The 55,692-nt window shown below is 64.9% G+C and carries 56 protein-coding genes (1 of these 56 running past the window's edge); 25 read left to right on the top strand and 31 right to left on the bottom strand.

The features are described 5' to 3' along the window. A partial coding sequence (locus QCE64_RS30165) for a hypothetical protein (protein WP_310007841.1) occupies positions 1-202 on the bottom strand: 202 nt, incomplete at its 3' end. After that, positions 199-399 carry a hypothetical protein gene (locus QCE64_RS30170; protein WP_310007843.1) on the bottom strand — a complete coding sequence of 67 codons (201 nt, stop codon included), beginning with the start codon at positions 397-399 and terminating at the stop codon, positions 199-201. The genes QCE64_RS30165 and QCE64_RS30170, both read right to left, overlap by 4 nt. Before the next feature lie 170 nt (positions 400-569). Here QCE64_RS30170 and QCE64_RS30175 point away from each other — a divergent pair, with 170 nt between their 5' ends. From QCE64_RS30175 to QCE64_RS30185, 3 genes are all read left to right on the top strand, one after another. Continuing rightward, a complete protein-coding gene (locus QCE64_RS30175) occupies positions 570-1,241 on the top strand; it encodes a glutathione S-transferase (protein ID WP_309926056.1) in 672 nt (223 codons plus the stop codon). Positions 1,242-1,347: 106 nt separating this feature from the next. Next, positions 1,348-2,982 (top strand): ATP-binding domain-containing protein, encoded by a 1,635-nt coding sequence (locus QCE64_RS30180; RefSeq protein WP_310007845.1) that lies wholly within the window; start codon positions 1,348-1,350, stop codon positions 2,980-2,982. Positions 2,983-2,995: 13 nt separating this feature from the next. Next, complete coding sequence (locus QCE64_RS30185) at positions 2,996-4,831, top strand: ATP-binding protein (protein ID WP_309934626.1); 1,836 nt, start codon at positions 2,996-2,998, stop codon at positions 4,829-4,831. A 15-nt stretch (positions 4,832-4,846) separates the two neighbouring features. Here the strand turns inward: QCE64_RS30185 and QCE64_RS30190 are convergent, their stop codons facing one another. From QCE64_RS30190 to QCE64_RS30200, 3 genes are all read right to left on the bottom strand, one after another. After that, positions 4,847-5,701, bottom strand: coding sequence for a helix-turn-helix domain-containing protein (locus QCE64_RS30190; protein WP_309926060.1), 855 nt, complete (start codon positions 5,699-5,701; stop codon positions 4,847-4,849). Positions 5,702-5,928: 227 nt separating this feature from the next. Further along, a complete protein-coding gene (locus tag QCE64_RS30195) occupies positions 5,929-6,132 on the bottom strand; it encodes a cold-shock protein (protein ID WP_309837892.1) in 204 nt (67 codons plus the stop codon). 78 nt (positions 6,133-6,210) lie between these two features. Then, entirely contained in the window at positions 6,211-6,480 is a 270-nt protein-coding gene (locus tag QCE64_RS30200) for a hypothetical protein (protein ID WP_310007847.1), read from the bottom strand. Positions 6,481-7,032: 552 nt separating this feature from the next. On the opposite strand from QCE64_RS30200, the gene QCE64_RS30205 reads away from it, so the two are divergent. Genes QCE64_RS30205 through QCE64_RS30220 form a run of 4 tightly spaced genes read left to right on the top strand, consistent with a single transcriptional unit; the run spans position 7,033 to position 11,180 of the window. After that, positions 7,033-7,794 carry an SDR family NAD(P)-dependent oxidoreductase gene (locus tag QCE64_RS30205; protein WP_309819871.1) on the top strand — a complete coding sequence of 254 codons (762 nt, stop codon included), beginning with the start codon at positions 7,033-7,035 and terminating at the stop codon, positions 7,792-7,794. Between the two features lie 47 nt (positions 7,795-7,841). Then, the gene (locus QCE64_RS30210; RefSeq protein ID WP_309926063.1) at positions 7,842-9,167 is read left to right on the top strand and encodes an MFS transporter; all 1,326 of its coding nucleotides are present in this window, start codon (positions 7,842-7,844) and stop codon (positions 9,165-9,167) included. Positions 9,168-9,202: 35 nt separating this feature from the next. Continuing rightward, positions 9,203-10,381: an L-rhamnonate dehydratase gene (gene rhmD, locus QCE64_RS30215; protein WP_309819875.1), complete on the top strand. Its 1,179-nt coding sequence runs from the start codon at positions 9,203-9,205 to the stop codon at positions 10,379-10,381. Positions 10,382-10,397: 16 nt separating this feature from the next. Beyond that, a complete protein-coding gene (locus QCE64_RS30220; RefSeq protein ID WP_309926065.1) occupies positions 10,398-11,180 on the top strand; it encodes an SDR family NAD(P)-dependent oxidoreductase in 783 nt (260 codons plus the stop codon). Between the two features lie 38 nt (positions 11,181-11,218). Here QCE64_RS30220 and QCE64_RS30225 read toward each other — a convergent pair whose 3' ends face one another. Further along, positions 11,219-12,199, bottom strand: coding sequence for a LysR family transcriptional regulator (locus QCE64_RS30225; protein WP_309926068.1), 981 nt, complete (start codon positions 12,197-12,199; stop codon positions 11,219-11,221). A 164-nt stretch (positions 12,200-12,363) separates the two neighbouring features. Here QCE64_RS30225 and QCE64_RS30230 point away from each other — a divergent pair, with 164 nt between their 5' ends. The 6 genes from QCE64_RS30230 (at position 12,364) to rhaS (ending at position 18,264) form a co-directional block, all read left to right on the top strand. Beyond that, complete coding sequence (locus tag QCE64_RS30230) at positions 12,364-12,678, top strand: L-rhamnose mutarotase (RefSeq protein WP_309926070.1); 315 nt, start codon at positions 12,364-12,366, stop codon at positions 12,676-12,678. Between the two features lie 31 nt (positions 12,679-12,709). Further along, a complete protein-coding gene (locus QCE64_RS30235) occupies positions 12,710-13,600 on the top strand; it encodes an amidohydrolase family protein (RefSeq protein ID WP_309934632.1) in 891 nt (296 codons plus the stop codon). Positions 13,601-13,612: 12 nt separating this feature from the next. Next, complete coding sequence (locus QCE64_RS30240) at positions 13,613-15,130, top strand: sugar ABC transporter ATP-binding protein (RefSeq protein WP_310007849.1); 1,518 nt, start codon at positions 13,613-13,615, stop codon at positions 15,128-15,130. Continuing rightward, positions 15,130-16,170: an ABC transporter permease gene (locus QCE64_RS30245; protein WP_404987794.1), complete on the top strand. Its 1,041-nt coding sequence runs from the start codon at positions 15,130-15,132 to the stop codon at positions 16,168-16,170. Before QCE64_RS30240 ends, QCE64_RS30245 begins: the two co-directional genes overlap by 1 nt. Next, a complete protein-coding gene (locus tag QCE64_RS30250; RefSeq protein WP_310007851.1) occupies positions 16,163-17,173 on the top strand; it encodes an ABC transporter permease in 1,011 nt (336 codons plus the stop codon). The genes QCE64_RS30245 and QCE64_RS30250 overlap by 8 nt, the downstream gene beginning before the upstream one ends. A 77-nt stretch (positions 17,174-17,250) precedes the next feature. Beyond that, positions 17,251-18,264 carry a rhamnose ABC transporter substrate-binding protein gene (gene rhaS, locus QCE64_RS30255; RefSeq protein WP_309819890.1) on the top strand — a complete coding sequence of 338 codons (1,014 nt, stop codon included), beginning with the start codon at positions 17,251-17,253 and terminating at the stop codon, positions 18,262-18,264. A gap of 870 nt (positions 18,265-19,134) precedes the next feature. Here rhaS and QCE64_RS38005 read toward each other — a convergent pair. The 3 genes from QCE64_RS38005 to QCE64_RS38010 all read right to left on the bottom strand — a co-directional run bounded on the left by QCE64_RS38005 (position 19,135) and on the right by QCE64_RS38010 (position 20,740). After that, complete coding sequence (locus tag QCE64_RS38005; RefSeq protein ID WP_404987796.1) at positions 19,135-19,392, bottom strand: energy transducer TonB; 258 nt, start codon at positions 19,390-19,392, stop codon at positions 19,135-19,137. Between the two features lie 432 nt (positions 19,393-19,824). Further along, positions 19,825-20,235 (bottom strand): helix-turn-helix domain-containing protein, encoded by a 411-nt coding sequence (locus QCE64_RS30260; RefSeq protein ID WP_309926075.1) that lies wholly within the window; start codon positions 20,233-20,235, stop codon positions 19,825-19,827. A gap of 391 nt (positions 20,236-20,626) precedes the next feature. Next, a complete protein-coding gene (locus QCE64_RS38010) occupies positions 20,627-20,740 on the bottom strand; it encodes an H-NS family nucleoid-associated regulatory protein (protein ID WP_404985904.1) in 114 nt (37 codons plus the stop codon). On the opposite strand from QCE64_RS38010, the gene QCE64_RS38015 reads away from it, so the two are divergent. Then, positions 20,739-21,056 carry a hypothetical protein gene (locus tag QCE64_RS38015; protein ID WP_404987600.1) on the top strand — a complete coding sequence of 106 codons (318 nt, stop codon included), beginning with the start codon at positions 20,739-20,741 and terminating at the stop codon, positions 21,054-21,056. The genes QCE64_RS38010 and QCE64_RS38015 overlap by 2 nt on opposite strands. Before the next feature lie 283 nt (positions 21,057-21,339). Here QCE64_RS38015 and QCE64_RS30270 read toward each other — a convergent pair whose 3' ends face one another. The 4 genes from QCE64_RS30270 to QCE64_RS30285 form a co-directional block, all read right to left on the bottom strand. Continuing rightward, entirely contained in the window at positions 21,340-21,585 is a 246-nt protein-coding gene (locus tag QCE64_RS30270; protein WP_309819900.1) for a hypothetical protein, read from the bottom strand. A gap of 219 nt (positions 21,586-21,804) precedes the next feature. After that, a complete protein-coding gene (locus QCE64_RS30275; RefSeq protein ID WP_309926077.1) occupies positions 21,805-22,800 on the bottom strand; it encodes an LLM class flavin-dependent oxidoreductase in 996 nt (331 codons plus the stop codon). Between the two features lie 163 nt (positions 22,801-22,963). Next, the gene (locus tag QCE64_RS30280; RefSeq protein WP_309926078.1) at positions 22,964-23,779 is read right to left on the bottom strand and encodes a PhnD/SsuA/transferrin family substrate-binding protein; all 816 of its coding nucleotides are present in this window, start codon (positions 23,777-23,779) and stop codon (positions 22,964-22,966) included. Between the two features lie 48 nt (positions 23,780-23,827). Continuing rightward, the gene (locus QCE64_RS30285; RefSeq protein WP_310007853.1) at positions 23,828-24,832 is read right to left on the bottom strand and encodes a fatty acid desaturase; all 1,005 of its coding nucleotides are present in this window, start codon (positions 24,830-24,832) and stop codon (positions 23,828-23,830) included. Between the two features lie 181 nt (positions 24,833-25,013). On the opposite strand from QCE64_RS30285, the gene QCE64_RS30290 reads away from it, so the two are divergent. Together QCE64_RS30290 and QCE64_RS30295 are read left to right on the top strand one after the other, a co-directional pair. Further along, positions 25,014-26,075 carry a HoxN/HupN/NixA family nickel/cobalt transporter gene (locus tag QCE64_RS30290; RefSeq protein ID WP_309926080.1) on the top strand — a complete coding sequence of 354 codons (1,062 nt, stop codon included), beginning with the start codon at positions 25,014-25,016 and terminating at the stop codon, positions 26,073-26,075. An 82-nt stretch (positions 26,076-26,157) separates the two neighbouring features. Continuing rightward, the gene (locus QCE64_RS30295) at positions 26,158-27,021 is read left to right on the top strand and encodes a formate/nitrite transporter family protein (RefSeq protein ID WP_310007855.1); all 864 of its coding nucleotides are present in this window, start codon (positions 26,158-26,160) and stop codon (positions 27,019-27,021) included. Between the two features lie 6 nt (positions 27,022-27,027). Here the strand turns inward: QCE64_RS30295 and QCE64_RS30300 are convergent, their stop codons facing one another. From QCE64_RS30300 to QCE64_RS30325, 6 genes are all read right to left on the bottom strand, one after another. Next, on the bottom strand, positions 27,028-27,336 hold the full coding sequence (locus QCE64_RS30300) for a beta-xylosidase (RefSeq protein ID WP_309934640.1): 309 nt from the start codon (positions 27,334-27,336) through the stop codon (positions 27,028-27,030). Between the two features lie 174 nt (positions 27,337-27,510). After that, entirely contained in the window at positions 27,511-27,819 is a 309-nt protein-coding gene (locus tag QCE64_RS30305; RefSeq protein WP_309926084.1) for a hypothetical protein, read from the bottom strand. Positions 27,820-28,087: 268 nt separating this feature from the next. Next, positions 28,088-28,375 (bottom strand): hypothetical protein, encoded by a 288-nt coding sequence (locus QCE64_RS30310; RefSeq protein ID WP_309926086.1) that lies wholly within the window; start codon positions 28,373-28,375, stop codon positions 28,088-28,090. Between the two features lie 10 nt (positions 28,376-28,385). Beyond that, positions 28,386-28,751, bottom strand: coding sequence for a hypothetical protein (locus QCE64_RS30315; RefSeq protein ID WP_309837933.1), 366 nt, complete (start codon positions 28,749-28,751; stop codon positions 28,386-28,388). 151 nt (positions 28,752-28,902) lie between these two features. Next, a complete protein-coding gene (locus tag QCE64_RS30320) occupies positions 28,903-30,606 on the bottom strand; it encodes a penicillin-binding protein 2 (RefSeq protein WP_309926088.1) in 1,704 nt (567 codons plus the stop codon). Positions 30,607-30,669: 63 nt separating this feature from the next. Then, the gene (locus tag QCE64_RS30325) at positions 30,670-31,545 is read right to left on the bottom strand and encodes an arylamine N-acetyltransferase (protein WP_310007857.1); all 876 of its coding nucleotides are present in this window, start codon (positions 31,543-31,545) and stop codon (positions 30,670-30,672) included. A gap of 220 nt (positions 31,546-31,765) precedes the next feature. Between QCE64_RS30325 and zwf the strand changes: the two genes are divergently transcribed. From zwf to QCE64_RS30340, 3 genes are read left to right on the top strand one after another with little or no spacing between them, the layout of a single operon-like run. Continuing rightward, positions 31,766-33,340 (top strand): glucose-6-phosphate dehydrogenase, encoded by a 1,575-nt coding sequence (gene zwf, locus QCE64_RS30330; protein WP_309934646.1) that lies wholly within the window; start codon positions 31,766-31,768, stop codon positions 33,338-33,340. Positions 33,341-33,374: 34 nt separating this feature from the next. Then, entirely contained in the window at positions 33,375-34,196 is an 822-nt protein-coding gene (locus tag QCE64_RS30335; RefSeq protein WP_404987604.1) for an ROK family protein, read from the top strand. Beyond that, positions 34,196-35,074, top strand: a complete 879-nt coding sequence (locus QCE64_RS30340; protein WP_309926093.1) for an HAD family hydrolase — start codon at positions 34,196-34,198, stop codon at positions 35,072-35,074. The genes QCE64_RS30335 and QCE64_RS30340 overlap by 1 nt, the downstream gene beginning before the upstream one ends. A 180-nt stretch (positions 35,075-35,254) precedes the next feature. Here QCE64_RS30340 and infA read toward each other — a convergent pair whose 3' ends face one another. The 3 genes from infA to QCE64_RS30355 all read right to left on the bottom strand — a co-directional run bounded on the left by infA (position 35,255) and on the right by QCE64_RS30355 (position 38,149). Further along, the gene (infA, locus tag QCE64_RS30345; protein ID WP_006999277.1) at positions 35,255-35,521 is read right to left on the bottom strand and encodes a translation initiation factor IF-1; all 267 of its coding nucleotides are present in this window, start codon (positions 35,519-35,521) and stop codon (positions 35,255-35,257) included. A gap of 510 nt (positions 35,522-36,031) precedes the next feature. Further along, positions 36,032-37,009, bottom strand: coding sequence for a magnesium/cobalt transporter CorA (corA, locus tag QCE64_RS30350; RefSeq protein WP_309926095.1), 978 nt, complete (start codon positions 37,007-37,009; stop codon positions 36,032-36,034). 180 nt (positions 37,010-37,189) lie between these two features. Then, the gene (locus tag QCE64_RS30355; protein WP_310007859.1) at positions 37,190-38,149 is read right to left on the bottom strand and encodes a LysR family transcriptional regulator; all 960 of its coding nucleotides are present in this window, start codon (positions 38,147-38,149) and stop codon (positions 37,190-37,192) included. 223 nt (positions 38,150-38,372) lie between these two features. Here QCE64_RS30355 and QCE64_RS30360 point away from each other — a divergent pair, with 223 nt between their 5' ends. The 3 genes from QCE64_RS30360 to QCE64_RS30370 all read left to right on the top strand — a co-directional run bounded on the left by QCE64_RS30360 (position 38,373) and on the right by QCE64_RS30370 (position 41,438). Beyond that, the gene (locus QCE64_RS30360) at positions 38,373-39,905 is read left to right on the top strand and encodes a CoA-acylating methylmalonate-semialdehyde dehydrogenase (RefSeq protein WP_310007861.1); all 1,533 of its coding nucleotides are present in this window, start codon (positions 38,373-38,375) and stop codon (positions 39,903-39,905) included. A gap of 16 nt (positions 39,906-39,921) precedes the next feature. Next, complete coding sequence (mmsB, locus tag QCE64_RS30365) at positions 39,922-40,806, top strand: 3-hydroxyisobutyrate dehydrogenase (RefSeq protein WP_310007862.1); 885 nt, start codon at positions 39,922-39,924, stop codon at positions 40,804-40,806. Between the two features lie 275 nt (positions 40,807-41,081). Further along, a complete protein-coding gene (locus tag QCE64_RS30370; protein ID WP_309819941.1) occupies positions 41,082-41,438 on the top strand; it encodes a hypothetical protein in 357 nt (118 codons plus the stop codon). Positions 41,439-41,523: 85 nt separating this feature from the next. Here the strand turns inward: QCE64_RS30370 and QCE64_RS30375 are convergent, their stop codons facing one another. From QCE64_RS30375 to glgC, 4 genes are read right to left on the bottom strand one after another with little or no spacing between them, the layout of a single operon-like run. Beyond that, the gene (locus QCE64_RS30375; protein WP_310007864.1) at positions 41,524-42,960 is read right to left on the bottom strand and encodes a dihydrolipoyl dehydrogenase; all 1,437 of its coding nucleotides are present in this window, start codon (positions 42,958-42,960) and stop codon (positions 41,524-41,526) included. 26 nt (positions 42,961-42,986) lie between these two features. Further along, positions 42,987-43,787, bottom strand: coding sequence for an SDR family oxidoreductase (locus QCE64_RS30380; RefSeq protein WP_309926107.1), 801 nt, complete (start codon positions 43,785-43,787; stop codon positions 42,987-42,989). Between the two features lie 55 nt (positions 43,788-43,842). After that, positions 43,843-45,306 (bottom strand): glycogen synthase GlgA, encoded by a 1,464-nt coding sequence (gene glgA / locus QCE64_RS30385; RefSeq protein ID WP_309926110.1) that lies wholly within the window; start codon positions 45,304-45,306, stop codon positions 43,843-43,845. A 39-nt stretch (positions 45,307-45,345) separates the two neighbouring features. Then, positions 45,346-46,620, bottom strand: coding sequence for a glucose-1-phosphate adenylyltransferase (gene glgC / locus QCE64_RS30390; RefSeq protein ID WP_309926112.1), 1,275 nt, complete (start codon positions 46,618-46,620; stop codon positions 45,346-45,348). A gap of 523 nt (positions 46,621-47,143) precedes the next feature. Here glgC and pdxY point away from each other — a divergent pair. Next, a complete protein-coding gene (gene pdxY, locus QCE64_RS30395; RefSeq protein ID WP_309819951.1) occupies positions 47,144-48,025 on the top strand; it encodes a pyridoxal kinase PdxY in 882 nt (293 codons plus the stop codon). Here the strand turns inward: pdxY and QCE64_RS30400 are convergent, their stop codons facing one another. Both QCE64_RS30400 and QCE64_RS30405 read right to left on the bottom strand, forming a co-directional pair. After that, complete coding sequence (locus QCE64_RS30400; protein ID WP_309934650.1) at positions 48,026-48,838, bottom strand: IclR family transcriptional regulator C-terminal domain-containing protein; 813 nt, start codon at positions 48,836-48,838, stop codon at positions 48,026-48,028. It abuts the gene before it with no gap. Then, on the bottom strand, positions 48,835-49,614 hold the full coding sequence (locus tag QCE64_RS30405) for an IclR family transcriptional regulator C-terminal domain-containing protein (RefSeq protein WP_310007866.1): 780 nt from the start codon (positions 49,612-49,614) through the stop codon (positions 48,835-48,837). Before QCE64_RS30405 ends, QCE64_RS30400 begins: the two co-directional genes overlap by 4 nt. Positions 49,615-49,776: 162 nt before the next feature. Between QCE64_RS30405 and QCE64_RS30410 the strand changes: the two genes are divergently transcribed. Then, positions 49,777-50,736: an MBL fold metallo-hydrolase gene (locus tag QCE64_RS30410; RefSeq protein WP_309926116.1), complete on the top strand. Its 960-nt coding sequence runs from the start codon at positions 49,777-49,779 to the stop codon at positions 50,734-50,736. Positions 50,737-50,744: 8 nt separating this feature from the next. Here the strand turns inward: QCE64_RS30410 and QCE64_RS30415 are convergent, their stop codons facing one another. The 3 genes from QCE64_RS30415 to QCE64_RS30425 form a co-directional block, all read right to left on the bottom strand. Beyond that, positions 50,745-51,230: a hypothetical protein gene (locus QCE64_RS30415; protein ID WP_309926119.1), complete on the bottom strand. Its 486-nt coding sequence runs from the start codon at positions 51,228-51,230 to the stop codon at positions 50,745-50,747. A gap of 114 nt (positions 51,231-51,344) precedes the next feature. Beyond that, a complete protein-coding gene (locus QCE64_RS30420) occupies positions 51,345-52,169 on the bottom strand; it encodes a shikimate dehydrogenase (RefSeq protein WP_310007868.1) in 825 nt (274 codons plus the stop codon). A 179-nt stretch (positions 52,170-52,348) separates the two neighbouring features. Beyond that, positions 52,349-54,016 (bottom strand): SulP family inorganic anion transporter, encoded by a 1,668-nt coding sequence (locus QCE64_RS30425; RefSeq protein ID WP_310007870.1) that lies wholly within the window; start codon positions 54,014-54,016, stop codon positions 52,349-52,351. Between the two features lie 218 nt (positions 54,017-54,234). Here QCE64_RS30425 and QCE64_RS30430 point away from each other — a divergent pair, with 218 nt between their 5' ends. Then, positions 54,235-55,692, top strand: partial view of an FAD-dependent oxidoreductase gene (locus QCE64_RS30430; RefSeq protein WP_310007872.1) — the 5' portion only. 351 nt of this gene lie beyond the right edge of the window; 1,458 of the gene's 1,809 nt are visible here — the first part of the coding sequence; it begins with the start codon at positions 54,235-54,237; its stop codon lies beyond the right edge, outside the window.

Genomic DNA, 55,692 nt, shown 5'->3' on the forward strand with positions numbered 1-55,692 from the left:
ATCGCTCATGCTGCGCGGCGGCGGTGCGCCTTGGACAGACGGCCCGCTCGGCCCCGAGATCTGTCATAGCGAAGTCCTCGCGGTACTCGGCGATCAATCTGCTGAGCCGGTATCGCCCCTTGCGATCGCAACGAGAACAAGCGATGTTGATGTGACTCGCGCGGGCTGCTACCTCGCCGAGCGAAACACTGCCCTTTCTCATAACAGGTCGTGCGCTTGCACATCGACCGGTAGCGGGTCGATCCAGTCGGGCTGCTCATACTCGTCGTCATACTCGTTGACCACGCAGTCGCAGTCGCCGCACATCCACCGGTTCGGCACGTCGCCGACCGCCGGCTGGAACTCGTCGCGCTCGAGTCGCCGCGCGCAGAGCGGGCACCACATCGACGTCGCTGCCATTCTTAGCCACCTCCCGAAACACTGTATGGATGTACAGTATATGCTGATGTGCGCATCGAAGCCGCCAAAATATTAGGAACGGGCGCTTTTCCATATTAGGAGTGGGCCCGGCACGTTGTGCGACACTTCAATTATTAGAAGGCTCTCAGGCCGATAAATCTCAAATACTCATGCTGACGGTCCACCACCTCAACAACTCCCGTTCGCAGCGCGTCCTATGGATGCTGGAAGAACTGGGCGTCGAATACGAACTGAAGCGCTACCAGCGCGATCCGCACACGATGCTCGCGCCGCCCGAGCTGCGCGCCGTGCATCCGCTCGGCAAGTCGCCGGTCGTGACGGACGGCGACCTGACGCTCGCGGAGTCGGGCGCGATCATCGACTACCTGGTCGAGCGTTACGGCGAAGGGCGCTTCTCGCCGCCGCCGGGCGTTTCGCCCGAGCGCGTGCGCTACACCTACTGGATGCACTACGCCGAAGGCTCGGCCATGCCGCCGCTGCTGCTCAAGCTGGTCGCGCGGCGTCTTGAAAGCGCGAAGATGCCGTTCTTCGTGCGGCCGATTGCACGGCGCATCGCGCAGACGATGCAGAGCAGCTTCATCGATCCGCAATTGCGGCTGCACTTCGGCTACATCGACGCCGAACTCGCCAAATCGCCCTGGTTTGCCGGCGATAGCTTCAGCGCCGCCGACGTGCAGATGAGCTTCCCGCTCGAAGCGGGCAGCCAGCGCGCGGGGGCCAAGCAGTTGCCGCATATCCGCGCGTTCCTCGAACGGATCCATGCGCGGCCCGCGTACCAGCGCGCGCTGGAACGCGGCGGGCGTTACGACTACGCGAGCTAGCCGACGCTAACCAAAACTAGCCATCCGGCCAGGTTCGGAACGCCCGGCCTCTTGCGTACAATGAGCCGCACAAAGTCAATCGCTGGACGCAAACCCAAAGGCAAGCATGGCTCGAATCGTTCCTGACGACTGGAAGAATCTCGAAGCAACGGGCGCGGCCGCGCGCGAGCTCGAAACCCTGACGCGGCTCGAAAAGCTGCCGGACGAGTACACGGTGTATCACGGCGTGCACTGGACGCGCGTCAACGAAGGCTTCTCGGTATTCGGCGAGGCGGATTTCGTCGTCGTGGCGCCGTCCGGACGCGTGCTGATGATCGAACAGAAGGCCGGCTTCCTGCGCGAAACCAATGCCGGCCTCGTGAAGGTCTATCTGCAGAAGGAACGCAACGTCGCCATCCAGCTGGCGCGCACGCTGGAAAACCTGCATCGGCGCTTCACGGCGGCGTTCGGCGCGGGCACCTACCGGATCGAGGAACTGCTGTACTGCCCGGATTACACGATCAAGGACGCGGCCATTGCGGGCGTGCCGCCTGCGCGGATCGTCGACGCCAGCCGCAAGGACAAACTCGCGCGCGTCGTGCTGGAGATCCTCCCGCCGGATGAACCGCGCTTCGAGGCGGCGGCCCGTATCCATCACTTTCTCGCCGACGAACTCTCCCTCACGCCCGACACCAACGCGCTGGTCGGCGCGGCCAATACGCTCGTCACGCGGCTCTCGGGCGGGCTGGCCACCTGGGCACGGCGGCTCGAGTTCGAACCGTTCCGCTTGCGTGTGATCGCGACCGCCGGCGCGGGCAAGACACAGCTCGCGGTGCGCGTGATGCGCGAGGCGCTCGCGCAGGGCAAGAGCGTGCTCTATGTCTGCTTCAACCGGCCGCTTGCCGATCACATCCGCGCCATCGCGCCGAAAGAGGCGAAGGTCGCGAATTACCATCAACTGAGCGCGGCGGTGGCGCGCGATGCAGGCAGCCCGCCCGACTTCAGCCAGCCCGATATCTTCGCCACGCTCGAGGAGCGCTTCGCCGCCGTGCCGGTGCCGGAGCACTGGAAGACCGACGTGCTGATCGTCGATGAAGGCCAGGACTTCCAGGCGGCCTGGGTCGAGGCGCTGGAACGCCTGCTGAACCCGGCCGGCGCATGGTGGTGGCTCGAAGACCCGATGCAGAACCTGTATCTGCGCGAGCCGGTGCCCTTGCCGGGCTGGACCATCCTGCGCGAATCGACCAACTATCGCAGCCCGCGCGATCTCCTGGGTTTCATTCGCAAGATCGTCGGCCCCGAGGTGCGGCTCGACGCAGGCAGTCCGTTCGACGGTTCGGACGTCAGCATCGCCACCTACGAGAACGGTCACACCGAGGAGATCGTCGAGGCCACCAAGCGTGCGATCACGCAGGCGCTCTCGCTCGGTTTCCGCAAGCAGGACATCGCGGTGCTGTCGTTCCGCGGCCGTGAAGGCTCGGCGCTCACGGCGGTCGAGCAGCTCGGTCCGCACAGGCTGCGTGCGTTCACCGGCACCTACGACCTGTTCGGCAACCCGGAATATCGCGAAGGCGACGTCCTGCTCGAATCCATCTATCGCTTCAAGGGCCAGTCCGCGCCGTGCGTGATCCTCACCGAAGTGGACTTCGACCCGCTCGACGAACAGGCCGCGCGCAAGATCTTCGTCGGCGCCACGCGCGCGACCATGAAGCTGATCGTCGTGGCCTCCGAACGCGCCGCACGCGCCATCGAGGCGCTGTAGCAGCCGGCTGCCCGTGACGAGTTCCGTCTCTTCCGTGCGCGGCCCGGCCGTGCGTCCATGGTTCCGACGCCTGTGGTACGCGGCGCTGGTCGCGCTCGCCATCGCGCCGCCCATCGGCGCGGTCGGTTACATGCTCTATTCGGGGCTGCTCGCGCGCGAAACCCATACGCTCGTCGCTCCGTACGACGTGTATTGGGATGCCGCGCAATTCCAGATCGCCTACGAACGCTTCGAGAATCACGTGCTGCTGTACCGCAACGGCATCGACGAAGATGCCGACGCCGTGCGCACGAGCTATCGGCTGCTGCGTGCGCGGCTGCTGCAGGTTTCGTCGTCGCCGGGGCTCGCCGCCGGGCATGAAGCGCTGTTCAACCGGCAGCGCGAAATCCTGCGGCAATTGCAGACCGCGTTCGATTCCATCCAGGCCGACGTCGATGCCATCGATGCCGAGCGAAGACACAGTCTGCGCATCGTCGGCGTGCTGCGCCAGAATGCGCCGGTCGTGGCGGAGCTGGCGAGCGGGCGGCGCCTGATGGATGTGGCCGAGCGCGAAAACATCGTGCGCGATTTTGACGCCAAGCGCCGCTATCTGATTCTTGGCGGCATTCTGCTCGGCATCCTGTCGGCGGCGGCCACCATGCTGCTGCTGTTCAACGGCTACCGCCGCACGCGCCTGATCGAACAGCAACGCACGGCGCTCGCGGCCGAGCACCAGGCGACGCGCGCGGCCCGCGAAGCCGGCGTCGCCAAGGACACCTTCCTCGGCATGCTGAGCCATGAACTGCGCACGCCGCTGCATGCCATCGTGTCGTCGGTGGAACTGCTCGGGCTGAACGCGCGCGGCGATGCGGATCGCAAGATCATGCACCGGCTGGAATCCGGCGCGCGTCATCTGGAAGCACAAATGCGCGACCTGACCGACTACGCGCGGCTCGGCGCGGGCAAGCTGGAACTGCGCACCATGGCGTTCGATCCGGTCGAACTGCTCGAATCGATCGTCGATGCGAATGCGTCCTCCGCGACCGCCAAGGGGCTGGCGCTGCGCGGCGACTTCGCGGGCGAGCGCGGCCCGCTCGAATCCGACGCGCATCGCGTGCGGCAGATCGTCACGAATCTCGTCACCAACGCCATCAAGTACACCGATACGGGTTCGGTCGAGGTGCACTTCATGCGCACCGAGAAGCGCCTCGACATTTCCGTCATCGACACGGGGCCGGGCATTCCGCGCGAGCAGTTGCCGCTGATCTTCCAGGAATTCACCCAGCTCGATTCATCGAGCACGCGGCGTTTCGACGGCGCCGGCATGGGCCTCGCCATCGTGCGCGGACTGGTGGAACTGCTCGGCGGCAAGATCACGGTGTCGAGCGAAGTGGGCCAGGGCGCGGCGTTTCGCGTGAGCCTGCCGGTCGTGTCGGTGGATCATCTGCCCGCACGCGCCGAGCTCGACGCCGCGGCGCCGGCGCAGCGCAAGTCGCGCGTGCTGGTCATCGACGACCACGAGTCGATCCGGGAATCGCTGAGCGAAATGCTCACGCATCTGGGCTATTCCGCGGTCGCCATGCCGGAGGTGGACAGCGCACTCGCCTGGCTGCGGGCCAACGACGCCGACGTGATCCTGGCCGACCTGCATATGCCCGGAAAGGACGGTTACTCGTTCGCCAACGAATACCGCGCGCGCATCGCGCCCGGCGCCAGCGTGCCGATCATCGCGGTGAGCGCATACGCGCCCGAGCTGGTGGACCCGAGCGCGGCCATCCTGTTCTTCGACTATTTGCTGAAGCCGGTGCGCTACGAAGTGTTGAAGGGCGCCGTCCACCGCGCTGTGATGGCACGGCGGCGCGTGAACTGAGGGCCGGCAACGCGCCTAGCTGCGCATCAGGCGCTTGGAGAGATCGGCGACCAGAATGCCGAGCCGGGCGGGCTTTTCGAAGCACGTGGCGTTGTAGTCGCGGATCAGCTGGCTGATCTCCGATTCGCTTGCCTTGCCCGTGGTCAGTTCGCCGGTGAGCACGAAGATCGGCGCATCCGGATTGTCCGATTCACGCACCGCGCGGATCGCGCCCGCCGACGTATGCACGCCGAACAGCCAGTCGATCACCACGGCATCGAAAACCTGCGACTGCAAGGCTTCGAGGAAAGCGTCGAGACCATAGAAGGCCATCGCCGTGAAGCCGGTGGCTTCGAGATAGTCGTGCAGGTTGTCGGCGGAGGCGTGGTCGTCATCGACCACGGCGATCACCGGCTTGTCCGTGTCCGGGCGGCGCGGCTGGATCTCGATCTTGTGGACGTCGCTCGCTTCGTGCAGCAACACGCCTTCGTGCTTGCTGACGATCCAGCGGCCATTGAGTTTCTGCGCGATGAAATCCGGACGGCTGCCCGGATCGAGCGCATTGCCGACCCACGCCATGCAGGGAATCTCCACCGAGCCGAGCTTGAAGACGGCGTCGTGCGCGGTGCCTTCGGTTTCGTCGGGGCGGGTGTTGATCGAATCGAACAGCTTGAGGGCCGGTTCGTCGAAAGCGTCGGCGACCCGGCGGATTTGTGCGAGCGTCCACGGACTGTTGCCGCGCAGCTTGCGGTGACCTTGCGAAAAACTCAGATCGAGAATGCGGCACAACTCAGCGGTCTGTTGCCGCTTGCCGATGCCATGACGGCCCATGAGCTCGCGCACGCGTTCAGCGACGGCGAGTGATTCCGAAGAAGACGTTTCAGTGACCATACCGCCAGCGGAGTGAAAAGTGGGACTGCGGGAGGGGAACAGTCTGGCGCGACGATCGGCCAGGCGCAGTCGAACGGACATTGTAAAGGGCGCGGCCCGACGCACTCAAAAGGTGCCGGCAGATGCCTCGTACTGCGTTGATTGAATTGAAGAAAAGAATTCTTCCGACAAAGCGCGCAGTCGCGCCGGCAGCAATCTCCCGGCGCCGCGCTCGCGCTGATCGTGCCTTACTGCGGCTGAATCTCGGCGGCCTGCAAGCCCTTCGGTCCCTGGCGCACTTCGAACATCACGCGCTGGTTCTCTTGCAGCGACTTGAAGCCGTCGGCGCGGATTTCCGAGAAATGCGCGAACACGTCGGGCGTGCCGTCGTCCGGCTGGATGAAGCCAAAGCCCTTTGCGTCGTTGAACCACTTCACAGTACCAGTTGCCATTGTTTCCTCTTCTTGCAGCGTTGAGCGAGACGGCGTCCCGCCTGGGTTAATCAATACGGTTTTGCAGCAGTGCCGGGATCAGGCCATCGCCGCCACGCGCGACCGGGCGGGCGCGGTGGCCACGGGAATCTCGTCGAGCAGGGACGACAGTTCGTGGTCGCCATTGCCGCCGCTGAATTCGCGCAGCGTCGCGAGCAGCGTGCGCCACGGCGCGGGCCAGCGCGTTTCGCGCACACAGCGGCCGTTGGCGTCGGTGATGCGCAGCAGGGTGGTGTCTGGGTAGTAGGTGAGCGTGACGGGCATGCCGTCGAGAACGCAGATGGCGGTACAGGCTTTCGGTGTGAACATGCTTTCTTGTAGATGAGTGATCGTCGTGCGCGCGGCATGCGCGTTTCAATCGACGGCCGCTGACTTGAGCAACGTGCGTGCCTGAGCGTTCGAAAGAAGAATTCCCCGGCTGACAGTCTGGAGCGATTAGCCGCAGTATTCGCGCAGGTTGAACGGAGTATTGTCCAATTTCACGACAATTGACGTCACACGACGATTTACACTTCAACGAGGTCAGACTGGAGTCGAAATCGTGTTGCTTGCCGTCATGTTGATCAGCCCCGTGGGCGTCGCCGCGCTTTTTGCATTCGCGCGTTTCGCAGACAGAACTTTCCGGGACAGCGCTTCCCTGGCGGAAAATCGCTTCTTGCAGGTCGGCGGGGGTTCGCGGCCACGCGAAAAGCAGCGCCACACGGGCTGATTGCCCCGAAATTCAACGTCGCACGCCGTTCGATTCACTTTTGCTATCGAACGATCGCCCTTTCGAATTGTTCCGCTATTGGCGCCGGACTATAGTGCTTTCCACGGCATGAACCGGCCATAAGTCCAACGAGACAACGAAAGGAGACACGCATGAACCGTATCGATCTGGCTGAACGCACGGTGATCATCACGGGCGGTGCGCGGGGCATCGGCCTCGCGGTTGCGGAACGGGCGCTGGACTCGGGCGCCGACGTCGCCCTTTGGGACGCGGACGGCGAACGCCTGCAACGCACCAGCGCCGACCTCACGGCGCAACACCCCGGACGCCGCGTGAGCGACGCGGTCGTCGAACTCACCGACGAGGCCTCCGTCGATGCCGCCGTCAAGAAAACACTTGCCGCGCACGGCCGGATCGACGTGCTGGTCAACAATGCGGGCATCACCGGCGGCAACGGCAGCACCTGGGAACTCGCGCCGGACGTATGGCGCCGCGTGATCGACGTCAATCTGATCGGCCCGTATCTGACCTGCCGTGCGGTCGTGCCGCACATGCTGAAAAGCGGCTATGGACGCATCGTCAACATTGCGTCGATTGCCGGCAAGGAAGGCAATCCGAACGCGTCGCACTACAGTGCGTCGAAGGCGGGGCTGATCGGGCTGACCAAGTCGCTCGGCAAGGAACTCGCCGGCAAGAACATCCTCGTCAACGCGGTCACGCCCGCGGCTGCCAAGACCGAAATCTTCGATTCGATGTCGCAGCAGCACATCGACTACATGCTCTCCAAAATCCCGATGAACCGCTTCCTGCTGCCGCACGAGGCCGCGTCGCTGATCCTGTGGCTCGCCTCCGAAGACTGCGCGTTCAGCACGGGCGCGGTGTTCGACCTGTCGGGCGGACGCGCCACCTATTGAAGCGGACGGCCGCCGCGCGTCCCTGCGCGGCGCTTCTGGAGAGAGACATGGATGACTCCGCACGCGCGGAAGGCGCCGTCACGTCGCGCGTGATGCGCCGGCTGCTGCCGTTCCTGCTACTGATGTACGTGCTGGCGTTTCTCGACCGCGCCAACATCGGCTTTGCGCAGAAGGCGTTGCAGCAGGACACCGGTCTGTCGAATGCGGCGTTTGCCTTCGGCGCGGGGGTGTTCTTCATCGGCTACGCGATCTTCGAGGTGCCGAGCAACCTGCTGCTGCATCGCGTCGGCGCCAGGCTGTGGATGTGCCGCATCATGGTCACGTGGGGTCTCGTCTCGGCGTCGATGGCCTTCGTGCACAACGCGACGACCTTCTATACGTTGCGCTTCCTGCTCGGGGTGGCGGAGGCGGGCTTCTTTCCGGGCATCGTCTATTACCTGACGCGCTGGTTTCCGCAATCGGCGCGGGCGCGCGCGCTCGGCGTGTTCTATTTCGGCGCGCCGCTCGCGTTTATCTTCGGCGCGCCGTTGTCCGGCCTGCTGCTCGACCTGCACGGCGCGGCCGGCCTGAACGGCTGGCAATGGCTGTTTCTCGTCGAAGGGCTGCTTGCGTCGATCGTCGGCGTGTGGGCTTTCTGGTATCTAGACGACGATCCCGCCCGCGCCCGCTGGCTCACGCCGGAGCAACGCGCCACGCTGGTCGCGCGACTCGCCGACGATGCCCGTTTCGCGTCCTCGCATGGCCCGCGCAGCGTGCTGGCTTCGCTCGTCGATGCCCGCGTGCTGGTGCTGTGCTGCGTCTACTTCCTGATCCAGGCGGCCGTGTACGGCGTCGTGTTCTATCTGCCGCAGCAAGTGGCGGCGCTGCTCGGCACGAAGGTGGGATTGCGCGTGGGACTGGTGACGGCGCTGCCTTGGCTCGCCGCTGTGGTCGTCACGTGGATCGTGCCGCGCTACGCCGACCGCACCGGGCGGCATCGCCTGTGCGCCGTCGCGTTGCTGCTGATGTCGGGCGTCGCGATTGCCGTGTCGGGACTGGCGGGGCATCCGGCCATTTCGCTCATCGCGCTGTGCTGCGCCGCGAGCGGCTTCATCGCCGCGCAGCCGCTGTTCTGGACTTTTCCGACGCGTTATCTGACCGGCGCGGCCGCCGCCGCCGGCATCGCGCTGATCAATTCGCTCGGCGGACTTGGCGGCTTCTTCGCGCCGATGGCCCGCACCGCCGCCGACGCCGCCCTGCACTCGACCGGCACCGGCCTCATGGTGCTCGGCGGCGCGAGCGTGCTGGCGGCGCTGATCATCGTCGTGATGGTGCGCCCGCACCGCGACCTCCCGCTAGCCGATGCGCGCGCCGGCAACGCCCGTGCATCCTGAACCTCCTGAACACCCAGCCCAACACGGAGCAGACCATGTCCATGCCTACGATTCGCCAGGTGCGCGCCTTCACGGTTCGCGGCGGCGGCGCCGACTATCACGATCAGGGCGCCGATCACTGGATCGACGATCACATTGCCACGCCGATGGCGCGCTATCCCGAATACCGCAAGAGCCGCCAGTCGTTTGGCCTGAACGTGCTCGGCTCGCTGGTGGTGGAGATCGAGGCGAGCGACGGCACGGTCGGCTTCGCGGTGACGACGGGCGGCGAGATCGGCGCGTTCATCGTCGAGAAGCATCTGGCGCGTTTTCTGGAAGGACAGCGCGTGACCGACATCGAGAAGATGTGGGATCAGATGTTCAACGCGACGCTCTATTACGGACGCAAGGGCATTGTGCTGAACGCGATTTCGGGCGTCGATCTCGCGCTGTGGGACCTGCTCGCGAAAGTGCGCAAGGAGCCGGTGTTCCAGCTGCTCGGCGGCCCGGTGCGCGACGAACTCCAGTTCTACGCCACCGGCGCGCGGCCTGATCTGGCGAAGCAGATGGGCTTCATCGGCGGCAAGATGCCCTTGCAGCATGGTCCGGCGGAGGGCGAGGAAGGGCTCGCGAAGAATATCGCCAAGCTGGCCGACATGCGCTCGAAAGTGGGCGACGACTTCTGGCTGATGTTCGACTGCTGGATGAGCCTCGATGTGAACTACGCGAAGCGGCTGGCGCACGCGGCGCGGGAATATGGTCTCAAGTGGATCGAGGAAGCGCTGCCGCCGGACGACTACTGGGGCTATGCCGAACTGCGCCGCAGCGTGCCCGGCGGCATGATGGTGTCGACCGGCGAGCACGAGGCGACTCGCTGGGGCTTCCGCATGCTGTTCGAGATGGGCTGCGCGGACCTGGTGCAGCCGGATGTGGGCTGGTGCGGCGGCATCACCGAGCTCATCAAGATTTCGGCGCTCGCGGATGCGCACAACGTGCTGGTCGTGCCGCATGGTTCGTCGGTGTATAGCTATCACTTCGTCGTCACGCGCCACAACTCGCCGTTCGCCGAGTTCCTGATGATGGCGCCCAAGGCCGACCAGGTGGTGCCGATGTTCACGCCGCTCCTGCTCGACGAACCCGTACCGGTGAACGGCCGCATGAAGGTGCCCGAGACGCCGGGCTTCGGCGTGCGGCTCAATCCCGAGTGCAAGCTCGAAAGGCCTTATACCCACTGACGAGGACGAGGACGTCATGCTGCTTGAGAACAAGGTCGTCGTGGTGACGGGCGGATCGCGCGGCATCGGCCGGGCGATTGCGCTGGCCAGCGCCCGCGAAGGCGCGGACGTCGCCATCAACTACTGGGGCGACAACGATCGTTCCTATGGCCGCGGGTCGGCGGTGGAATCGATCGTCGGCGAGATCGAGGCGCTGGGACGCCGCGCAATTGCAGTGGAAGGCAACGTCGCCGAGCACGATACCGGCGCCGAACTGGTCCGGCGCACGGTGGAGGCGTTCGGGCGCATCGATGTGCTGTCCAGCAACGCCGGGATCTGCCCGTTTCATGCGTTCCTCGACATGCCGCCCGCCGTCTATGAAACCACGGTCGCCGTGAACCTGAACGGCGCGTTCTATGTGACGCAGGCGGTGGCGAACCAGATGAAAACGCAGGGCACGGGCGGCGCGATCGTCGCGACGAGTTCGATCAGCGCGCTCGTCGGCGGCGGCATGCAGACGCATTACACGCCGACCAAGGCGGGCGTGCATTCGCTGATGCAGTCGTGCGCGATTGCGCTCGGGCCGTATGGCATCCGCTGCAATTCGGTGATGCCGGGCACCATAGCGACGGATCTCAACGCCGAGGATCTCGCCGACCCGGACAAGCGCGCCTATATGGAGAAGCGCATTCCGCTCGGCCGCCTGGGCGAACCCGACGATGTCGCGCAATGCGTGGTGTTCCTCGGCTCGGAGCGCGCGCGCTATGTGACGGGCGCGTCCTTGCTGGTCGATGGCGGGCTGTTCGTGAACCTGCAATAACGTGCTTCAGTGCTTCAGTGCTTCAGTGCTTCAGTGCGTCAGTGCTGCGCCGACGCCGAGTACTTGCGCAGCAGCGCGATGAAATACTCGGCGGGTTCGCTCAAGGTTTCGAAACGGCGGCGGAGCAGCCCGAAGCCCGACAGGCTCTTGCCGACCTCGATCGGCAGTTCCACCAGCAACTGCGCGCGCAGATAGTCGCGCACGACGGACTCGGGCAGCATCGCGACGGCCTCGCCGTTTTGCAGCAATTGAAGCGTCGCGAAGATCGACGCGCATTCCACGATGTCCGCCGGCGAGCTGAGCCGCGCACGCGCGAGTTCGTCTTCGAAGAGCGCGCGCGCGGGACTCGTGATCGGTTGCAGGATCCATGGCCAGCCCACCAGTTGTTCGAGCGTGAGCGCGGTCTTGCCGACCAGCGGATGGCTCGCGCGCACCACGAGTCGCATGGCCTCGCGGGCGAGCGGCTCGAAGTCGAAGTCATTGTGTTGCAGCGGCGTGGTCAGCCGTCCAAGCGCGAGATCCACTTCGCGGCGATGCAGCAACTGCACGACCTGATCGCTGGTTTCGCCGAGGATGCGCACGTTCAGCAAGGGCCGCTCAGTTTTCAGTTCGGTGACGGCCATGGCCAGCACGTCGGGCGCGGCACCCATGATCGCGCCCACCGTCAACTGGCCGTGACCGCCGCGGCGCTTGGCGTCGAGGTCTTCGGCGAAGCGCGTGAGGTCCGCAAGCGAGCGGCGCGCGTAAGCCAGCGCCGCCATGCCGAGCGGCGTCGGCTGCATGCCGCGCGCATTGCGCTCGAACAGCAGGAAGCCGAACGCCTCTTCGATATCGCCCAGCATGCGGCTTGCGCTCGGCTGCGCCACGTTGATGGCTTCGGCGGCCTGATGCAGGTTGCGGGCATCGTCGAGTGCGACGAGCAGCGCGAGATGCTTGAACTTCAGGCGGTTGACCAGAGCGCTCGGCGAGATGCTGGGCGATGGGCTCGGCGACACAGTGTGGGACGCAATCTCGTTCATTCGACAGTCCGCGTGAAAGCGCGCGATGATAGGGCGCAGCGATACGGTTTTGCGATCGGCCAATCCTGCATTCGGATTGTCGTGTTATCGGTCGGCGAATTATAGTCGCAGCACAACGAGTCCCGGACACAGGGAAACACTCAATCAGAACAAGGCGGTCCGCCATGGAGACAGTGGCATTTCGCATGACCCTGAAACCAGGCATGCGCGAGGAATACACAAGGCGTCACCGCGAGATCTGGCCGGAACTGGCCGAAGCGTTGCGCGCCGCGGGCATCCGCGATTACCGCATCTTTCTCGACGAATCGACCGGACATCTCTTCGCCATCTACGCGCGCACGGCAGACCACACCGTCGATGCGCTGCCGATGCTGCCCATCATGCGCACCTGGTGGGACAGCATGGCCGAACTGATGGAGACGCACGCCGATAACGCGCCGCTGAGCGTGCCGCTGACGCCGGTCTTCCATCTACCCTGAAACCCTGGCCGCTTTCGCGAGGAGCGCAACCATGCAGGTCGTCGATCCGCATATCCATCTGTGGGATCTGTCCACGCATCATTACCCCTGGCTCGCGAATCCGCAGACCTCCTTCGTCGGCGACGCGCGCAAGCTGAAGCACGACTATCTGCTCGGCGATCTGCTGAGCGATGCCGAAGACATCCAGGTGCTGAAAATCGTGCACGTGGACGCCAATCACGATCCCGCCGATCCGGTGGAGGAAACGCGCTGGCTGCAGGGCATCGCGGATGGCGCAGGGCGCGGCATGCCGAACGGCATCGTCGCGGGCGCGGATCTTTCGGCGGACGATGCGCCGGCCGTGCTCGAAGCCCATGCCGCGTTTGCCAACACGCGCGGCATCCGCCAGATCCTGAACGTGCATGACGATCCGCTGTACGACTACGTCGGCCGCCACTACATGCGCGAGCCGCAATGGCGCGAGCACTTCGGCTTGCTGCGTCGCTACGGCATGTCGTTCGACCTGCAACTGTATCCGTCGCAGATGGCGGAAGCGGCGCAACTTGCACGCGAGCATGCCGATACGCAGTTCATCGTCAATCACGCGGGCATGTTCGTCGATCGCAATGCGACGCGCGGCTATCGCGAATGGCGCGACGGCATGCGCCTGCTGGCCGCGTGTCCGAACGTCGCGGTGAAGCTGAGCGGCTTCGCGATGTTCGATCACGACTGGACCCTCGAAAGCCTGCGGCCCTACGTGCATGAATGCATCGACGTGTTCGGCTGCGAGCGCGCGATGTTCGCGTCGAACTTTCCGGTGGACCGGCTGTTCGGCAGTTATACCGGCTTGTGGAACGCGTATGCGCGGATCGTCGGCGGGGCGAGCGACAGCGAGAAGGACGCGCTGTTCGTGCGCAATGCCGAGCGCATCTACCGGATCTAGAGAGGTTTCGCGATGACCATGACACCACGTCTCGAACTGCTGCACGCAAGCAAGTCGTTCGGCCGCGTGCGGGCGCTCGGCGACGGCAGCCTGCAACTCTTTCCCGGCGAAGTGCATGCGCTGCTCGGCGAGAACGGCGCGGGCAAGTCGACGCTCGTCAAGCTGCTCGCGGGCGTCTATCAGCCCGATGCGGGCGAACTGCGCATCGAAGGCGTCGCGCGCCGCTTCGCCAATCCGGCCGAGGCGCGCGATGCCGGCATTGCAGTGATCTATCAGGAGCCGACGCTGTTCGCCGATCTCTCGATTGCAGAGAACATCTACATGGGCCGGCAGCCGCGCGACCGCCTGGGCCGGATCCGCTACGACGAGATGCATCGCGAAGTGGATGCGCTGCTCGCGTCGCTCGGCGTGAGCCTGCGGGCGCAGCGGCTGGTGCGCGGGCTGTCGATTGCGGATCAGCAGGTGGTGGAGATCGCCAAGGCGCTCTCGCTGGATGCGAACGTGCTCATCATGGACGAGCCGACCGCCGCGCTCTCGCTGCCGGAAGTGGAGCGGCTGTTTGCGATCGTGCGCGCGCTGCGCGAGCGCGACGTGGCCATTCTTTTCATCACGCATCGTCTGGACGAAGTGTTCGCGTTGACGCAGCGCATGACGATCATGCGCGACGGCATGAAGGTCTGCGACGCGCTGACGCCGGACATGAGCATCGACGCGATCGTCAGCCGCATGGTAGGCCGCGACCTCGACACCTTCTATCCGAAAGCCGATGTCACGCCCGGCGACGTGCGGCTCTCGGTGCGCAATCTGACGCGCCAGGGCGTGTTCCGGAACATTTCCTTCGATGTGCGCGCGGGCGAGATCGTCGCGCTGGCGGGACTGGTCGGCGCGGGGCGCAGCGAAGTGGCGCGGGCGATCTTCGGCGTCGATCCGGTGGATGGCGGCGAAGTGAAGATCGCGGGCAAGAAGCTCGCGCTCGGCAAGCCCGCTGCGGCGGTGCGCGCGGGCCTTGCGCTGGTGCCGGAGGACCGTCGCGCGCAGGGGCTCGCGCTGGAACTGAGCATTGCGCGCAATGCGTCGCTGACAGTGCTCGGACGCCTGATGCGGCATGGGCTGATTACGGCACGCAGCGAGTCGTCGCTGGCAGCCGACTGGGGCAAGCGCCTGCGCCTGAAAGCAAGCGATCTCGATGCGCCGGTCGGCACGCTGTCGGGCGGCAATCAGCAGAAAGTCGTGCTCGGCAAGTGGCTGGCCACGCATCCGAAGGTGCTGATCATCGATGAACCGACGCGCGGCATCGATGTCGGCGCGAAGGCCGAGGTGTACCGCACGCTGGCGGAACTGGTGAAGGAGGGCATGGCCGTGCTGATGATATCGAGCGAACTGCCGGAAGTGCTCGGCATGGCGGACCGCGTGCTCGTGATGCACGAAGGGCGCATCAGTGCGGACATCGCCCGCGCGGATGCCAGTGAGGAACGGGTGATGAGCGCCGCACTGGGTGCATCGCCGCAGAATCTGGGGCGCGCCGCATGATGACCCGACACTCTCCGACGCTGCCCGCGATGCCGCCGGCCGAAACCAAGCGCGACAGTATCGCGGTTTCCATCGCGAAGAGCCGCGAACTGACGCTCTTCATTGTGCTGCTGGTGCTGATCGGCGCGACGGCGGCAGCCAAGCCCGACTTCCTGAACCTGCAGAACCTGCGCGACGTGCTGCTGAACGTCTCGATCATCGGCCTCCTGACGGCGGGCATGACGATTGTGATGCTGATGCGGCATATCGATCTCTCGGTGGCGTCGATCGTCGGCGTCAGCGCGTATGCGGTCGGCAGCCTGTTCGTCATGTTCCCGCATCTGCCGGTGATCGTCGCGCTGCTTGCGGGCATCGGTATTGGCGGCTCGATCGGCGCGGTGAACGGCGTGCTCGTCACGTTCGGCCGCGTGCCCTCGCTGGTGGCGACGCTCTCGACGCTGTACATCGTGCGCGGCGCGGATTACGCATGGGTCCACGGCGGCCAGATCAACGCGACCAGCCTGCCGGATGCATTCGCGGCGATCGCCACCGGTTCGCTGCTGGGCGTGCCGAACCTCGTGCTGATTGCGCTCGTGGTGCTGATCGCGTTGTCGGTGTATCTGAAGCAGTATCGCGGCGGGCGCGAGCACTACGCGATCGGCTCGAATCCCGAGGCGGCGCGGCTTGCCGGCATTCGCGTGGACCGGCGCGTGATGATCGGCTTCCTGCTGTCCGGCGCGATTGCGGGCCTGGCCGGCGTGCTGTGGCTTGCGCGCTTCGGCACCGTCGATGCCAGCACCGCCAAGGGCATCGAGCTTCAGGTGGTGGCGGCGGCGGTGGTGGGCAGCGTGGCGATCACGGGCGGTGTCGGCACCATCGCGGGCGCGACGCTCGGTGCGCTGGTGCTCGGCGTCATCAACATCGCGCTGGTGGTGCTGCGCGTGTCGCCGTTCTGGCAGCAGGCCATCCAGGGTGCGCTGATCGTCGCGGCGATCGCGCTCGATACCTTGCTCGCGCGTTCAGTGGCGCGCCGCATGATGAGGAAACGCGATCATGGCTAAACCGGACTCCGCACTCTCGACGAGCCGTCGCCGGCACCTGCAATGGGAAGCGATGCTCGCCATCGTGCTGGTGGTGTCGCTGGCGGCGGGGCGCGTGCTGTCGCCGCTGTTCCTGTCGGCGGCCAACGTGTCGAACATGCTCGCCGACTTCACCGAGATCGCGCTGATCGCGCTGCCGATGACGCTCATCATCGTCGCGGCGGAGATCGATCTTTCGGTGGCTTCGGTGCTCGGCGCCTCCAGCGCGCTGATGGGCGTGCTCTGGCACATGGGCCTGCCGATGCCGTTGGTCATCGTGCTCGTGTTGCTCTTCGGCGCGCTGGCGGGGCTCCTGAACGGCCTGGTGATCGTGCGCTTCAACCTGCCTTCGCTGGCGGTGACGATCGGCACGCTCGCGCTGTTCCGCGGCCTGGCGTACGTGCTGCTCGGCGACCAGGCGATCGCGGATTTTCCGGCGGCTTTTACGGCGTTCGGCATCAATACACTCGGCGACACGTTCCTGCCGATGCCCTTCATTCTCGTGATCGCCGGCGCGGTGATCTTTACCGTGCTGTTGCAGGCGACGCCGTTCGGCCGCAGCCTCTTCGCGATCGGCGCGAATCCGACGGCCGCGCAGTTCTCGGGCATCGACGTGGCGAAGACCAAGCTCAGGCTCTTCATGATGTCGGGCGCGATGGCGGCGCTCGCGGGCATCGTCTATACGCTGCGCTTCACGAGCGCACGCGGCGACAACGGCGAGGGCTTCGAGCTCTCGGTCATCGCGGCGGTGCTGTTCGGCGGCGTGAGCATTTTCGGCGGACGCGGCTCGATGGTGGGCGTGCTGCTGTCGCTCGTGATCATCGGCGTACTGCGCAATGCGCTGACGCTCGCGGATGTATCGAGCGAGACGCTGACCATCGTGACGGGGGCGTTGCTGCTTTCGTCGGTGCTGATTCCGAATCTCGTGGCACGCTGGCGGGCCGTGCGCGAGAAACGCCTGATGATCCGGGGCGTGACTGAATGACTGGCGGTGCTCGTCGATAACCAGCGCAAGGATTGGCGTCGCCGCTGTCCGCGCGCAATGACAGGAGACTTTACGACATGAAGAAGCCCATTCGATTTCCGCGCGGCCCGGCCGTGGCGGCGGCTGTTCTTGCGGTGACGGTCGCGCTGACGGCCGCCGCCGCCGAGGTCAAGAGCGGCCTGAAGATCGCCTTCCTGCCGAAGCAGATCAACAATCCGTACGAGGTCATCGCCGATGACGGCGGCATGGCGGCCATCAAGGAGATGAAGGGCGATGGCAAGGTCGTGGGGCCGTCGGATGCGGGGGCGTCGTCGCAGGTGAGTTATATCAATACGCTGATCACGCAGCGGCAGAACGCGATCGTCATCGCGGCCAACGATGCGAATGCGGTCGTGCCGTATTTGAAGAAGGCGATGTCACAGGGGATCAAGGTCGTTACGTTCGATTCGGATACCGCGCCGGACGGAAGGCAGATTTTCGTCAATCAGGCGGATTCGGAGGCGATCGGGCGCGGGCAGATCCAGTTGTTGTCCAAGCTGATTGGCGGCGAGGGCGAGTTTGCCATTTTGTCGGCGACGCCGAATGCCACGAATCAGAATACGTGGATCAAGTGGATGCAGGAGGAGTTGAAGAAGCCCGAGTACGCGAAGATGAAACTCGTGAAGATTGCGTACGGCAACGACGACGATCAGAAGTCGTTCGTCGAGACGCAGGGTCTGTTGCAGGCTTATCCGAATCTGAAGGGCATTGTGGCGCCGACATCGGTGGGGATTGCGGCTGCCGCGCGCTATATCTCGAGTTCGCCGGCCAAGGGCAAGGTGGTCGTGACCGGACTCGGCACGCCGAATCAGATGCGTGCTTTTGTCAAGAACGGGACTGTCAAGGCGTTCCAGTTGTGGGATCCGGGTCAACTCGGGTATCTGGCGGCGTTCGCGGCGGCGAATCTGGCGTCGGGGACGATTACCGGGAAGGAAGGGGATTCGTTTGAGGCAGGGAAACTGGGCAAGCGGACGGTCGGGAAGAGCGGAGAAGTGATTCTTGGCCCGCCCACGACGTTCGATGCGGCGAATATCGATAATTTCAATTTTTGAGGGCGGTAGGAGAAAGGGGTGTTGGACCTGAGAGATGGCGGGACGCCTGCGGGCGTCCCGTTTTTTTGGGGGATTGTCGTTGCATGTTGTGCACGCAGGCGAATCGAACCGAAAATCACACCCTATGATTTCCTTCAGCTTCGTTCCTGCCTTCAGAGGCATGGAAACTAATACGTGCATGCATTCATGAATCTCGCGACCGGGACTTCGATGTCGGACGCTTGCGATAACTTGTGAGCATGTGCGCTATTCGTCGGAGTCGCGTCGTTTGACGGCGGCATGTTTCTTTCGCGCCCTCGAATTTTCTTGCTCCGCACGGCGCAATTTCTCATTTTCAATCTGAAGTCTTTGATTTTCCAAGGAGGCCCGAATGGACTCGACCCCGCTCTTGCGCCACGCGAGAAAACTGGTAGCAATTGTCCCTGACGCGGTAATCACGGACGTGATACCTGTCAAGATAGAAACGAGAGTCGCAGTGGAAAAATCCCCCTCACTTGTCGAACTGTGGTGCTCCAAAGCACCTTCAGCTTGAACTTCATCAGGCATCCGAGCCAATACTGGAAGCGTTGACGAAGCTGCTTCGCCTACCGGATCGAGCGTGTCAAACTCACGAACACAATTTTCGTAGATGTCAACATGCTTTTCTTGGATTCCTCGACATTGACATGATGCTGCGTCCGTGGGTCTCACTCCTAAGGTTTTAGTCGGCATGACACAACCCAATAAGAGAGTTGTTTTTGTATCCGACCGCTAGCGCCCATGGAGGATCGCCGCCGAGCGCTTGTAACTCCCGGCGCTGGACGCCGTTGGGATTTTCTCCCGGCGGGACGGCCTGCACGCTTGTACGCGGGCAAAAATCCGGGGCGCTTCTCAATTGACAGAAAAAGTGAACGGAACCGTGAACCCGACTTCGACGGCTTGCCCATCCGCATAGTACGGAGTACATCGTGAGCGTTTCATAGCCGAAATCGCGGCTGCGTCCAGTAACGGGCGATTGCTGCTTTCGAGCACTTCAACGCTCGCGATTTTCCCTTCTCGATCCGCTTTGACTTTTAGCTTCACGCTGCCGGACTCCCTTCTTTGCAAAGAGACTGTTGGGTAGTAGGGTTCAGCGATATCGCAACTCAGCCTGCTTTCAGAAGTTTCTTGCTATGCGCACCCACTGCCTGCGATAGCCAAGGCAGAAGCGAAAAAGAGCCGTCTCATTAGAAATCCTCCATAAAGGAGCGAATTCCAAATCACCTTTTGTCGCGATCATCTCAATATCGTTTGCGCGTCGACTTGACGCGTTGAGGCGGCCGATGCTCATGTGCAGCGCCAGAAAGTCTTCGTTATGCCGGGCATTTCTTAGCCGAAATGTCACGATCTTTCCGGCTACCCCAGGCACTCATGCTCGCTTCATTCACCAACCCAATATTCCTGAGCTTGTCGATGAACATAGCCAAGGCAATCATCCTGATGAAGGGTGTGAGTGAAGGATTGATCGACGGCGTAGGCGTTACTTCGGCGATCGGCTTGCTGAACTATCAAGGACAGTATGGCCAGCGACGAATCGACCCCTTACCGCCGCGACTTCGACAACGCATGCCCCAACCCCAAATTGGTCGCGATCTGCCACACATAGACGCGTGAGTAGCGCACCCCATAGCGTCGCTCGATCAGCTCGCGCAACCGCGCATTGGTCCACGCGTCGCTCTCGAAACCGTGCGCGCGCGCCGGTCCTTGCAACGCCTCCGCGATCCAGTCGAGTGCCGCGCGATCCAGCGCCGACGCCCGTCCACCCACGGCCATTTTTCCGAGCGCATCAAGACCGCCTTCTTCAACGAGCGCCTTGTAGCGCCGCACCGTCTGGATCGACAGATGCAACGCATCCGCAACCGTTTCCACCGACGCCCCTTCCATCAACATGCGCCCCGCTTCCAGGCGCCGTGCGACGCTCGGCAGGGTGTCGGAATGGGGACGGGGAAGCATGGCGCGCCGTTCGATCAGGCCAACCCGATCGCGGCCAGACCACGGGCCGCGAGGCAACAGGCAATGCGCATCGCACCGCAAGCAACCTTGCGGTGTGGGTGTGCGTTCATGGTTGCCCCCTTGTCGAGTGAGGCTCGTTGCGTAACGGCGGCAGGACGGGATCGGGCGATGTGAGTTCGGTGTACGGCTGTCGTGCGCCGCCTTTCCGAGATGTACCAATAAACGTTTTCAGCGACGATGGACCAGCATCGCCGAAAATTTTTTGGCTTGATTATTCCCGATGAATTTCCTATGACGACCGCGCGAGGCAGGCACACAGGCATGCAGGGTCAAAGGGTCACACGGCAGAGACCTGCGAAAGGCCAACCCGGCGTTCCAGCAACAAACCGCCTCAAACCCGATAGAACTCGATGTCCTGCCCCGCATGAACCGCGCGCTTGAGCCACTCGGGCATGTCGCCGAGGCCGTCCCACGTGTCGCCGGATGCATTGCGGAAGATTGGCATGGCGCTGCCCGCCGCATGCGGCATGGAAGGCAGTTGCGGCATCGGCCGCTTCACCTTGGGCGCGCCATTAGGTCCGTTGGTCTTGGTGAAGGAGGGCGGCGGCGGATTCTCCGCAGGCACTTCGGCCAATGATTCAGCCAACGCTCTTTCCGAAATGCCGAACTCGACCATTCGGCTGCGCAAATACGCAATGATGCTGTCTCGCTTTCTTTCGTCCACGGCTTTCCTGATTCAGCTTTTTGATTATCAGAAGACGAACCGATATCCCGCGCGGACCGGCAGGCGGCTCGATGACTTGATTGGATGTGTTTCTTGAAGCGTGGCGCAGTGCGTGCCTCGCGTCAATTAGTGTATTACCGCAATATCAATTAATGCGCCCGGGCACCTTGCCATTACTGCCGGCATTTGCCCCGAATGCGAACATTCATCCACCCGGGCATCGCAATGACGGACGCGCGCCTCGATGCGCACGGTACGCCGCGTTGAGGAGCCACGATCCGCCAGAAGCAAGGTCATCACAGCCAGTGCCCGCATGACGAACGGCCGATTACCTCGCGTATGTCTATTGTATGCTGCCAATCGTCATTGTTAAATCGCTTTTAACGATTGTGTTGTTCTCCCGGTAATTCCGCGCCATGCGCCCGTATGGCGGCAATCAATTCCGCTGGCGTTATCTCATAACGCACTTCGCGATGAATGCCGGGTTTGCGCTCGTCGATTTCGATCAACAGTACAGCCTTGCCGTCCGCCGCCGGTTCGAGTCGCAGCGAACGCACTTCCTGGCCGCCGGCGTCGTCATATTCCGTCATGAGCGTGATGGCGCCCGTGACGGCGCTTCTCGGCATCGACATTCTTCCTCCCATCTTGCTGCGTCATTGTTGTTGCGCCGCGCCCCAATCCCGCGTGCACCTTTGCGGGCGCGCGTGAAGCGGGTCAGGCCGGGCGGATGAAGCGGACGCGGAGGGCGCCGAGGTGCTCGCCGCCTTCCGGTTCCTCATTATTGCCTGTCAAAAGCAGCGGCGTCCAGCACGCAACAATCGATGACAACCCGCGGCGCGCCCCTTTCAGGCCGTCTGGCCGATGGCGTCGCGCGCCTGGGCGGTGATTTCGAACGAGCGCAGGCGCTTCGCGTGATCGAAAATCTGCGCCGTCACGATCAGTTCGTCGGCCTGGGTCTGCTCGATCACCGAGCGCAGGCCCGCTTCGACATCGGCCGGACCGCCCACCACCGAGCACGCCAGCGAACGCTCGATACCCGCGCGTTCCGCGTCGCTCCACGCCACCGCTTCGACCGGCGGCGGCAATTGTCCGGGCGTACCGCGTCGGAGATTGATGAACTGCTGCTCCAGCGACGTGAAGAGGAAGCGCGCTTCCTCGGTGGTATCGGCGGCGAAGACGTTCACGCCGACCATCGCGTGCGGCTTCTTCAGCGTCGCCGACGGGCGGAATTGCGTGCGATACACCTCCAGCGCGGTCAGCAGGTAATCCGGCGCGAAGTGTGACGCGAACGCGAACGGCAGCCCGAGCGCCGCAGCCAGTTGCGCGGAGAACAGCGACGAACCGAGCAGCCAGATCGGCACATGCAGGCCGGCACCGGGCACGGCGCGCACCCGCTGGCCTTCGACGGGATCGGCGAAATAGCGCTGCAATTCGACGACGTCATCGGGAAACGACTCGGCGCTGCCGATCAGATCGCGGCGCAGCGCCCGTGCGGTCGTCTGGTCGGTGCCGGGTGCGCGGCCGAGTCCCAGGTCGATGCGCCCCGGAAACAGCGAGGCCAGCGTGCCGAACTGCTCGGCGATGACGAGCGGCGCATGATTCGGCAGCATGATGCCGCCGGATCCGACCCGGATCGTCTTCGTGCCGGCCGCGATATGGCCGATCACGACGGCCGTCGCCGCGCTGGCAATGCCGGACATGTTGTGGTGTTCCGCGAGCCAGTAGCGCACAAAACCCCAGCGCTCGGCGTGCTGGGCGAGATCGAGGGAATGGGCGAACGCATCGGCGGGCGTCGAGCCTTGCGGGACGGGGGAAAGGTCGAGTAGCGAAAAGGGGATCATTGCGGCGTTCCGTAAGCGTGGCGGCGCGGGCGCGGCTTCGCGGTGCGCGTCGGCACGATCCGCGGCGCTGTTGCGCGCCAGGCGCTGAAAGACTCGATTGTGCCGAAACTCCGCGAACCATGCCGGGACGGTCCGTTACCCTGCGCCGCGGTGTGGCCCAGGCTTAGTCGAGTTTCGGATAGCCGAGCGCCATCGCGTCGCGTTCGTAGTCGAGGATCGACGCGTAATCGGCGAGCGTGCGCCGGACGACGCCGGTGAGCCGAAGCCGCCGGGCCAGCGCCGGGTCGGCACGCGAGGCGTCGGCGAGCGCCTGGAAGACGCGTTCCCGCGCGTCCTCCGGCAGCCGGGTCGACGCAATGAACGGCAGCGCGCCCGCGCTCGCCGTCGTGCCGATCACGCGCACGCCGTCGGTCAGTTCCGGCGCATGCGTCTGGGCGAAGGCGAAGGTCACGCAGTCGATCGCCGCGACATCGGCACGGCGCTCGATCGCCAGCGCGCGCAGCGACGCGAGATGCGCGCCGGTCCACAGCACCGACGAAAAGAAGCGGCCGTCCCGCGCGAGCGGCGCGACGGCGTGTCGCAGCAGGTTCATGCCGCTGTTGGAATCGGCGGCGTTGCTGGCGGCGCGCAAGCCACGGCACGCCTCGAGCGACGTCGCGCCGACATGCGCGCCCGCCACCAGGACGCTGCGATAGCGGCCGTCGTCGCAGCCGGGAAGATCGAATGATGGTGCGCCGAGCAACCGCACCCGCGAGGCGAGCGCATGCACGAGCGGATAGCCGCAGGTCTGCGACAGCAGAAGGTCGTCGCGGAGCCAGAAGGTGGTCAGATCGGCGTCGGCATCGACGATGTCGATCGTATCGCCGCGCGCTTCCAGCCAGTCCGCGAGATTCGCGCGGACGTGATGCAGCAGTTCACGCCAGTCCGCCGCGAGCGCGGGGCTGACGTTGTACATCGGCAGTGCGGCGATCCAGCGCATCGGGGGAATCCGGAAAGTCGGCGTTGCCGCATGGTACAGCGGCGCGGGTCAGCCCGCGAGACCGCGCCGGGACGTCGCGAGACGGCCGGAAGCAACGTCCGGCCGCAGCGGCGCGGCGTCCGGATGCACGGCATCCTCGGCTTGGGCGAACGCGTGACGGACCATCCATTCGCCATACCCGCGCACGACAAAGCCGCCATTGCGGGCGCGATAAGCGTCGCGGCGGCGCGCGTAGATTTCGCCGAGCGCGAACCACGGCGCGCCGGGCAGGTCGTGATGGACGGCGTGGTAGTTATTGTTGAGAAAAAGCAGGCGCCACGCCCAGGCGGCTTCGTTGATGACCGTGCGCTCGTCCACCTGCGCCGCCGCGCGATGCTCCTGGAACGACCGAACGGACGCCAGCGCGAGCGACGCATAGCCGACGCCGAAGACGAACGCGCGCCACGGAATGCCGCAGCGGGCATCGAGCCACCACGCGAGTGCCGCCAGCGCGACACCATGAAATACCCAGCTCGCGACGATCGCCCAACGCCGCTCGACCACGGCGCGGAACGCTTCGCGCAAGCTGGCGGCAATCGAGAACCAGGGTCCGAGCAGCAGTCGTCCGGCGAAGGTATTGCGCGCGGCGAGCGCGCCGCGCAGCACGACGCCGGCGCCCGCCCATTGCTCCGCCGTCACGTAATAGCTTTCCGGGTCGAGGCCGGGCTTGGTCAGATGATCGTCGTCGTGATGGCGCAGATGGGAGTCGCGATACACCGCGTACGGAAACCACACGGCGAGCGGCGCCAGGCCGAAGAGCATGTTGACGAGCGGCCAGCGCGTCGGGTGCCCGTGCATGAGTTCATGCTGCAACGACATGTACCAGCACGACAGCAGCGCAAGCAGCCCGAGCGCGGGCACGAGTCCGAGCGCACGCGCGTTCAGCGCGACTCCGAACCAGCCGGCGTACACCGCGACGATCACCGCCCAGGTCGGCCATTCGCTGCGCCAGCGCCAGCTGGCGCGCCGGGCTTGCAGTTCGATGCGCTGGACGTCGTCGAGATAGCGGGGCATGGCGAAATTCACGCAGTCAGAATGGGCGAGGGGCCATCGTAACGGCGCGTCCCGCGCGCTCAAACCAAGCATTCCGTCTAAGTTTTCCTGATGCGGCGCTATAAGCTTCGGGGCGTCGCCATTATTGGCCGGGCGATCCGGCACGGTATCCTTGACGCCTTTAGCGGCCTTCGCATCGCCCATGACCGAACCCTCCGCGTCCCGCTCGCTGCAAACCTCGGCTCTCTTGCCGCGCAGCTCCGCCCGCCTCGTCGCCGGGTTGATCGCCTTCAATCTGCTCACCTGGATCTGGGCGCTGGTCGCGTTCCGGCACTATCCGCTGCTGCTCGGCACGTCCTTGCTGGCGTATTCGCTCGGGCTGCGTCACGCCGTCGACGCCGACCACATCGCCGCCATCGACAACGTCACCCGCAAACTGATGCAGGAAGGCAAGCGGCCGCTGTACGCCGGATTCTTCTTTTCGCTGGGCCATTCGACCATCGTCATCCTGGCCACCGCGCTGATTGCCGCGACCGCGCTCGCCGTGCAGGGACGCTTTGCGGACTTCCGGGAGATTGGCGGGCTCATCGGCACGTCGGTGTCGGCGCTGTTCCTCTTTCTGATCGCCGCGATGAACCTGTTCGTGCTGCGCGGCGTGTGGCGCGCGTTCCGGCGTGTGCGGCGCGGCGAGCCGGTTCGCGAACAGGACGCCGATCTGCTCGCCGCCGCCGGCGGCCCGCTCGCGCGTGTCGCGCGGCCGCTGTTCAAGCTGATCGGCAAGAGCTGGCACATGTATCCGCTCGGCTTCCTGTTCGGCCTGGGCTTCGACACGGCCACCGAGATCGGCCTGATGGGCATCGCCGCGGCGGAAGCGGCGCGCGGCCTGCCGGTCTGGTCGATTCTCGTGTTTCCGATGCTGTTCACGGCCGGCATGTCGCTCGTCGATACCGCCGACAGCCTGCTCATGACCGGCGCCTACGGCTGGGCCTTCACGAAACCGCTTCGCAAGCTCTACTACAACCTCACCGTGACCTGCGTCTCGGTGCTGATCGCCGTGCTGGTCGGCGGCATCGAGTTGATCGGACTGATCGCCGGCCGGCTGCAACTGAGCGGCGGACTGTGGGACGTGGCCGGCGCGCTGTCGGAACACTTCGGGGCGCTCGGCTACGGCATCGTCGCGCTGTTCGTGGGGTGCTGGCTGCTGTCGGCGCTGATCTGGAAATGGCGCGGCTACGACGACCTCGACCAGAGCGTCACCGGCTGAAGCCACGGGCATTCTTCCTGCTGTAAGGATGGGCCAGCCGCCCATCCAATCCCGCATCGGGCGGCGACCAGGGAGACCCCACATGAACGACCCCCAAGCCGGCGCGGACTCGCCGCACCTCGACAGCGCCGAGCAGGAGCAGGCCGCCGAACATTCCGCGCCGCATCCGCTCGTGATCCACGAGATCGTGCGCGAGGAGGGCGAAGTGGCGATGGAACGCACCTTCGTCGCGCTGATGTTCTCCGCGCTCGCCGCCGGCCTCTCGATGGGCTTTTCCTTTCTCGTTCAGGGCGTTCTCGACAGCGCACTGCCCAAGCGTCCCTGGAGCGATCTGATATCGAGCTTCGGCTATACGATCGGCTTCGTGTTCGTGATTCTCGGCCGCCAGCAGCTGTTCACCGAAAGCACGCTGACGGCTGTGCTGCCGGTGCTCACGCGCCGCGATTTCGCGACGCTGTTCAAGACGCTGCGCCTGTGGGCAATCGTGCTGTTCTTCAATCTCGTCGGCACGAGCATCTTCGCGGCGATCCTGCAGATCCGCGGCGTATTCGCGCCGGACGTGACCGAGGCGCTCGCCGAACTCGCGATGACGCCGCTGTCCGCCGAATTCGGCGTGACTGTCGTGCGGGGCGTGTTCTCCGGCTGGCTCATCGCGCTGATGGTGTGGCTGCTGCCGAGCGCGCGTTCGGCGCGGCTGCTGACGATCCTGCTCGTGACCTATACCGTCGCGGTCAGCAAGCTGACGCACGTGATCGCCGGTTCCGTCGAAGCGGCGTATGCGGTGATGAGCGGCGCGGCGGGCATCGCGGACTATGTCTTCGTGTTTTTCGTGCCGACCCTGATCGGCAACATCATCGGCGGCGTGTCGATGGTAGCCATCGTCAATCACGCGGCGATCGCGCCGGAGATCGGCGGCGCGTCGCAGCGGAAGGCGGACCCCGACTAACCCAGGCTATTTGTTGTTGCCCGCACCAGTGCCGTACAGGCCGTTCTCGAAACCGGTATTGCCCTCGGGCTTCTGGTGCTTGCCCGAGGCGGCACGGCGACCCTGCGCCGCATCCTTCGACTGCGGCTTGTTCGATTCAATGACTGGACTGCCCGCAGACTCGGACGCGCCGTTCGCGCTCGAGTCGGACTGGCGGTTGTCCTGGCGTCCGGCGCCCGCGCCCTGGGTGATCTGCGCGACGCCGCAGGTACTGAACGCGGCGATCAGGCTCGCGAGGACGAGTCGAACGAACCGTTCGTGAGAAAGGCTGGACATGGCGGCTCCCGGCATGATCGAAATACGGTCTTTCGAGCAGGTTCGATGCCTGACGCCGCGAATCGTGAGATGCAGAACTGGCTGGGTACGCCCGGCTCGCAACGAAACCAAACGAAACGAGAGCGGGCGTCCACCGGGAGTCGCGCCTGTCGCGCGAATGGCGAAAGCGGCGGTTCAGGCCGCTTTCGCCCAAAGCCTGTTGGTCGGGCTCCTGCCGCGCGAACCCGAATGGCGCGGACCGGCATCGATCGTATCGAAGGCGACGCGCAGGGCTTCCGCGCGCTGCTTCTGCGCCGGCACCAGCGCATAGCCCTGGACGACCGCCGTCAGCCGCTCGCGCCAGTACTCGACGTTGAGCGTTCCGGATGCCTGGTTTTTCATGGTGCGGAGCTGCGCGAGCGCGCGCTCGATATGCTGAAGTTCGACATCGGCCATTGCCGAGGGCAAAAGGCTGCCCTTGGTCTCGCTTTTCTTCTTTTTCATCTGGTCTTCCTCTCGGCCGTGCAGCACCCCATCCGGCTCGCGGATCGCGTGCTGCCCCAGGCACCCCGTTCACCCGCGCATGTTTTTTAAATCTGTCGCGGGCGGCCTTTGCTCTTTTCTTCGGATGACCGATCGATGCCAGTTAACAACTGACTCGATCGTTAGCAAAAATGTACGCAATGACTGGCGGGTGGCTCCGTCTGTCATCGCACACTCGGGCGGGCGGAAGGTGCGGCATGAAACGTTGCCGCATGAGACGTGAAGAACCTTATTCGCTGCTTTCGGGCGGTTCCGCAGCCTTATTGCCGCTGCGGCGGATCTGCTCTTCCATCGCGAGATCGAGCTTGCTGACCTTGCGCGGCCTGGCCGGATCGCGGGCGTTGACGAACGCGACGAAGGCGTCCATGGGCATCGTGTCCGAGAGCCGGGCGGAGCCGGCGGCTGAGCGTTCCACGAGATAGAAGAGGCCGCCGGGCATCGACACCGCCGCGTAGTTCGGATTGCCGCTGCGCGTCTTGAGCCGTTCGACGGCGTTGATGGCTTGGGTGGAGCGCATGATCGCCGGGTTATTTCTCGGTGCTGTCGGTGCTGGGGGTGTCGGACGGCGCGCACTTCTTGCCCGCGCCCTCGATCCACAGATTCGACGCGTGGCGCTTGCCCGGATAGAAGCGGTAGGTGGTTTCGCCGTTGTCGTAGCGCACCTTGATGACGTTCGAATCGCCGAATTCGAGCATCACGCCTTGCGGGATGGACGTCTGCTGGTACTTGGCGTCGTGCTTCTTCGCTTCCGCGTCGATGCACTGGACGATACCGTTCACCTTGTCGTTGGTCGACGATTTCTCGACCTCGGGTTGTCCGGCATCTTCGTTGTGAAATTGCGCACAGGCGGCGATCAGCAAAGGCAGCGCGAGCGCCGCGGCAAGTTTTTTCATGGTCTTTTCCGTCTGGATCTCCCGGGGATCGCTCCCGGTCGAGGTGTCGGGCTGAACCCGGCATTAGAGCACACGCCCTTTACAGTTCGGACAGGTTCGCGAGCAGGCATCCCGGACGATGCAGCAAGGGCCGCGCCCGATTCGGGACGGATCACGCGTCGGGCGGCACGCCGAGCAGCGGCAGCGTCCCGCCGACGATCCCCGAAAACACCGGCCCGGCCACCGTGCCGCCGTAGTAACTGCTGCCGCCGGGTTCGTCGATCATCACGGCGACGATCAGGCGCGGATCGCTCATCGGCGCAATGCCGACGAAGGACGCGCGATACTTGTTCGCTGCATAGGCGCGCCCGATCTGCTTGCGCGCCGTGCCCGTCTTGCCGCCGACGCGATAGCCGTCGACCGCCGCCGCGCGTCCCGTGCCGTGTTCGCCGATGGCGCGCTCCAGCATGTCGCGCACCGCCCGCGCGGTGGCGGGTTGCGTGACCGGCAGCGCGTCGCGGCGCTTGTCGCCGGCGATCAGCGTGGCGGCGTGAAAGCGGCCGTCGCCGGCATAGGCCGTGTAGATCTGCGCAATCTGCACCAGCGACAGCGACAGGCCATAGCCATAGGCCATGGTGGCCTGCTCGATGGGCTTCCAGCGCTCGGGCGACCGCAGCCGGCCGGTGGCCGCGCCGGGAAAGGTCAGCTCGGGCGCGCGGCCGATGCCGTATTCACGATACTTGTCCCAGATCGTTTTCGCGGGCAGCTGCAGCGCGAGCTTCGTCAGCGCGACATTGCTGGACATCTGCACCGCCTCCGCCACGGTGATGACGCCGTGATTCGACGTGTCGTGAATGACGTTCGGCCCGATCTTGATCGTGCCCGGGCCGGTGTCGATGCGCGTGTCGGGCCGCACCTTGCCGAGATCGATGGACAGCGCGGCCACCAGCGGCTTGATGGTCGAGCCGGGCTCGAAGGTGTCGGTGAGCGCGCGGTTGCGCAACTGTTCGCCGGTGAGGCGCGTGCGGTCGTTCGGATCGAAGCTCGGGTAGTTGGCGAGCGCCAGCACTTCGCCGTTCTTCGCGTCCAGCACGACGACGCTGCCCGCCCGCGCCTTGTGCTTCAGGATGGCCGCCTTCAGTTGCGTATGCGCGAGCTGCTGGATGCGCCGGTCGATGGTCAGCTGAATGGTTTCGCCGTTCTGGGGCAGGTCGATCTCGCCGATCTGCGAGATCACCCGGCCAAGCCGGTCGCGGATCACTTCGCGTTGACCCGCTTCGCCGGTGAGGCGGGCGTCGGCGGCCAGTTCGACGCCTTCCTGGCCATGGTCCTCGTTGTTCGTGAAGCCGACCACGTGCGCCGCCGATTCCCCTTCGGGATAGAAGCGCTTGGTGTCCGGCACGAGCGTGATGCCCGCGCGTCCGATGGTCGCGATGCGCTCGGCGGCTTCCGCTTCCACCTGGCGCTTGAGCAGGACGAAGGCGCGGTTGCCGTCGATGCGCCGCTGCAATTCCTGCGGCGGCATGTCGAGCAGGCGCGCGATCTCGTTGCCGTGATCGCCGTCGAACAATTTGGGCGAGGCCCAGACTTCGTAAGTGGCGAGACTGACGGCGAGCATCGAACCGTTCCGGTCGACGATGCGCCCGCGCGTCGCCGACAGCGACAACGTCCGCTGATAGCGCTTCTGCCCTTCGCCGATATAGAACTTGTGGTCGATCACCTGCACCCACAGCGCGCGCGCGCCGAGCGCGAGAAACGCCGCCGTGACGCCGACGACGACCAGCCGTGAACGCCAGGCAGGCAAGGTGGTGGTCAGGACCGAACTGCGGTGATGCGTCTGGAAATCGCTGCCGCCGCGCGTCTTCTTCTTGAACATCGTTGTCTCACAAGTAAGCTAGGGAGTGCCGGCGGCGGGTTCCCCAATGATTCAGAACAGGCTTCAGGGCAGGCAGGACAAGGCGGCATCGAGCGCGGCGGCATCGTCGCCATCCGGCAGACGAATGCCGATCTCACTCGCGAGGATCTGCCGCAGCTCGGCCACGCTCGCGGCCACGCGGGCTTCGCTCGGCGCGCCGTCGTCGTGCGTGTGATGGATGTGCAGGCGCCCGTTGAACAGGCCGTAGCGCACGCCGGGCGCGAGGCGCGCGGCCAGCAGGTTGTGCACGAAGACCGATTGCGGGTAAGTGGACACGAAATGGTTGGCCATGTCGTAGTCCGCGTCATACTGCGGATCGAGATCGAAGTGATAGACGCTCGCCCAGTTGCCGTCCACCAGCGCCTTCAGGATGAACGCGGGCGGCTGGCCACTCGCGCCGTCTGCGTTCTCCAGCCGGAACGCGCCGTGCGGCGTGATCTGTTCGAGACCGGTTTCGAAGACGAGCGGCGCTGAAAGCACCATGCCGCCGAAACCGACATCGGCGAGATAGGTGCCTTCGTCGAGATCGACCAGCAGCAGCATGTGCGTGCGCGCAGGCAGGTTTGAGACGTCATGATTCCCCTCGCGCCCCCACAGCACGCGACCCGCGAAGCTGCGCACGCGAAAGCCCAGCGCGCGTAGAACGCTGCGCAGAAGCAGGTTGTGTTCGTAGCAGTAGCCGCCGCGTTCCTGCGTGACGAGCTTGCGCTGGATCGAGGCGAGATCCAGCCGGACCGGGCGGCCGAGCAGAACGTCGAGATTTTCGAAGGGGATGGCTTGAGGATGCAGCAGGTGCAGCGCGCGCAAGGTGTCGAGCGTCGCCGCCGGGCGCGCGGCGGCGGAAAAGCCGATGCGCATGAAGTAGGCGGCGAGGTCGGGTGAAATGTCGTGTGCGTTCATGTGGAGTCCGGGCAAGGGTCGGCTTCGATGTCTGTCGCCATGTCCGCGAGCGCTGTCGCAAGCGTGCATATCTTACTTCACGAAAGCATCGAAATTACAAAAAGCATACGCTGCTGTGCGGCCGTGCTTTCAACTGAGGTTCAGTTGAACTGTGACGCAACGCCGATGGTCTTTCCAAGGTTCAATACGCAACCGTGCAATTGATAAGGGGCGCCACACCATGTCGAAAGATGCAAACGAAGGGACTCAGCCGAATCAATCGAACCAACCGGAAAACGGCAAGCCGGCCAGCGAGACCTGCGCGGGCAAGCATCCCGCGCCGCCGTGCACGCTCGTCATCTTCGGCGCCGGAGGCGATCTCACCAAGCGCCTGCTGATGCCTTCGCTGTACAACCTCGCCTCGGACAAGCTGCTCGACGACGCGCTCGAGATCATCGGCGTGAATCGCGGCGAACGCGAAACCTCCGACTGGCGCGACGAGCTCACGCAATCGCTGCGCAAGTTCGCCTCCGACAAGGCCGCGACCTTCCACACGTCGAAGCTCGACGAGGAAGCCTGGAGCTGGGTCGAGCAGCGGCTCGAATACTTTCCCGGCGAGTTCACCGACGAGGACACCTTCAAGCGCCTCAAGGAACGTCTCGCGAAGGCCAAGTCGGGCAGCGTGATGTTCTACTTCGCGGTGGGCGCGCGCTTCTTCGAGCCGATCGTCGAGCATCTCGGCGCGGCCGGCTTGCTGGAGGAGAAGGACGGAAACTTCAGGCGCATCGTGATCGAGAAGCCGTTCGGCACGGACCTGGCAACGGCGCGCGAGCTGAACGCCTGCATTCTCAAGTACGCGCAGGAAACGCAGGTGTACCGGATCGATCACTTCCTCGGCAAGGACACGGTGCAGAGCATCCTGGCCGTGCGCTTCGCCAATGCGATGTTCGAGCCGGTGTGGCGGCGCGAATACATCGACAACGTTCAGATCACGGCGGCCGAGACGATCGGCGTGGAAGGGCGCGGCGCGTTCTACGAGCAGACCGGCGCATTCCGCGACATGCTGCCGAACCATCTGTTCCAGCTGCTTGGCATGGTAGCGATGGAGCCGCCCAATTCGTTCGATGCCGAATCCGTGCGCGACAAGAAAGCCGAAGTGTTCGACGCGATCCGTCCTCTGACGGCGCAGGACGTCGTGCTCGGTCAATACGAAGCGGGTCCGGCGGGGCCGGGGTATCGCGAGGAAGAGGGCGTGGCGCCCGACAGCCGCACCGAAACCTACGCGGCGGCGCGCGTGTACGTGGAGAACTGGCGCTGGGCCGGCGTGCCGTTCTATCTGCGCACCGGCAAGCGGCTGACCGAGCGCCGCACGGAGATTTCGATCACGCTCAAGGCGGTGCCGTTCCTGCTGTTCCGCGATACGCCCGTCGATGCGCTCACGCCGAATGTCTTCACGCTGCGCATCGATCCCGCGCACGGCACCACCTTCGACTTCAACGTGAAGGTGCCGGGTCCGCTGATGCAGATCGGCAAGGCGCGTTCGGCGTTCAATTACGCGGATTACTTCGCGGAGCGCGCGAACGTCGGCTACGAGACATTGCTGTACGACTGCATGCTCGGCGACGAGACGCTGTTCCAGCGCGCCGACAGCATCGAGACGGCGTGGGCCGCCGTCGATCACGTGCTGCATCCGGACAGCCCGTTGCCCGTGCACGGGTATGCGGCGGGCAGCACGGGACCGGCGCAGGCGGACCAGCTGCTGGCCGATGATGGCCGCGCGTGGCGCGCGCTGACCGATCCGGTCAAAAAGAACTGAACACCACTCGAACTTCACTGCAAGGACAACACACGTGAGCACAGAATCCAGAACCAGACAGAAAACCCACGTGACGGCGGACAAACTCGCGATCAAGGCGGAACGCATTCTCGCGATCGACATCGGCGGCACGGGGTTGAAGGCGGCGATCATTTCCGAGGATGGCCAGATGAAGAGCGACCGCCTGCGCGTCGCGACGCCGCAGCCGGCCAAGCCCGACGTGGTCGTCGAGACGCTGATGCAGCTGATCGCGCCGATCGTCGCCACGCCGCCGACGCATATCTCGATCGGCTTTCCGGGCGTGGTGCGCGACAACATCGTGCTGACCGCGCCGAATCTCGGCACGCCGGCCTGGCGCGGCGTGCCGCTCGCCCAGTTGCTGTCGGAGCGGCTCGGCGACGTCCCCGCGCGCATGATCAACGACGCCGAGATGCAGGGGCTCGCGGCCATTGAAGGACGCGGCATCGAGATGGTGCTGACGCTCGGCACCGGCGCGGGCACCGCGCTGTTCCGCGACGGCGAACTGATGCCGCATCTGGAGCTCGCCCATCATCCGATTGCGAAGGACAAGACCTACGACGAGTACATCGGCAACGCGGCGCGCGAGAAGGCCGGCAAGAAGCGCTGGAGCCGGCGCGTGGAGAAGACGATCGAGATCCTCGCGTCGCTCGTGAACTACGACAAGCTGTGGATCGGCGGCGGCAATGCCGCGCACATCAAGTTCAAGCTGCCGGACAACGTCGCGACGGTGTCGAATGCGGCGGGCATCGAGGGCGGCGCGCGGCTGTGGCATCCGCGCTCGGTGCGCGAGACGCGGCAATTGCCGCATTTCAACCAGCGTGAAGGGGCGCACTGATGGCAGGCGACAGCAAGTACGGACTGACGAGCACGGGCGGAGCGGACGCGTTCGAGGCACTGGCGAACATCGAACTTGTCGTCACCGATTGCGACGGCACGCTGCTCTACACCGACAAGGCGCTCGGCCAGCCCGCGATCGACGCCGTGCGCCGCCTGCAAGCCGCGGGCGTGCGCTTCACGGCGGCGAGCAGCCGGCCGGGCAAAGGCATGCGCCATATCGTCGAGGCGCTGGGCATCGATATGCCTTATGCGTCGTACAACGGCGGCAGTCTGGTCGAGCCGGGCACGTGGAAGGTGCTGTCGTCGCACAAGCTGCCGCGCGACGTCGTACAGACCTCGCTCGAAACGCTCGCGACGGCGGGTGTCGATGCGTGGGTGTTCATCGACGATGCGTGGTACCTGACCAATCCCGACGCGACCTATGTGCCGCTCGAAACCCGCACGGTGGGTTACGAAGGCGTGCGGGTTGCGCGTTTCGAGGACCTGGATCTCGCTGCGGTCGACAAGATCGTCGGGTCGACGGCCGATACCGCGCTGCTGTCGCGCGTCGAGACTGGCTTGCAGCAGCAATTGCACGAACGCGGCCACGCAGCCCGCTCGCAGACCTACTATCTCGACGTCACCAGCATCGACGCCAACAAGGGCACTGCGGTGCGCGAGCTGGCGCGGCTGGCCAACGTGCCGCTCGAACGGGTGGCCGTGCTCGGCGACATGGGCAACGACGTGCCGATGTTCGAGATCGCGGGCGTGTCGATCGTGATGGGACAGGCGTCGGACGCCGTGCGGCGTCAGGCGAGCCTTGTCTCGAAAAGCAATGACGAAGATGGCTTTGCGACGGGCGTCGAAGCGATCGTGGCGGCGCGCGCGGGCGGCTGAGCCACGTAGCCACGAAGGGCTTGACATCGACGCGAGGCGCTGCCGCTGCGAATGTGGCTGGGCGCGAGGCAGGCGGCTGCGTCGAAGGTCAGGAAATCCGCGGTAGGGCGTCTCAGGCGTTCGCCGCGGATCAGGCGGACGCTCGGTGTGGTTGAAGCAGTGGCAAGGAAGCCGGTGCGCTTAACGACGGCGCATCGGTGCGCGCGGGGCACCGCCGCCGGCACGCTCGTCCTTGTGACGGAAATTGATACGGCCTTTGGTCAGGTCGTAGACCGACAGTTCCAGCGTCACGCGGTCGCCGGCGAGAATCCGGATGTGGTTCTTGCGCATGCGGCCCGAGGCGTACGCGCCGACCACGACGCCGTTGTCCAGCGTCACGCGATAGCGGCTGTCGGGAAGGACTTCGTCAACGATACCGTCGAGTTCGATGAGTTCTTCTTTCGCCATATGAGGCTCCTGTGTAATGAATGATGGGTGCTGCCGCGCGTCCTGCGCCCGTGTTCGACCTGCTTCCGGCGCTGCGCTCGTCGCCGATGAGCAGCCGTGCGGCATTTCACTGGACGGCGTCGCAGCGGACTCGAAGGGCAATGCGATACGTGGCGCAACGGAAGCGCACCGCGTCTCTCTTCAGGCTCGTTGTGAGCTTGACGGCATAGGCCGGATGGACGTGCGGGCCGCGCAGGCGGCGCGCCGCGGCCGGCATGACCGGGACGGCGACGTCGGCGGACTGCGGTGCCGACGTGCAGTTAAAAAGCGGGTTATAGCGAAACGCGACGTGTCGCGCGATGAAGCTTGCAAAAAACTTTCAAATCTGTCTTCAGGCCGCGGCGCGTATATCGAACGCCTGACTGACATGCGGCCAAAGGGTCAAACTTGCAAGCCCTGGCGTTATTTTCGCCTAAAACGCTTGATTAGACAATGAAATTCGCCGGAAGGTTTCTGCAAGGGCGCTTTTTGCTACAACCACCCGGCCTTCTTGAAACGCCAGTACAGCACGACATCCACCACCAGCATGACAGCAATGCAGGCCGGATAGCCATATACCCAGTCAAGTTCGGGGATCGACTTGAAGTTCATGCCGTAGATGCCGGCGATCATCGTCGGCACGGCGAACAGCGCGGCGAAGGAACCCAGGCGTTTGGTCACCTCGCTTTCGGCCAGCGCGATCAGGCCCAGATTCACCTGGATCGCCGTGACGATCATTTCGCGCCGTCCCTCGATGGTCTTCACGATGCGCAGCAAGTGGTCGTACACGTCGCGGAAGTATTCCTGCATGCCCGAACACACGCCGGGCGACCTGCCGCCATACAGCTTGCTGACGGCTTCGAGCAAGGGCGCCGTGTGATGCTGGAGAATCGTCATGCGGCGCTTGAGCGAGTACAGGTCCTCGATGATCTCGCGCGACTCCACCGAACCCTTTTGCTCGAAGATGCGTTCTTCGACTTCGTCGAGTTCGGCGCCGAGCGTTTCCAGTACGGGGAAGTAACGGTCCACGACGGCATCGAGCAGCGCATACATCACGAAGGCGGGACCGTGCTTGAGCAGATGCGGTTCGCGCTCGCAGCGCTTGCGCACTTCCTGGAAGCCCTGCGTGGTCCTGTTGCGCACCGAGAGCACATAGTTCTTGCCGACGAACACGTTCATCTCGCCGACCAGCACGTCGCCTTCTTCGTCGAATTCGACTGTGTGAAAGACCGCGAACAGCGAGTCGCCGTACTCCTCGATCTTCGGCCGCTGATGACCGTTCTGCGCGTCCTCGACCGCCAGTTCATGCAGCCCGAACTGCTGCGTCAAGTGGGCGAGTTCGCCGGGACCGGGCTCCTTCAATGCAACCCAAATGAAAGAGTCGGGACGATCGCGATAGGCATTGATGTCGTCGATGGGCACATCGGCGAGCTTTCGGCCGTTCTCATAAACCGCGCAGTTGACCAGCATGGGGCGCCCTTTTTTATATCGATTTCTTGTTATCGATGTGACGCTATCGATGTGACCCGGCCACGCGTCGATGGGCGCTCGGGGGGCGCGAGCGCGTGGCCTCCATCCGTTGAATCTTAGCCCAAACGGCTGATTCCAACCGGCGACGCCGAGCGCATTCCGGCCAGGAAGCGGGAGCAATCAGGATGCCTTGACATCCACCCACGCCATCGTGGCTTCGTCGCCCATGAGGAATGCGCGGTTCGCTTCGGCCGCCGCGCGCAGATGATCCCAGACCGTCGTGATGCGCTTCAGCTTGCGTAGATCCTCGCGGCAGGAGAGATAGAACGCGCGCGTCACGATGATCTCGTCGGGCAGCACCGGCACGAAGCGCGCGTCCGACGACGCCATGAAGCCCGGCAGGATGGCCAGCGCCCGGCCCTGCAGCGCCGCGAAGTATTGCGCGATCACGCTCGTGCTGCGCCAGCGCGAGATCGCGCCCGGCACCGCGCGTTCGAGATACAGCAGTTCATAGCTGAAGGCGAGGTCATCGATATAGCTGGCGAAGCGATGCTGGCGCAGGTCGTCGGTGGTGCGGATCGGCGCGTGGGCCGCGAGATAGTCGGCGGTGGCGTAGAGCCTCAGGCGGTACTCGCAGAGCTTCGTATAGACATACTGGCCCTGTTCGGGACGTTCGAGCGTCACCGCGATATCGGCCTCGCGTTTCGACAGGCTCACGAAATGCGGCACCGGCAACAGGTCGATGGTGATGTTCGGGTGCGCGTCCTGAAAGCGCGCGAGTTGCGGGGCGAGAAAGAAGCAGCCGAAGCCTTCGGTCGAGCCGACCCGCACGTGGCCCGAGAGCGCATGCCCCGTGTTCGCGATCTGCTCGGTGGCGGACTGCACCGTGGTCTCGATGGAATCGACATAGGCCAGCAGGCGTTGTCCTTCTGCGGTCAGGATGAAGCCGCTGCTGCGCGACTTGTCGAACAGCAGGGTGCCGAGCGCGTCTTCCAGCGCCCGCACGCGCCGCGCGACGGTCGTGTAGTCCACGCCGAGCCGCTTCGCCGCGCCGCTGGCACGCTGCGTCCGGGCGACTTCGAGGAAGTAGCGCAGGTCGTCCCAGTTGAGGCGGGCGAGGTCGGGCGGAGCGGATGGCATCGGATTTTTTTGCATATCGATCGGGTGTTTTTATCGCGCCATGATGGACTTTTGCATAACTATACTCAGGAAGCGAGCCTGCATCATTGCGGGCTGCATACCAACAAGACGGAGACACGATGCTTTTTCTTCCAGCGCCCGCGCGGCGCGTCTCTTCGCCTGTCCTCGCTGTTTCCTTCCACCTTTCCTGCCCGTCGGCAATTTCCCACGCAAGGAGTGACTCGTGAATATCGCTGCTGAACATCCGGCGCAGAATGTGTCTGTCCGCACGGCCAAGCTGCTGATCGACGGCCAGTTCGTCGAATCGAAGAGCGCGGAATGGCGCGACATCGTCAATCCGGCCACGCAGGACGTGGTCGGCCGCGTGCCGTTCGCGACGATGGACGAAGTGGATGCCGCCGTCGCTGCGGCGCACAAGGCGTTTCAGACCTGGCGCACGACGCCGCTCGGCGCCCGCATGCGGCTGATGCTGCGCTTCCAGGACCTGGTGCGGCAGAACCAGAAACGCATTGCGCAGACGCTCACCGCGGAGCAGGGCAAGACGCTCGCCGACGCCGAGGGCGACATCTTCCGCGGCCTGGAAGTCGTCGAGCATGCGTGCTCGATCAGCACCTTGCAGCAGGGCGAATTCGCCGAGAACGTCGCGGGCGGCGTGGATACGTACACGCTGCGCCAGCCTATCGGCGTCTGTGCCGGCATCACGCCGTTCAACTTCCCGGCGATGATCCCGCTATGGATGTTCCCGATGGCCATCGTGTGCGGCAACACCTTCGTGCTGAAGCCCTCCGAGCAGGATCCGCTCTCGACCATGGAGCTGGTCGAACTGGCGCTCGAAGCCGGCGTGCCGCCCGGTGTGCTGAACGTCGTGCATGGCGGCAAGGAAGTGGTCGATGCGATCTGCACGCATCCCGAGATCGAGGCGATTTCCTTCGTCGGCTCGACGGCTGTCGGCACGCATGTCTACAACCTCGCGAGCCAGCACGGCAAGCGCGTGCAGTCGATGATGGGCGCGAAGAACCACGCCGTCGTCCTGCCCGACGCCAACAAGGAGCAGACTCTCAACGCGCTCGTCGGCGCGGGCTTCGGCGCGGCGGGACAGCGCTGCATGGCGACGTCGGTGGCGGTGTTCGTCGGGGCGTCGAAGGAGTGGGTGCTGGAACTGGTCGAGAAGGCGAAGACGCTCAAGGTCAACGGCGGCGCGGAGCCGGGCACGGATGTCGGCCCGGTGGTCTCGAAGGCGGCGAAGGAGCGCATCCTCGGGCTGATCGGTCAGGGCGTGGAAGAGGGCGCGACGCTCGCGCTCGACGGCCGGAACATCGGCGTGAAGGGTTATGAGCAGGGCAACTTCATTGGGCCGACCATCTTCACGGGCGTCGATACCGAGATGACGATCTATACGAAGGAGATCTTTGGTCCGGTGCTGTGCGTGCTCGAAGCCGAGACGCTGGACGATGCCATCGCGCTCGTCAACCGCAATCCGATGGGCAACGGCGTCGGCCTGTTCACGCAGAGCGGTGCGGCGGCGCGCAAGTTTCAGAGCGAGATCGACATCGGTCAGGTGGGCATCAACATTCCGATTCCGGTGCCGGTGCCGTCGTTCAGTTTCACGGGTTCGCGCGGCTCCAAGCTCGGCGATCTGGGACCGTACGGCAAGCAGGTCGTGCAGTTCTACACGCAGACGAAAACGGTCACGGCACGCTGGTTCGACGACGCCACCGTGAACGACGGCGTGAACACCACCATCGCACTGAAATAACGACAAGGAGGCAGCGATGAAGATTGGTTTCATTGGTCTCGGACACATGGGCGGCCCGATGGCCGCCAACCTGCTGAAGGCGGGGCACGCGCTGACGGCATTCGATCTCGTGCCGGCCGCGCTGGACGCGGCGCGGTCGGCGGGTGCGACGCTCGCCGAGTCGCCGCGTGCGGCAGCGGAGGGCGCGGAAGTCGTCATCACGATGCTGCCCGCGGCGCAGCACGTCAAAGCCGTCTACCTGAACGATGACGGCGTACTCGCGGGCGTCGCGAAGGGCGTGCCGCTGGTGGACAGCAGCACGATCGACCCGGCTACGGCGAAGCTGATCGGCGAGGCGTCGGCGCAGCACGGCAATCCGTTCGCGGACGCGCCAGTGTCGGGCGGCGTCGTCGGGGCGCAGGCGGGCACGCTGACCTTCATGGTCGGCGCGGACGAAGCGCTGTTCGACACGCTCCGCCCGGTGCTGAGCGGCATGGGCAAGAACATGGTGCACTGCGGTGAAACCGGCACCGGCCAGATTGCGAAGATCTGCAACAACCTGCTGCTGGCCATCTCGATGATCGGCGTGGCTGAAGCCATGAAGCTGGGGGAAACGCTAGGTATCGATCCGTCGAAACTGGCGAGCATCGTGAACACTTCGACGGGACGCTGCTGGAGCTCGGATACGGGTAATCCCTATCCGGGGATCGTCGAGACGGCGCCGGCTTCGCGCGGCTATGCGGGCGGCTTCGGCGCCGATCTGATGCTGAAGGATCTGGGTCTCGCCGTCGATGCCGCCCGCGCTGCAAAACAGCCTGTTTTCATGGGCGCGCTGGCGCAGCAGCTTTATCAGTCGATGAGCCAGCAAGGCCTGGGCGGACTGGATTTCTCGGGCATCATCAAGTTGTACGCGAAGAACTGATAGCGGCCATCGGTATCAAACGAGGAGGGTGGCGAGACGACCGTGCGTGCCGATCCTGCCCTCCGTTTATAACCGTTTTGTTCAGTTGCACTGCACAACGCGTCGCGCAATCCGTTATTGGGAAAGACCATCGGGAATACGATGATTCGCTTTCCAGAAAATTGTCCTATTCTGAAAGCACGACGCCCGTCTGCCGTTCGATACGAACGCTCCGGTAGCGCCACGGTGCTGGTAGAACGCCCGTCATTTTCGGGCAATCAGATGAGGAGTACGCGATGCAAGTTACACGTCACTTGAACATGGAATTGCGGCACGCCACGGTGCCGACTTATGTCGCCAGCTATTTCTTTCCGTTGCTGCTTTTGGCATACGAAGTATGGCGAGTGGGATCCTGGGTTGCAGTGAACGGCTTCAACTTCATGAACTTCAACGCGATGGGTTATGAATTCGCGCTGATGGTCGCCGTGTTCTGCATGCAAGTCATCGTGGAAATCGCGTTCCTCGCAGGCGCTGTGCTGACTCGACACAAGGATGTCGGTCATCGACTGGCCAATCTCTCGCTGGGCCTGTTCTGCTCGATGGTCGTCCTCGGATTCGATCTTGCACTGCAATATGGTTTGAGCGGCAACTAAGTCTCACGCCGTATTTCGAAGGACCAAACGAAACGCCGGTTGCGCATGCGCAACCGGCGTAATTTTTTGTGCACGGCTGCAGGCATCAACCGCCCGCAGCACTCGCTAATGCCGGCGGCGTCTCGGAGCGTTGTTCATAGCATTTCATGTCCGCATCCTTGAGCGCGCTGCGCAAGCCTTCTTCGACGACCGGATGATAGAAAGGAAGCTTGAGCATTTCATCGAGCGTCAGGTCGAGTTGCAGCGCCCACGCAAGCAGATGCCCGAGATGTTCCATCGCCGGACCGCAGCCTTGCGCGCCACGCAGCTTGCCGGTCTTCGCGTCGGCGTAGACGTGCAGCAGTCCGCGGTTCTGCCGCATCACGCGACTGCGGCCCTGATCCTCGAACGACGCTTCTCCCGTTACCGTCATCTGTTTCTCGAGATCGTCATAGGATGCGCCGACTATCACCACCTGCGGCTCGCAGAAGACCAGTGAGAACGGCACCTTGCGCTTGATCGCCTGCACGTCGGGGAAGCGCGCGGCGTTGTCGCCTGCGAGCTTGCCTTCGTCGGCGGAGTCGTGAAGCCAGGGGCGTGTGCCGTCGCAATCGCCTGCAATGAAGATCGTGCTGTCGCCGCATTGCATCGTGGTTTCGTCGAATAGCGGCACGCCCTTGTCGTTCAATGCGATGCCCGTCTTGTCCAGTGCCAGCGCTTTCAGGTTCGGGGCGCGGCCCGTGGCCGCCAGCACGAAGTCGAAGCGTTCGGTCCGCGGCTCGCCTCCCGGTGAGGTGAAGCGCAAGGTCGGTTGGTCGTCTTCCAACGACATCGCATCGAACTTCGCGTCCGGATCGAAGTAGAACTCGTCGGCGAGCGCTTCTCTCAGCGCGTCGCGTACCGGCGCATCCGTGAGCGCGGCCACGCTGCCGCCCTTGCCGAACACAAAGACGTCGACATCCAGACGGGCCAGTGCCTGGCCCAGTTCCAGCGCGATCGGTCCCGCGCCGAACACCGCGATCTTCGCGGGCAGCGCGTGCAGTTCGAACAGGTCGTCGCTGGTGATGAGCTTGTCGCCAAAGACCTTGAGTTCGTCCGGCACGCTCGGCGCCGCGCCCGTCGCGATGACCACGCGCGCCGCTTCGATACGCGTGTCGTCGCCGACCATCAACCGCGTCGGCGATTCGAAGCGCGCCTGGCCGCGCACGATGCAGTCGTCGGGAAACGACTCCACTTCGTCCAGCACGCTTTTGACGAAGTGATCGCGCTCGCGCCGCACATAATCGAGCGCGTGTTCGCGATTTACTTCCAGCGCATGCGTGCCCTCGATGCCGCGCGCCGCCAGCGACCGCGCTTCGTGCAAACCGTTCGCCGCCGCGAGCAGCAGCTTGGACGGCATGCAGCCGACCCTCGCGCAAGTCGTGCCGAACTCGCCGCTCTCGATCAACACCGCGCTCGCGCCCGCGAGCCGCGCCGCGCGAAACGCCGCCATGCCGGCCGTCCCCGCGCCGATCACCGCCACATCCACCTTCATGTCCTTCATAAGCTTCCCCGTGTTGCTGCCATCGTTCAGCCGTTGTCGGCAAAGCCCGGATAGAGCGTCATGCCGCCATCGACGAACAGGGTCGTGCCGACGACGTAATCGCTGTCGTCGGAGGCGAGCCAGACGGCCGCCCGGCCTATGTCGTCGACTTCGCCGATGCGTCCGTATGGAATCAGCGTCAGCAGCTTCTCGAGTTGCTCTGGCTGGTCCCAGGCTTCGCGGTTGATCGGCGTGCGAATGGCGCCGGGCGCGATGCCGTTGACGCGGATCCGCTGCGGCGCGACTTCCTGGGCGAGCGATTTCATCATCATCTGGATGCCGCCCTTCGACGCCGCATAGTTCACGTGCCCCGCCCACGGAATGACTTCGTGCACGGAACTCATGCAGATGATCTTGCCCAGCGCCTTTGACACGTCGCGCATGCCGCGCCGCTCGAATTCGCGCACGGCGCGCTGGGCGGTGAGGAATTGGCCGGTGAGATTGGTGTCGATGACCTTCCGCCAGTCGGCAAGCGTCAGTTCGGTGAATTTCGCGTCCTGCTGCAAGCCCGAATTCGCGATCACGATATCGAGCGTGCCCCAGCGCCGCACGACGGCGTCGAACATGGCGTCCACTTGCGCTTCATCGGCGACGTCCGCGCCGACCGCGAACGCTTCGCCGCCTTTTGCGCTGATCGCGGCGGCGAGCTTCTCGGCGGGTTCGGCATGCGAGTGATAGTTGATGGCGACGTGCGCGCCCGCGTCGGCGAGTGCGTGCGCCACGCCTTCGCCGATACCCGAGCTTGCGCCCGTCACCAGCGCAATCTGACCTGCGAGGGGTTTGTGCATATGCTCCGTCCGTGTCTGAGGGTGACGGATCGGGAGCAAGGCATGCGCCCGCGCTTCAGCCGCCGGTCAGCCCCTGATACACCTCCGCGTATTTGAGCGCGGCCGCTTCCCAACTGAAGCGCTGGTCCATGCCGCGCCTGACCACCGTCTTCCAGTCGGCGCGCCGCTGTTTCAGCGCGAAGGCACGGCGGATCGAGGCGACCATGGTGGCGCGATCGAACGTGTCGAAGACGAAGCCGGTGGCGAGATCGTCGGCGAGATTTTCGAGCGAGCAATCCGTCACGGTGTCCGCCAGCCCGCCCACGCGATGCACGAGCGGCAGCGAGCCATACGCCAGGGCGTACAGCTGCGTGAGCCCGCACGGCTCGAAGCGCGACGGCACCATCACCACGTCGCTGCCGGCGATGATCGAATGCGACAGCGTCTCGTCGAAGCCGAGTTCCACCGCCACCGCGCCCTGATGCGCCGCCGCCGCGTTCTTCATGCCGGTTTCGAGCGCCGGATCGCCGGTGCCGAGCACGACCAGTTGCCCGCCGCGCTGCACGATGTCCGGCACCACCGACAGCAGCAGATCCAGTCCCTTCTGTTCCGTCAGCCGGCTGACGACGCCGAACAGCAGCGCGTTGTCGTCGCGTTCCAGGCCCATGCGTTCCTGCAACGCGGACTTGCACTTCGACTTGCCGGAGACGCGCGTGGGCGTGTATTTCGTCGCGATGGATTCATCCACGGCCGGACTCCAGATGGCGTAATCGACGCCGTTCAGGATGCCGGTGATGTCGTGCGTGCGCGTCTGCAGCAGGCCGTGCAGGCCCGCGCCGTGAGCCTGCGTCTGGATCTCGCGCGCGTAGGTGGGGCTGACCGTGGTGATTCGATCGGCGTAATACAGCCCGGCCTTCAGGAACGACACGAGGCCATAGAACTCGACGCCATCCACCGCGAAAAAATCGCCGGGCAGTTGCAGCGCGCCGAATTCCGACGCCGGAAACGTACCCTGGTAGGCGAGGTTGTGGACCGTCATCACGCTGGCGGTCTTCGCGGCGCCCGCGCGTTCGAACGCGCGCAGATAGGCGGGCGCGAGCCCCGCATGCCAGTCGTGCGCATGGACGATGTGCGGCTTCCAGGCGGGATCGGCGCCCGTCGCGATGCGTGCGGCCGCCCAGCCGAGCAGCGCGAAGCGGCGGTCGTTGTCGGCGTAGGGGCGGTGAGCCGCGTCGAGATAAGGGTTGCCCGGGCGGTCGTAGAACGGGTCCGCCCGCACGACGTACACAACCACCCCGTGCGGCGCCAACACGCCGCGTTCGAGCCGGATCTGGCCGACTCCAAACGCCGCGCCCAGATCGGCGACCGGCTGCAGGTCGTCGAGCCCTGCAAGCACGGCCGGGAAGCCCGGCAGTACGACCCGCGCGTGCGTGCCCAGTTGCGACTGCGCGGGCGGCAGGGCGCCGACCACGTCGGCGAGACCGCCGGTCTTCAGCAGCGGAAACATTTCTGCTGCGGCATGCAGCACGCGTACGGTCATCGGCGCTCCCGTCGATTGATGGTCATGGTGCTCCCGCGTCTATCCCTGCGACAGTCGCGCGAGCGCGTCCCGCGTGATGAGCGTGACACCCGACTCCGTGCGGAAGAAGCGCGCGGCGTCGTCGTCCGGATCCTCGCCCACCACGAGTCCCTCGGGCACCGTGCAACCGCGGTCGATCACGACGCGCTGCAGCCGGCAACTCGGCCCGACGGTTACCTGCGGCAACAAGACTGCCTCATTGATGTTACAGAACGAGTGCACCCGCACCGCCGACGAAAACACCGACTTCGACACTTGCGAGCCCGAGATCACGCAGCCGCCGCAGACCAGCAGGTTGGTGATGGCGCCTTGCTGGCCGTTGAGGTCGCGCACGAACTTGCCCGGCGGAAGCTGCTCCTGATTGGTCCAGATGGGCCACTTGCGGTCATAGAGATCGAGCTCCGGAATGGTGGAGGCGAGGTCGAGATTCGCTGCCCAGTAGGCATCGACGGTACCGACATCGCGCCAGTACGCGGGCGCTTCCGGGTCGCTCGACGACGTCACGCACGACATGCTGAACGGATGCGCGATGGCCTTGCCGGTCGTCACGACGCGCGGAATGATGTCCTTGCCGAAGTCGTGATCGGTATTCGAGGTCTCGATATTGTCCTGCAGCATCTCGTACAGATACTTCGCGCTGAACACATAGATGCCCATGCTCGCGAGCGCGACATCGGGCTTGCCGGGCATCGCGGGGGGATCGGCGGGCTTCTCCAGGAAGTCGGTCACGCGGCGGTTCTCGTCGACGTGCATCACGCCGAACGCCACCGCGTCCATGCGCGGCACCTCGATGCAGCCCACCGTGCAGTCCGCGCCGCTCTCGACGTGATCCAGCACCATGCGCGTGTAGTCCATCTTGTAGATGTGATCGCCCGCCAGCACGATGACGAATTCCGGGCCGATCGAACGGATGATGTCCATGTTCTGGTACACGGCGTCCGCCGTGCCGCGGTACCAGCTCGAATCGACGCGCTGCTGCGCCGGCCAGATATCGATGAACTCGTTGAACTCGCCGCGCAGGAAACCCCAGCCGCGCTGCATGTGGCGGATCAGCGAGTGAGCCTTGTACTGGGTGACGACGGCGATGCGGCGAATGCCGGAGTTGAGACAGTTGGACAGCGCGAAATCGACGATGCGGTACTTGCCGCCGAAGTGGACGGCAGGCTTCACGCGCTTGTCGGTGAGTGGTCCGAGGCGGGTGCCGCGCCCGCCGGCGAGGACGATTGCGAGGGTCGACTTCTGCAAATCGGTGCGATTCTTGATCAGCGTCTCCATTCCTGCCTCCTGATTTGACCTGCGACTATGGATGTCCTGCCGAGAGTTCGTCCTCGTGTTCGTGTGTCTGATTTCCAGGCCGGGGAGTGCGTGCGTTGCGCGGCGTGTCGCGCTGTCATTCACGCATTATCAGGCGGCGTGGCCCTTCCTGTGCGGAAGTCGGCTGGTTTTTTGCCGGACGTTCGTCCTTGCTGTGGACCTGTGCCGTTCGTCGGATGATCTATACCATGCCGCGGACGTTCCGGCCGAGCAAGGCGCATGCCGAATTGCGCAAAGCAGTCTTGCCATGCCCGATATGACCGGCGTCGATGTTCGCGACGCTCGACAAGCAAGGTTCGCCGATTTTTAATGACGAGGCCGTGCCGCAGTGCGTCGAGGCACGGCACAATACAAGACACGCGATGCCGGCGGGCGTCCTGAAGGGGCCGTCTGAGGCAGACCTTTGGCGCGCACCCGCGATCGCTGCACTGCAAGGCGACGTTTCGTCGGACCGAACAACTGGAACCAAGCGGGAAATCAGAATATGAACAACGTCCTGAGCGTTCAATCGCATGTGGTGTTCGGCCATGCGGGCAACAGCGCGGCGGTCTTTCCCATGCGGCGGCTGGGCGTCAACGTCTGGCCGCTCAACACCGTGCAGTTCTCCAATCACACGCAGTATGGCCGCTGGACCGGCAGCGCCTTCGATGCCGACGAGTTGCAGAGCGTGATCGAAGGGATTGGCGCGATCGGCGTGCTGGGGCGCTGCAATGCCGTGCTCTCGGGTTATCTCGGCGCGCCCGAGCAGGGCCGCGCGGTGGTCGAGATCGTGAAGATGGTCAAGGCGGTGAATCCGCACGCGCTCTTCTTCTGCGATCCGGTCATGGGCCAGACGGGCGGCTGCACGGTCGCGCCCGGCATCGAGGACTTCCTCGTCACCACGATGCCCGGCATCGCCGACGCGCTGATGCCCAATCACGTCGAACTGGAAAAGCTCGTCGGACGCAGCATCGAAACCGTGGAAGAAGCGGTGGACGCCTGTCGCGAGGTCATTGCGCGCGGGCCGCGCATCGTGCTCGTCAAGCATCTGCTCGACCGCAACAGCCGCGCCGATACCTTCAACATGCTTGCAGTCGGCCCGACCGAGGCGTGGTTCGCGCAACGTCCGCTGTATCCGTTCGCGCGCCAGCCGGTCGGCGTCGGCGATCTGACGAGCGGCGTGTTCGTCGCGCGCACGCTGCTCGGCGATTCACTCCGCAACGCGCTCGAACACACACTCGCGGCCGTCAACGCAGTGGTCAAGGCCACCTACGAGGCCGGTCGGTACGAGCTGGAGATCGTCGCGTCGCAGGACGAGATCGCGAAGCCCACCGACCGCTTTCCCGCCATCCGCGTGATGGGCTCCGAAACCGTCAAGCGGGCCTGACTAGCTCGCCTCGGTCGCTTCAAGCAAGCCGAAACGCCAGGACAGCCTGCGCGTCGCGGCCAGCAACGTGCGCGCGAGCGGGCCGTCGGCGGCGCTGTCGAAACCGCCCGCCGAACCGATCAGCGCCAGCACCAGGCACACGCTGCCGGTGTGATCGAAGACCGGCGCGGCCAGCGAGTGAATGCCGGGGACCGGTGCATCGAGCGCCGTATCGAAACCCTGCTCGCGGATGCGTGACAACGTTACGTGATAGTCACCGTCGTCCGTCGTGGCGAACGATGTCGGCGCCACGCCCGCGAGGCGGATGCCGTCCTGTTGCAGCAGACTCGTCCGCACTTCATCCCCGAGATGCGCCGCGAAGACTCGCCCAATGGCCGTGTTCACGAGCGACATCGCGGTGCCGATGCGCAGGCTCACGTGCTGCGGCCGCGCCGATTCCTCCAGCCGGATGACCGTCGGTCCGAGCGGCCCCAGCGTGGCGGCCGCGACCGTCATCGACGTATCCGCCGCGAGCGCGACGATCTCCGCTTCGGCATCGCGGACCGGCGAGAGCCGTTGCAGCGCGATCAAACCCAACTCGCGGCTCAATGGCCCCGCGTGGAAGCGCCCGGCGTCGTCGCGCGACAGCAGGCCGACCTTCACGAGGCTCACCAGATGCGCGAACGCCTTGGCCGGCGGCATGCCGGCCGCCGCCGCGAGGTCGCGCAGCAGCAGCGGGCCGTCTGCCGCCACCAGCGCGTGCAGGAGATCACCGGTCGCATCGAGGGCGTTGATGCCGCGCTGCGGACGGGCGTCGGGAGCGTGCGTCGTCATGACAAGGCGGCGGTGAGGTCGCGTGCCGCATGCCGCAGCGCCTGCGCCAGTGCGCCGTTCCAGGCGACGTCGCACAGGCCGGTCGGACCGATCGCGGTCAGCGCCAGCTGCATCTTTTGCGCGGCGTCGAACACCGGCACGCTCATGCTGCTGACGCCCGGACTCGGCGCATCGATGCCGCGTTCGATGCCACGCGCCCGGATTTCGTCGAGCCGCGCGTTCAGGCTCGGCAGGTCGGCTTCCGCCTGATGCGCCTGCATGGCCGAGACGCTGGCGGGGGTGTCGAAGGCGAGGAAGATCCGGCCCGTCGCCGTGGCCGGCAGCGACATCACCGTGCCGACATGCAAATTGACATGCAAGGGCTGGCCGCCGCGTTCGTAGCGCACGATAGTCGGCCCCTGCGGCCCGGCTACGCTGACTGCCACGCTCATGCCGGTCTCCAGCGCCAGTGCCGCGACGCGCGGCGCCGCCGCCCGGTACGCCGGCTGCTGCTCCAGGTTCATGACGCCCAGGCGCAACGAGAGCGGGCCGGGTTCGTAATTGCCGGTCAATGCATCGCGCTTCACGAGCCCGAGCCGCGTCAGGCTGACGAGATAGGTGTGCGCCTGCGCTGTGGACATCGCGGCGGCGTCGGCAAGCGCACTGAGCGCAAGCGGTTCGCGCCGCTTCGCGAGAGCGTCGAGCAGGCGCGCGCCGACTTCGACGCTTTGAATGCCGCGCTGCTGTTTCGTTTCGACGGGTGCCGCATGCTGCGCAGCGGATAGGAGACGGGCCAAAGTGCGTTCCGTGATGGGAAGTAACTGGGCGGCTCGACCGAACGGCCGATGCCCTTCAGTATTTACCCGAAATTTGTCTATGGCAATTGTACTTGCTGTTGACAAAGTCTGGGCTCGCATCGATCATCGGTTCATCCTCACAAGACTGGACGAGACACGATCATGGCAAAGGCTTTCGCATCGCAGGCAGATCTGCAGGAGAAGAAGATCACCTTCACGCAGCTCTCCGACAACGCGTACGCCTACACGGCGGAAGGCGATCCGAACTCGGGCGTGATCGTCGGCGACGACGGCGTGCTGATCGTCGATACCACCGCGACGCCTGCGATGGCCCAGGACCTGATCGAAAAGATTCGCGGCGTCACCGACAAACCCATCAAGTACGTCGTGCTGTCGCACTACCACGCGGTGCGCGTGCTGGGGGCATCGGCGTATTTCAAGGAAGGTGCGCAGGAAGTGATCGCGAGCCGCGGCACTTACGAGATGATCGTCGAGCGCGGCGAGCAGGACATGAAGTCGGAGATCGAACGCTTTCCGCGTCTGTTTGCGGGCGTCGAGACGGTGCCCGGTCTCACCTGGCCGACGCTGGTTTTCGAGCGCGAGATCACCTTGTTCCTCGGCAAGCTCGAAGTGAGGATCGCGCATCTCGGTTCGGGTCACACGAAGGGCGACACTGTGGTCTGGCTGCCGTCGCAGAAGGTGCTGTTTTCAGGCGATCTGGTGGAGTACGACGCAGCCTGCTATTGCGGCGACGCGCAGCTCGAGGATTGGCCCGCGACGCTCGAAGCCTTGCGCGCGCTCAATGCGGACAAGCTGGTGCCGGGACGCGGCCCGGCGTTGCTGTCGCCGGCGGATGTGAACAAAGGACTCGACTATACGAAGGACTTCGTCACGACGCTGCTTCAGGCGGGCCGCGAGGCGGTTGCGCAGAAGCTCGACCTGAAGGGTGCGATGGCGCACGCGCGCAAGTCGATGGATGCGAAGTTCGGTCACGTCTTCATCTATGAGCACTGTCTGCCGTTCGACGTGTCGCGCGCTTATGACGAAGCCAGCGGCATCCGCCATCCGCGCATCTGGACCGCCCAGCGCGACCAGGAGATGTGGGCCGCGCTGCAGGACTGACGAGGCGCTTACGCCTGATAAGGGTTGGCCGCCGCCATCGCCTTGAAGTTCTCGGGCGTCGAGAAAGCCAGATACTCGGCCTGCATGTCGGGCGTGAGGAATTCGAGCATCGTCGAGTTCTCGATCCACAGTTCGATCACGTGGAAGAAGTTGTTGCCGCGCGTGCAATGCACCGCGCGCCAGCCTTCACGCTCGCCAATCGCGATGACTTCCGCGCTCGTCCGGGGCGTCGCAATCGCCATATGGAAGGCGCTGTAGCGCGGCCGCGCTGCGGTGTCCGCGCCGTAGCCCACGCTTTCTTCCTCACCGCCGCCCGGCGTGATCACGCGGTCGCCTGGATATACCTCGATGATGCTGCCGCGCTCGTCGCCCGCGACGGCCATCCACGCGTCCGGGAACGGCGAGAACGGCGCGGCGAAGCCATCCCAGAGTTCGGCCAGCACCTGCGCGACGTGTTTCGGATCGTTGGCGGGTATGGAGGCATGGAAAATCATCGCGGGAACTCCTTTGGGTAACGAAGGAACGGCGGTGTGGATTGTTCCAGAGTCCTTTGTTATGAGTGTTTCCGCATGCGTCGTGCGTGTGCGCTTTTCCGACTGCCGAACCGGTCAGGCGACCAGAAACGCGACGATGGCATCGCATACTCGACCGAACATCTGCGTGCCGGTCACGGTCACGCAGCCGCGCGCGCGGGCCGCTTCAATGAACGGCGTCAACGGCGGCTTGGTCACGACGTCGCCGACGAACGTGGTGGGCGCAAGGCGCGAGACGTCGATCGGCAGCGGATCGCCCGCGCGCATGCCCGCCGGCGACGCATTCACGATCAGTTCATAGGTTTCCGCGCCCGCATCGTCCGCGACCTGCACCGCGCCGCGTTTCAATGCGGCAAGACGCGTGACGAGGGCATCGGTGCGCGCGGCGTCGGAATCGCGGATCGCGAGCGTCGCCACGCCGGCATCCACCAGTGCATGCCCGATCGCCGAACCCGCGCCGCCCGCGCCGATCAGCAACGCACGCTTGCCCGTTGGTTCACAGCCGGCGTAGCGCAGCGCCGCGACCATGCCGATGCCGTCCGACGCGCCGCCGTGCCAGCTGCCGTCCGCATTGCGCCTGAGCATGTTGACCGCGCCGAGGAAGCGGCCTTCGTCGGTCAGGGTGCTGCAGAAGGATGTCGCGCTGAACTTGTGCGGGACGGTGACGATCACGCCGTCGCAGTTCTGCAAGTGCGCGAGACCGGCGAAGAACGCTTCGAGGTCGGCGGGCGCGACGTGCGCGGGAATCACGATCGCATCCTGGCCTTGCGCACGCAGCGCGGCGGTTACGCCGGCCGGGGAGCGCACCTGCGCGATCGGATCGCCGACGATGAAATACACGCGTGTCGCGCCGCTGAGGCCTTCGTCGAGCGAAGCCGAGAAAGAGGGGTCCTGCGCCATTGTTGTCTCCGGACTGGAATTCGAGGCGATCGGGATCGGTTCGCCTGTTCGTGGAGAACTCTAATCTAAAGTGGAATTATGTTCAATATTCAAGGCGAAAGACCGCAACTAATCGTCTTCGTTCGAACCCGCCCTCGCATCAGGAGCGTCGTCGCGGGATCCATGCCGTAAAAGGCTGCTTACAGCGGATCAGGTCCGTGCATCGGCGCGGGAACGCCGACCGCCGCCAGCGCTTCATGCAAGGTCCCGAACACGTTCGACGCCCCCAGCACGCGCGTCAGCCCATGCCGGTCCATGTCGCCGCGCAGGAAGCGATTCACCCGCCCGAAACGCACCGCGATGCCGCGCGCCTGCAAGGTCTCGATGAGATCGCCGATCGTCCGCGCCGCCGAATAATCGAGGTCGGTGATCGCTCCGGCATCGACGACAAGATGGCGCAGAGCGCCGGGCGCCGTATCGACGAGCTCCGTCAATTCCATCGTGAAGAAGTGATCGTTCGCATAGAACAGATCCGCGCCGAAGCGATACACGATGAGTTCCCGCGTGGTCATCGCGCCCGGCGCCGTGGGCACGAACTGCCAGCGCCCGTCGGGCGGAACGGGCGTCAGCACCATCGTGTGCGGATGGTAGCTGTGGCGCACGTGCCGCATCAGCGACAACGCCACGGCGAGCAGGATGCCGTGCTCGACGCCGATCATCACCACAGCCGCCGCCGTCACCAGCGCGAGCGTGAACTCGCCCGGACTTTCGGCGCGGATGTCCCGCAGGCTCCGAACGTTAACGAGGCCGATGGCGATGGTGAACACGATCGCCGCCAGCACGCAGTGCGGCAGGTAGCGCAGATAGCCGCTCAGGAACAGCAGCACGACGGCGACCACCGCCGCGAACGCGACCTGTCCGAACTGGCTGCGGGTGCCGGCGCGCTCGGCCATCGCGGTCTGCGTGGGGCTGCCGTTGACGACGAAGGTGCCGCTGAAGGCCGCCGCCGTGTTGGCGGCGGCGAGACCGAGGATGTCGGCGTTGGTGTCGACGTCCTCGCGATACTGCTGCGCATAGACGCGCGCGGCGGCCGCGCTCTGCGCGATGATCATCACGAAGCACGAGGCCGCGACGGGCATCAGGTCGAGGAACTGCTGCCAGGTGACGGCGGGGAAGCGCAGCGCGGGCAGGCCGCCGTCGATGGGTCCGAGCACCGCGATGCCATGCGCCGAGAAATCGAACAGCTTGCTGGCAACGATGCTGCCGACCACTGCGATGAGCGGCATCGGCACGCGCGGCGCGGCGCGCTTGCAGAGCAGGATCGGGACGATCACGAGCAGCGCAAGCCCGAAGGTCGGCCCATGGAATTGCAGCGCATGTCCGGCGACATAGGCCAGTTGCGCCAGACTGCGCGACGAAGGCTCCGGCACGGTCATGCCGAGAAGATCGCCGAGCATCGCGATGGAAACCTGCACGCCGACACCCGCCAGAAAGCCGACCAGGACCGTGCGCGACAGGAAATCGGCGAGAAAGCCCAGCTTGAAGAGCCGCGCGAGCAACAGCAGCGCGGCGGTCTGCAATGCAACCATGCCGGCGAGCGCGATGTATTCGGCGCTGCCCATGGCGGCCATCGTCGAGACGCGGCTGGCGAGGATGGTCGCCGTCGCCGAGTCCGCCGCGACCACCAGATGACGCGACGCGCCGAACAGCGCAAACGCGAACAGCGGCAGGAAAGCCGTGTACAGGCCGGTGACCGGCGGCATCCCCGCAATGCGCGCGTAGCCGAGCACCTGCGGAATATCCATCGAGGCAAGCGAGACGCCCGCCAGCGCATCGCGCAGCGCGGCGGCGCGGTTCAGCGGGAGCATGCCTTTCAATAGCCAGGCATGGAGGGCGGGCCGGCGAGGGGATGGCTGCATGGGCGGGCGCGGGTCATCGAAGAAGCGAATCGTGCCCCAATGACGGATGGCTGCCAAGCCGTACGAGGGTTCGTCGAACGAAAATGGCTTTGCTTCATTCGCTAAAGTGGAATAGGATTCTGAAATAGAAGAAAGTTCAGCGAATGAGCGGGGAGCGGAGCATATCGATGACGGAGACACTGGAGCAGTTGGGCTCGGACGAGCAATTCGATGTCGTCGTGGTGGGCGCGGGCGGCGCGGGGATGTCGGCGGCGCTGGTGGCGGCCATCGATGGCGCGCGCGTGCTGCTCGTGGAAAGCACGGAATACGTCGGCGGCACGACGGCTTACTCGGCGGGCACCACCTGGATACCCGGTTCGATGCACGGGTCGGGCGTCAATTCCGAAGACACCGTGGCGAATGCCGAAGCATTCCTGGATCGCGCGGTCGGCGCACACAGCCAGGCCGCGATGCGCCGGGCGTTTCTCGACGCCGGTCCGAAGGCGGTCGCGCAGTTGGAAGCCCATAGCGAAGTGAAATACCGCGCGCGCCCGTTCCATCCGGATTACCTGTCGGAAGTCGAAGGCTCGACGCTGCGCGGCCGCGCGCTGGAGCCGCTGCCCTTCGACGGCCGCACGCTTGGCCCCGACTTCGCGCTGATCCGTCCGCCGCTTCCCGAATTCACAGTGCTGGGCGGCATGATGGTCGATCGCGACGACGTCGCGCATTTGCTCGGCATGACGAAATCACTGAGGTCGTTGCGGCACGCTGCAGCGCTGCTCATGCGGCACGCGCGCGACCGGCTGAATTCGCCGCGCGGCACGCGGCTCGTGATGGGCAATGCGCTGATCGGACGGCTGCTGCTGTCGCTGCGCCAGCGCGGCGTGACGATCCTGACCAAAACCCGGGTCGATGCGCTGCACAGCGGCGCACATGGCATCGAAGCCGTGTCGCTGAGTCAAGTCAACGAGCGTCGGCGTATCCGCGTGACAGGCGGCGTGATCCTGGCGAGCGGCGGCTTCAACCGGCACGCGACGCGGCGCGCCGAACTGCTGCCGGGCGCCGATCCCGCGTGGTGCGCAGGCGCGCCCGGACATACCGGCGGCGCGCAGGACCTGGCGCTCGCAGCCGGCGCGCGCTTTGGCGAGGGCGCGCGGTCAAACGCGTTCTGGGCGCCGGTGTCGACCCGCAAACGCGCGGACGGCAGCACCGCCGTGTTCCCGCACTTCCTGATGGATCGCGGCAAGCCGGGGATGATCGTCGTCGATCGGAACGGCCGGCGCTTTCTCAACGAAAACACGTCGTATCACCTGTTCGGCATCGCGATGCAGGAAGCGCACCGCGCGCAGCCGTCGATCCCCGCGTGCCTCGTCACGGATGCGGATGGCTTGCGCAAGTACGGGCTCGGCATGGTGCGTCCGGGCGGCAAGGGGCTCGCGCCGTTTCTCGCCGACGGCTATCTCGTCGAGGGCAGCACGCTCGACGAACTGGCGGACCGGCTCGGTATTGACCGGACGGGACTCGCGGACAGCGTTGCGCGCAATAACCGTTATGCGCAGACGGGCGTCGATGCCGATTTTCAGCGCGGCACGACCGCGTATCAGAACGCCAATGGCGACGCGAACTGGAGCGGACCGAACAAGTGC

Source organism: Caballeronia sp. LZ043, from assembly GCF_031451075.1.
GTDB lineage: Bacteria > Pseudomonadota > Gammaproteobacteria > Burkholderiales > Burkholderiaceae > Caballeronia.

Bases quoted from the DNA above. Each gene is read 5' to 3' on its own strand.
- QCE64_RS30170 (WP_310007843.1), bottom strand. From the start codon at position 399: ATGGCAGCGACGTCGATGTGGTGCCCGCTCTGCGCGCGGCGACTCGAG.
- QCE64_RS30175 (WP_309926056.1), top strand. From the start codon at position 570: ATGCTGACGGTCCACCACCTCAACAACTCCCGTTCGCAGCGCGTCCTA.
- QCE64_RS30180 (WP_310007845.1), top strand. From the start codon at position 1,348: ATGGCTCGAATCGTTCCTGACGACTGGAAGAATCTCGAAGCAACGGGC.
- QCE64_RS30190 (WP_309926060.1), bottom strand. From the start codon at position 5,701: ATGGTCACTGAAACGTCTTCTTCGGAATCACTCGCCGTCGCTGAACGC.
- QCE64_RS30195 (WP_309837892.1), bottom strand. From the start codon at position 6,132: ATGGCAACTGGTACTGTGAAGTGGTTCAACGACGCAAAGGGCTTTGGC.
- QCE64_RS30200 (WP_310007847.1), bottom strand. From the start codon at position 6,480: ATGTTCACACCGAAAGCCTGTACCGCCATCTGCGTTCTCGACGGCATG.
- QCE64_RS30205 (WP_309819871.1), top strand. From the start codon at position 7,033: ATGAACCGTATCGATCTGGCTGAACGCACGGTGATCATCACGGGCGGT.
- QCE64_RS30210 (WP_309926063.1), top strand. From the start codon at position 7,842: ATGGATGACTCCGCACGCGCGGAAGGCGCCGTCACGTCGCGCGTGATG.
- rhmD (WP_309819875.1), top strand. From the start codon at position 9,203: ATGTCCATGCCTACGATTCGCCAGGTGCGCGCCTTCACGGTTCGCGGC.
- QCE64_RS30220 (WP_309926065.1), top strand. From the start codon at position 10,398: ATGCTGCTTGAGAACAAGGTCGTCGTGGTGACGGGCGGATCGCGCGGC.
- QCE64_RS30225 (WP_309926068.1), bottom strand. From the start codon at position 12,199: ATGAACGAGATTGCGTCCCACACTGTGTCGCCGAGCCCATCGCCCAGC.
- QCE64_RS30230 (WP_309926070.1), top strand. From the start codon at position 12,364: ATGGAGACAGTGGCATTTCGCATGACCCTGAAACCAGGCATGCGCGAG.
- QCE64_RS30235 (WP_309934632.1), top strand. From the start codon at position 12,710: ATGCAGGTCGTCGATCCGCATATCCATCTGTGGGATCTGTCCACGCAT.
- QCE64_RS30240 (WP_310007849.1), top strand. From the start codon at position 13,613: ATGACCATGACACCACGTCTCGAACTGCTGCACGCAAGCAAGTCGTTC.
- QCE64_RS30245 (WP_404987794.1), top strand. From the start codon at position 15,130: ATGACCCGACACTCTCCGACGCTGCCCGCGATGCCGCCGGCCGAAACC.
- QCE64_RS30250 (WP_310007851.1), top strand. From the start codon at position 16,163: ATGGCTAAACCGGACTCCGCACTCTCGACGAGCCGTCGCCGGCACCTG.
- rhaS (WP_309819890.1), top strand. From the start codon at position 17,251: ATGAAGAAGCCCATTCGATTTCCGCGCGGCCCGGCCGTGGCGGCGGCT.
- QCE64_RS30260 (WP_309926075.1), bottom strand. From the start codon at position 20,235: ATGCTTCCCCGTCCCCATTCCGACACCCTGCCGAGCGTCGCACGGCGC.
- QCE64_RS38015 (WP_404987600.1), top strand. From the start codon at position 20,739: ATGGCGCTGCCCGCCGCATGCGGCATGGAAGGCAGTTGCGGCATCGGC.
- QCE64_RS38010 (WP_404985904.1), bottom strand. From the start codon at position 20,740: ATGCCAATCTTCCGCAATGCATCCGGCGACACGTGGGACGGCCTCGGC.
- QCE64_RS30270 (WP_309819900.1), bottom strand. From the start codon at position 21,585: ATGCCGAGAAGCGCCGTCACGGGCGCCATCACGCTCATGACGGAATAT.
- QCE64_RS30275 (WP_309926077.1), bottom strand. From the start codon at position 22,800: ATGATCCCCTTTTCGCTACTCGACCTTTCCCCCGTCCCGCAAGGCTCG.
- QCE64_RS30280 (WP_309926078.1), bottom strand. From the start codon at position 23,779: ATGCGCTGGATCGCCGCACTGCCGATGTACAACGTCAGCCCCGCGCTC.
- QCE64_RS30285 (WP_310007853.1), bottom strand. From the start codon at position 24,832: ATGCCCCGCTATCTCGACGACGTCCAGCGCATCGAACTGCAAGCCCGG.
- QCE64_RS30290 (WP_309926080.1), top strand. From the start codon at position 25,014: ATGACCGAACCCTCCGCGTCCCGCTCGCTGCAAACCTCGGCTCTCTTG.
- QCE64_RS30295 (WP_310007855.1), top strand. From the start codon at position 26,158: ATGAACGACCCCCAAGCCGGCGCGGACTCGCCGCACCTCGACAGCGCC.
- QCE64_RS30300 (WP_309934640.1), bottom strand. From the start codon at position 27,336: ATGTCCAGCCTTTCTCACGAACGGTTCGTTCGACTCGTCCTCGCGAGC.
- QCE64_RS30305 (WP_309926084.1), bottom strand. From the start codon at position 27,819: ATGAAAAAGAAGAAAAGCGAGACCAAGGGCAGCCTTTTGCCCTCGGCA.
- QCE64_RS30310 (WP_309926086.1), bottom strand. From the start codon at position 28,375: ATGCGCTCCACCCAAGCCATCAACGCCGTCGAACGGCTCAAGACGCGC.
- QCE64_RS30315 (WP_309837933.1), bottom strand. From the start codon at position 28,751: ATGAAAAAACTTGCCGCGGCGCTCGCGCTGCCTTTGCTGATCGCCGCC.
- QCE64_RS30320 (WP_309926088.1), bottom strand. From the start codon at position 30,606: ATGTTCAAGAAGAAGACGCGCGGCGGCAGCGATTTCCAGACGCATCAC.
- QCE64_RS30325 (WP_310007857.1), bottom strand. From the start codon at position 31,545: ATGAACGCACACGACATTTCACCCGACCTCGCCGCCTACTTCATGCGC.
- zwf (WP_309934646.1), top strand. From the start codon at position 31,766: ATGTCGAAAGATGCAAACGAAGGGACTCAGCCGAATCAATCGAACCAA.
- QCE64_RS30340 (WP_309926093.1), top strand. From the start codon at position 34,196: ATGGCAGGCGACAGCAAGTACGGACTGACGAGCACGGGCGGAGCGGAC.
- infA (WP_006999277.1), bottom strand. From the start codon at position 35,521: ATGGCGAAAGAAGAACTCATCGAACTCGACGGTATCGTTGACGAAGTC.
- corA (WP_309926095.1), bottom strand. From the start codon at position 37,009: ATGCTGGTCAACTGCGCGGTTTATGAGAACGGCCGAAAGCTCGCCGAT.
- QCE64_RS30355 (WP_310007859.1), bottom strand. From the start codon at position 38,149: ATGCCATCCGCTCCGCCCGACCTCGCCCGCCTCAACTGGGACGACCTG.
- mmsB (WP_310007862.1), top strand. From the start codon at position 39,922: ATGAAGATTGGTTTCATTGGTCTCGGACACATGGGCGGCCCGATGGCC.
- QCE64_RS30370 (WP_309819941.1), top strand. From the start codon at position 41,082: ATGCAAGTTACACGTCACTTGAACATGGAATTGCGGCACGCCACGGTG.
- QCE64_RS30375 (WP_310007864.1), bottom strand. From the start codon at position 42,960: ATGAAGGACATGAAGGTGGATGTGGCGGTGATCGGCGCGGGGACGGCC.
- QCE64_RS30380 (WP_309926107.1), bottom strand. From the start codon at position 43,787: ATGCACAAACCCCTCGCAGGTCAGATTGCGCTGGTGACGGGCGCAAGC.
- glgA (WP_309926110.1), bottom strand. From the start codon at position 45,306: ATGACCGTACGCGTGCTGCATGCCGCAGCAGAAATGTTTCCGCTGCTG.
- glgC (WP_309926112.1), bottom strand. From the start codon at position 46,620: ATGGAGACGCTGATCAAGAATCGCACCGATTTGCAGAAGTCGACCCTC.
- pdxY (WP_309819951.1), top strand. From the start codon at position 47,144: ATGAACAACGTCCTGAGCGTTCAATCGCATGTGGTGTTCGGCCATGCG.
- QCE64_RS30400 (WP_309934650.1), bottom strand. From the start codon at position 48,838: ATGACGACGCACGCTCCCGACGCCCGTCCGCAGCGCGGCATCAACGCC.
- QCE64_RS30410 (WP_309926116.1), top strand. From the start codon at position 49,777: ATGGCAAAGGCTTTCGCATCGCAGGCAGATCTGCAGGAGAAGAAGATC.
- QCE64_RS30415 (WP_309926119.1), bottom strand. From the start codon at position 51,230: ATGATTTTCCATGCCTCCATACCCGCCAACGATCCGAAACACGTCGCG.
- QCE64_RS30420 (WP_310007868.1), bottom strand. From the start codon at position 52,169: ATGGCGCAGGACCCCTCTTTCTCGGCTTCGCTCGACGAAGGCCTCAGC.
- QCE64_RS30425 (WP_310007870.1), bottom strand. From the start codon at position 54,016: ATGCTCCCGCTGAACCGCGCCGCCGCGCTGCGCGATGCGCTGGCGGGC.